Genomic DNA, 55,830 nt, shown 5'->3' on the forward strand with positions numbered 1-55,830 from the left:
GTACGGGGTGGGTCCTCCGCCTTGCGATCGCACGCACCAGACGCCGCGAGCCCCGCCCTCCGGGCGGACGACCCCACTTCGCGGACACGCCCTAGCCTGTGTCGCATGATGACCGCAGAAGACGTGTTGTCCGTCCTGGCCCTGCTGCGCCGGGCCGACGTGGATGTCTGGGTCGGCGGAGGCTGGGGGATCGACGCCCTGATCGGCGAACAGACCCGGGACCACGACGACTTGGACCTGATGCACCGCCAGGAGCAAGAGCCCGCCGTCATGTCCGCCCTCTCCGGAGCGGGTTTCGCCGAGACCCTGAACTGGAGACCCGTCCGATTCGTCGTCACGGCCCCGGACGGCCGGGAGATCGACCTCCACCCCCTCGTCTTCGCCGACGACGGCTCGGCGATACAGGCGTCCCCCGACCCGGAGCGCCCCTTCCTCTACCCGTCCGCGTGCTTCGTGACCGGCACGATCAAGGGCACCCCCGTCCCCTGCCTCTCCGCCGAGCAACAGGTCCACTTCCACCAGGGATACGAACCTAGAGATCGCGACCGCCACGACATGACCCACCTCCACCGAGCCTTCGGAATCACCACACACTTCTGACCCCCACCGCCCATCCGGCGCGGAACGGCGTGAAGCCCCAGGTCCGGGCCCCATGCCGAAGCTGAGCGCGATGTTTTCCCTACGGCCGCTGGCCCGGTAGGCGCGGAAGCGCTGTAGGGCCTCAGAACTTCTGGCCAAATCTCAGGCAGGATGCCCGCTGTCCGGCCACTGAGACACACACGTCAGCGGCGCTTCCCGTGGAGAGCTGAGGGCTGTCCCGTAAGTAATCTTGCTCTGCGATGATCTTGACCGTGTCAGGTGTGATCACGGCGTCCGAGCCGTCCTGGACAGCCCCGTTCACCGGCCTGAGCCCGCGCGCCTTCGGCAAGGTGGTGACCGCGTTGCGCCGTGGGGGCGCCGGCTCCCGGGCCAGGGCCGGCCGTGGGGACTGCCGCTGGAGGACCGGGTGCTGTTGTCGTCGCTTACCGGTGGCCGACGGCGGCTATCCGGGCACCGGTCTCCTGATGCGCCACCGCCGCACCCCGGGCGAGGAGCTGCCAGGCTGGAAGCAGGAGCGGAATCGCTCGTACAAACAGGTCCGCGCCCGCGTCGAGCACGTCTTCGCCCGCATGAAGACCTGGAAGATCCTCCGTGACTGCCGTCTCAAGGGCGACGGCGTCCACCACGCCACGCTCGGCTGCACAACCTCGCTCTCGCGGGATGACTCCCGCCGCATACGAGACCAGCGAGGTCCAAGGGAGACTGCCCCCTACCTCGTCGGCTCGGAGGTCCTCAGTCGAGACAGAATTCGTTGCCTTCAATATCCTGCATCACGATGCAGGACTCGTTCTCGCCGTCGGCACGCATCGTTCGCACATGTACCGCGCCAAGCGCGACCAGCCGTGCGCATTCGGCTTCAAGCGTGGCCAGGCGCTCCTCACCCACGAGCCCGATACCGGCCCGCACGTCAAGATGTAGCCGGTTCTTGACGACCTTCCCTTCGGGAACGCGCTGGAAGAGCACACGCGGACCCACACCCGAGGGATCACTGCACGCAAAGTAGATCACCTGATCCTCAGGCGGCAGCGAGCGGTGGTAGTCCTCCCAAGTGGCGAACCCCGTCGGGACCGGAGGTACGACATACCCCAGCACCTCGCACCAGAAGCCGGCGAGACGCGCAGGGTCCGCGCAGTCGAAGGTCACTTGGAACTGCTTGATCGTGGACATCGGCGCACGATAACAGGGGCTCTGCCCTCTCCCCGGGTGGGTGGATCCGCACCTTGCCGGGGGGACCCCCCTGCCATCCGCTGCTGTGTCGTGCGGTTGCAGGGGTGAACCGGGAGACCCAGGATTCACTCCCGGCCAAAGATCACTTACGGGACAGCCCTTAGCGGCTGGCCGCCCGGGGTGGCCGTGAGAGCTCCTTGGCAGGGTTGGCTGCTTCGGACGTAGAGGTACTGGTCCCACCCGACGTGCACTGCGAAAACGTCGTCCACCTCCAGCCGGCACCAGGCGCCGCTGTCGCGCAGCATGAGTCGAATCAGCTCCAGCCCGACGTCCAGCGGCATCTCTGTTCCGTCGTGGAAGTCGGCAGGACCGCCGGGAAGGAGCCTGTCGAGACCGAAGCAGTCCAGAGATCTCTCAAGGCCGAAGTGAGCAAGAGACGAGACCTCCGGCTCGCGGACAGACAGATGGTCGATGCTGGTGTCCGCGGCGAACGCCTCGACCACCTGAAGATAGGCCGCCTCGATCTCGCCGTGACGGTGTCCGCGGTGCCGGTGTAGTTCCCGTGATCGTCACGGTCGGCGGGGTCGTACTTGCCGACGCGATAGACGTAGGGGAGCGGCACATCGCCATCTTCCAGCGCTTGCCGAGGAAGTGCCACGGAATTCGAGACAAGGGCATCGGTGCGCCCCTCTGAGACCCATCCGAATCTTGCTGGTCAGCACGCTGCGTCATGACACGAGCCGCGAGACCCTACAAGTGCGAGGGAATCAGGCCGAGGCTTCAGGGATGTCGACAGACAGGCGATGCCACGCGTGGCCGCAACCGTCGGAGCAGAAGCGCTCTCGTCGGCGTTCGCCGGCGACGGCCAGCACCGCGATCAGTAGCCGGAATGACTTGAGGCGCTCGTCGTTGATTCGGGCGGAGAAATCAGCGGTGGCGCCTGGTCGACCAGTGAGATCATCACTGACATGACCCTTCCTCGACTCACTCAGCCGCAGTTGGAGCGCGTCGTGGATTCGCTTCGAGGCCTGCGCATCATGAGTGTCGAGTATGCGCTGATGACCGGAAGCGACGAGGGCGGGCGCGAGCCACTGACCTGGGACTACGGAATGTCGCACGAACCGACTCATGGCTGCCGGCTGACCATGGACATCGGAGTCGTGTTCACCTTCACCTGGGGCAGCACCTTCGGCTCCTACGGCCTGGAGGTCTTCGATCGTCCCGTTGAGGAGTTCCTCGTCAACGTCGGAGAGCCATGGGGCCCGGCCGTCCTGCCGGTCGGCACCCATCCTCGCTGGCGGCGACTGCTGGGGCGGCAGATCATCGGCACCGAGATGGCCTGGGTCGACTGGATTTCAGGAGAGGCGACACCGTGCTGGGTGCGCTTGGACCTCGACTCAAACGAGTTGCCGGGAAGCCCATTGGAATCCGTCTGGATCGCCGCTGGACGCTGGGAAGGCGACCGGTTCCTATTCGCCTCCGACGACGTGACAGTCATCTTCGACCGAGCCGAGGCCACCCGCGCGAAGATCATGAAGTGAACGCGGCAGTGAGGCGGCCCCAGAACGGGCGTTGCTGATCCGGGTGGCCATCCGGCGTAGTTCGCGGTGGAACCAGGGGCGTGCTGTCGTCCGGAGGGGGCTCTCGGCTGGGAGCCGGCGGGCGAACGCGGCTTTGAAGGCGTCAAACTCTCCTGCCGAAGGCCGGAACACCCCACCACTTGCCCACACATGACCGGGACTGCACCGCCCATGCCCACAGAAGACCGGGACTGCCTACGCATCAAAGGGACCGGACACTTCGATCGCGCCCAGGTGGACGACGACCTCGCCTGAGGGGGGACACTTTTGCAAGCGTTGTGCTTGCAAAAGTTAGCGGGGGTGGTGCAGCATGAAGGCATGGCATCACTCAACGTCGGCAATCTCGGTGAGTACCTGCGCGAGCAGCGGCGCACGGCGCGGCTTTCGTTGCGGCAGCTCGCCGATGCCGCCGGGGTGTCCAATCCGTACCTCAGCCAGATCGAACGGGGTCTGCGCAAGCCCAGCGCGGACATCCTCCAGCAGCTCGCCAAGGCGCTGCGGATCTCCGCGGAGACGCTGTACGTGCAGGCGGGGATGTTGGACGAGCGAGAGCGGCAGGAGCTGGAGACGCGTGCCGTCCTCCTCGCCGATCCGTCCATAAACGAGCGGCAGAAGCAGGTGCTGCTCCAGATCTACGAGTCCTTCCGCAAGGAGAACGGATTCGAGTCGACGGTCGAGGCGACGTTGGGCGCGAAGCTCGGGGCCGACGCGGAGAGTGTCGCCGCCGCCCTCGCCGTCGAGGACGCCGACGGCGCCGGAGGCGCTGACGCCGAGGACGCCGGGCGCGCCGAGGATGCCGGAGACGTCGAAGGCACCGCCGACGGTGGTGCCCCCAAGCCACCCACCACCCCCTGATCCGGAGGATCACTGTCATGGCCCTCGCCGATGACCTGCGCAAGACGTTCACCGACCCGACCCCCCTCTACTTCGCCGCCGGCACCGCCGACCTCGCCGTCGAGCAGGCCAGGAAGGTGCCCGGCCTGATCGAGCAGCTGCGGTCCGAGGCCCCGGCCCGGATCGACGCCATGCGGAACACCGACCCCAAGGTCGTCCAGGACCGCGTCGCCGACCAGGCCAAGGAGGCCCAGGCCAGGGTCACCGAGGTGTTCGGGGCGTTCGACCCGGCCGACCTGAAGAAGCTCGGCGAGACCGCCCAGGACCTGGCGCTGCGCAGTGTGGGCGTGGCCGCCGAGTACGCGGTCCGGGCGCGTGAGACGTACGAGAAGGTCGCCGAGCGCGGCGAGCAGACCGTACGGGCCTGGCGTGGTGAGGCCGCGGAGGAGATCACCGAGATCGCCGTCGCCGTCGAGCCCGAGACCGCCCCCAAGCCGGCCGCCAAGCCCGCTCCCGCCAAGCCCGGCCCCGCGAAGGCCGCCGACGCGAAGGCCGCGCCCAAGACGGACGGGACGGCCGAGAGCAAGCCGGCTCCCGCCAAGCCCGCCGCCAGGCCGGCCGCCAAGTCGGCCGCGGCCCGCAAGACCACCCCGCGCAGGACCACCCCCCGCAAGACGACCCCGCCGTCCGGCACGACCGGCCCGTCCGGCGCATCCGGTACGTCCGACCCGTCCGGCAAGTGACCCCGGCGCCGTGCGTCGCGGTCGCGGCCCCGGAGCGATAGCGGTTACGGAGAGAGCGGGCCGGGCACCTCACCCGTGTCCGGCTCGTTCTCCCGGTACCTTCGGTACCTTGGCGTGACAGGGCGTTCCTGGCGCTTCACCACTCATCGGGTCATTAGGCGGTGCTCAGCGTGTTGATCTCAGGGTTCAACAATATTTTCGTGCTTCTCAGCCTCGCGATGCTCGTGTTCGCCGTCGTCGCGCTGATCTTCGCCGCGACGGCCCGCAAGGACGCCTACCCGGCGGCCGACAAGAAGACCAAGAGCTTCTGGCTGATCATCCTCGGTGTGGTGGTGGCCGTGGACTTCTTCCTGTCCAGCGTCCTCTTCCTCCAGATCGCCGGACTCGTCGCCACGATCGTCTTCATGGTCGACGTACGGCCCGCCCTCCGCCAGGTCTCCGGCGGCGGACGCCGCAGCGGCGGGTCGAGCAGCGACGGCCCTTACGGGCCCTACAACGGCGGTCGGTGACGGCGGTCACCCGCCCCCCCGGCGGTCACGCGCCCCCCGGCGGTCACCCCCCCCGGCAACCCGCCCCCCGGCGTGAGCAATCACTCGCCCCGGTCCAGCACCAGCACCGCCACGTCGTCCGTCAGCTCCCCGCCGTTCAGCTCCCGCGCCTCCGCCACCGCCGCCTCCAGCAGCTCGTCGCCCCGGAGCCCCGCCGCCAGCTGCCGGTTGATCATCTCCACCATGCCGTCCTGACCCAGCCGCTGCTTCTCCCCGGGGCCCACGCGCCCCTCGATCAGCCCGTCCGTGTACATCATCAGACTCCACGCCCCGCCCAGCTCGACCTGGAGCCGGGGCCAGCGGGCGCGCGGCAGCAGCCCCAGGGCCGGCCCGCCGTCCTCGTACGGGAGCAGCCGCGCCGCCGCCCCCGCCCGCCGCACCAGCGGTGACGGGTGCCCGGCCAGGCACAGCCCGGCCCGCCGGCCGTCCGGCGCGATGTCCACCGTGCAGAGCGTCGCGAAGATCTCCTCGCTCTCCCGCTCGTGCTCCAGCACCTGCTGGAGCGTCGAGAGCAGCCGGTCCCCGCTGAGCCCCGCCAGCGTCAGCGCCCGCCACGCGATCCGCAGCTCCACACCCAGCGCCGCCTCGTCCGGGCCGTGCCCGCACACGTCGCCGATCATCGCGTGGACGGTGCCGTCCGGCGTACGGACCGTGTCGTAGAAGTCCCCGCCCAGCAGCGCCCGCGATCTGCCGGGCCGGTAGTGGGCCGCGAAGCGCAGGTCGGAGCCCTGGAGCAGGGGAGTGGGGAGCAGCCCGCGCTCCAGCCGGGCGTTCTCCTGCGCGCGCAGCCGCGACTCGGTGAGCTGGCGCTGCGCGATGTCGGCGCGCTTGCGTTCGACCGCGTACCGGATCGCCCGGCTCAGCAGCCGCCCGTCCAGTTCGTCGCGGAAGAGGAAGTCCTGCGCCCCGACCCGTACGGCCGCCGCCGCCCGCTCGCCGTCGCCCTCCGCCGCCAGCGCGAGGACGGCGTGGCGGGGAGCCAGCCGCAGGACGTGCTTGAGCAGGGCCAGGTCGTCACCGTCGTCGGAACCGGGCAGGGCGAGGTCCACGAGGATGCAGTGGATGTCGTCCGTGAGCAGCCGCTCGGCCTCGGTGAGGTTGCGGGCGGTACGGACCCGGACCCGGACACCCGCGCCCTCGGGGTGCTCGGGGGCGGTGAAGGTACGCCGCGGGTCGTCCTCGATCACCAGCAGCACCAGGTCGCCGTTCTTGGCGGTCTCGGTGGCCGGATACCGACGCTCCTCGGGGAGCGCGGAGGGGGGCGTGGAAGGGAGCGCGGAGGGGAGCGCCGAAGGGAGAGCCGCCGCTGTGGTGGCGGTCGCCGGCACGGTCGGCGAACTCGTGCGCTGCCTCGGCACGGGAGCGGGTACGGACATCGTTCTTGGTTCCTTCCCTCCCCCCGAGGGCGGCGGAGGACGATCTGCGCCCCGCCAGACGGGGACCATAGCGGTAGCGGGCCCCGGAACGGAATGGCGGGCGAAGGAAGAGCCACCGTCATATGCCGCCGGCGGTAACACATCAGGCGGGTTTCGGCATATCCGGTCATGACAAACATCACGTGGGGGTGAGAGGTTCGCCGCCCCGGCCGTGGCTCGTGTCACATACAAGCCACTCGCTTCGGCCCCCCTGGCGCTGCCCGCACGCGTGGTGCGGGTCCCGCGCTACTTGTCCGGCCGTACGACCCCGAGGATCCGCATCGTGCCCGCCCCCGCCAGCGTCACGTTCCGCCCCGGCCGCGGCGCGTGCACGATCGTGCCGTCGCCCACGTACATCCCCACGTGGCTCGCGTCCTCGAAGTAGATGATCAGATCGCCGGGCCGCAGGTCCGTGACCGGGACCCTCGGCAGCAGCCGCCACTGCTCCTGGGACGTACGGGGGATGGTCCGCCCGGCCGCCGACCACGCCTCCGAGGTCAGCCCCGAGCAGTCGTACGAGGACGGCCCCTCGGCCCCCCACACGTACGGCTTGCCGATCTGCGCCGTCGCGAACGCGATCGCCTGCTTGCCCTGGGCGCTCGCCCCGCGGTTGATGTCCTTGAGCGCCCCGGACCCGAGCCACGCCGACTGCGCCCTGAGCGCCGCTTCGTCCTGGAGCCGCGCCAGCCGCGCGAGGTCTTCCTTCTCCAGACCGGCCTCTATCTTCTCGGCCGCGGCGATCTGCTTCGTGATCTCCTCCTTGGCCTTCTCCTTCTTGGCCCGGCTGACCTCCAGCTTCGCCCACTCCGTACCGGCGTCCTGCGCGTACGTCTTCAAGTCCTCCTGCGCCCGCGTCAGTTCGGCGATCAGGCGGTGGGTGGCGCGCTGGCTCTCCTGGAACCGCCCCACCCCGTCCAGGAAGAGGCCGGGGTCGTCGGTGAGCACCAACTGCGCCTCGGGCGGCAGCCCGCCGCCCCGGTACTGCGCCCGCGCGGCGGCCCCCGCGGACTTGTTCAGCTCGTCGATACGGGCCTGGCCCCGGACGAGATCCCGCGTCAGCGCCGACACCTCCGCCGACAGCCTCTGGTACTGCTCGTCGGCGAGGTTGTACGCGTCGGTCGCGGACGCGGCCTTCTCGTAGAGGGCGTCCAGCTCGATCCGTACGTCGTCCAGCGACTTCTTGCCGGGGGTGCCCGACCGCCCGGCGCCCGGGGGGAGTTCGACGGGCGGCGGCGGTACGGCCGACGGGGAAAGCGAGGGAGCGGGCGGCGCGGGAGCCGCGTACGCGCCGCTCATCGCCCGGGGCGACGCCAGCGCGGCGAGAGCGCAGACCAGCGTGATCGCGGCGGCGGCACTGCGTCGTCGGCCCACGAACTCCCCCACATCAACGGCGAACGGCATCTGTGAACATCATCGGCGATCAGCACGGGCGAACGGCGTCCGCGAGATGTCGTCCGGCTGAACACCCGAACCGACGTGCCTCGCGCAGCACTTCACGTACCGTCGGGAATCGTGCCACGCCCTCGGTCAAAGCGACAGGGGCGACGGGGCCGTTGACTCCTCACCGGCCCTCACCGGGCCTCACCGCGTCCCGCCCGGCGCCAGCGCCGCCCACTCCACCGTCACCTCTCCCTGCCGCCACCGCCGCGCGTCGGACCCCACCGGCCAGTCGGCCGACAGATCCCGTACGGCCCTGACCCACCGCTGCCGCGCGCCGAACGAGGCGTACGGCGCCGCCGCCGCCCACGCCCGGTCGAAGTCCCGCAGGAACGCGTGGACCGGTTCGCCAGGGACGTTGCGGTGGATCAGCGCCTTCGGCAGCCGTTCCGCCAGGTCGGAGGGGCGGCCCAGCGAGCCGAGCCGCGTCGCGAAGGTGACCGTACGCGGCCCCTCGGGCCCGAGCGCGACCCACACGTGCCGCCGCCCGATCTCGTCGCACGTCCCCTCCACCAGCAGCCCGTCCGGCGCGAGGCGCGCGCACAGCCGCGCCCAGACCGCGGCGACCTCGCCCTCCTCGTACTGCCGCAGCACATTGGCGGCCCGGACGAGCACCGGCCGCCGGTCCGCCGGCCGTCCGTCCCCCGGCAGCGGTATCTCGAAGCCGCCGTGCCGGAAGCGCAGCCCGTCCTCCTCGTACGGCAGCGCCGCCGCGACCCGCACCGGGTCGATCTCGATCCCGACGACCTCGGTACGCGGCTCCGCCGCCCGCAGCCGCCGCAGCAGCTCGACGGCCGTCCAGGGCGCCGCCCCGTACCCCAGGTCCACCACCACGGGATCGGCCGAGCGCCGCAGGGCCGGCCCGTGCACGGCGGCGATCCAGCGGTCCATCCGGCGCAGCCGGTTCTGGTGGGTGGTGCCGCGTGTGACCGTGCCCACAGGGCGGGGAACGGAGGGGGAGGAAGGGGTGGAGCGCGCGGCCATGGAAAGGAGCGTAACGAAGGCCGGACGCACCCCGGGATTCCTCCCGGCGCCCCAGATCCGCCCCGGGATCCGTCCGAGGGTTCAGCGTCCCCCGGCAACGATTTGGCAAAGAGGGAAATGCAAGGACGCATTCCGCTGTTGTGCCGGGTCGGAGGGTGCCGCACGCCCTCTCTTCGCCGTGCCCGAGCGAGTGACCTGAGCGAGTGCCCTGAGCGAGAGGACCGCAGACGTGAGCCAGTCCGTCTCCCGCATCGCCGGCGTGATGGCGTCGCCGCCCAGACCGCGCGTTCCCGGCCAGTCGCGCAGGCCCCGGCGGATCGCCATGCTGAGCGTCCACACCTCCCCGCTGCATCAGCCGGGGACGGGCGACGCGGGCGGGATGAACGTCTACATCGTCGAGCTGGCGAAGCGCCTGGCCACCCTCGACATCGAGGTGGAGATCTTCACGCGCGCCACCACCGGCGCCCTGCCGCCCGCCGTGGAGCTGGCGCCCGGCGTGCTCGTACGGCACGTGGACGCGGGCCCCTACGAGGGCCTGGCCAAGGAGGAACTGCCCGCGCAGCTCTGCGCCTTCACCCACGGCGTGATGCAGGCCTGGGCCGGCCAGCGCCCCGGCTACTACGACCTGGTGCACTCCCACTACTGGCTGTCGGGACACGTCGGCTGGCTCGCCTCCGAACGCTGGGGCGTCCCCCTCGTCCACGCCATGCACACCATGGCCAAGGTCAAGAACGCCGCGCTCGCCGAGGGCGACACACCCGAGCCCGCGGCCCGGGTGATCGGCGAGACGCAGATCGTGCGCGCCGCCGACCGGCTGATCGCCAACACGCAGGAGGAGGCCGACGACCTCGTCCGCTTCTACGACGCGGACCCCGCGAAGGCCGCCGTCGTGCACCCCGGCGTGAATCTCGACTGTTTCTCGCCCGCCGACGGCAGGGCCGCCGCCCGCGCCCGCCTCGGGCTGCCGCAGGACGCGTTCATCCCGCTCTTCGCCGGCCGGATCCAGCCGCTCAAGGCCCCCGACGTGCTGTTGCGCGCCGTCGCCGTCCTCCTGGACCAGGACCCCTCCCTCCGTACGCGACTGGTCGTACCGGTCGTCGGCGGACCCAGCGGTACGGGCCTGGCCAAGCCGGAGGGCCTCCAGAAGCTCGCCGCGCGCCTCGGGATCGCCGATGTGGTGCGGTTCCGGCCGCCGGTCGGGCAGGAGCAGCTCGCCGACTGGTTCCGCGCGGCGTCCGTGCTGGTCATGCCCTCGTACAGCGAGTCCTTCGGCCTCGTCGCCATAGAGGCCCAGGCGGCGGGCACCCCCGTGGTGGCGGCGGCCGTGGGTGGTCTTCCGGTGGCGGTACGGGACGGGTCGACCGGCTTCCTCGTACCGGGGCACGATCCGGCGGCGTACGCGCGCGTGCTGCGCGACTTCCTGGACCACCCGCGGCTGGTGGACCGGATGGGCGCGGCGGCGACCCGGCACGCGCAGTGCTTCGGCTGGGACACGGCGGCGTCGGCGACGGCGGAGGTCTACACGGCGGCGGTGGCGAGCCACCGGCGGCGGGGGCACGCGCATCACGGGTGAATCCCTTCCGGGGGTCCGGGGGTCCGGGGGTCCGGGGGCCGGGGTCCGGGGGTCGCCCGCGTCCGGGGTCCGGGGTCCGGGGGTCGCCCGCGCCCACGCTCGTGCCCACGCCCGCCGTCGCACCCGCTGACGTACATTCGCACCATGGCTGACGCACCGCGGACCCCGTCCGAGACCCACGCCTCCCAGGTCATCGAGCAGCTGCTCGGCGGCGCGGACCTGGCGTGGGAGAGCCCCGAGCCGGGGACGTACGTCGTCACCCTCCCCGGCACCCGCAAGCTCTCCACCACCTGCTCCCTGCGCGTCGGCCGGCACGCCCTGTCCGTGAACGCCTTCGTGATCCGGCACCCCGACGAGAACGACGAGGCGGTCCACCGCTGGCTGCTGGAGCGCAATCTCAAGCTGTACGGGGTGAGTTACGCGATCGACAGCCTCGGCGACATCTACCTGGCCGGGAAGATCCCGCTCGCGGCGGTCACCGAGGAGGAGATCGACCGGCTGCTCGGGTCGGTGCTGGAGGCGGCGGACGGTTCGTTCAACACCCTGCTGGAGCTGGGTTTCGCGAGCGCGATCCGCAAGGAGTACGCGTGGCGGGTGTCGCGGGGGGAGTCCACGCGGAACCTGGACGCGTTCACCCACCTGACCGAGCGGTCAACGCAAGCGTAGGCAACCGCCTTCCGGACCCGTCCTGCCCCTTCCCGTGCCACCTGGCGCCATGTCATGCTCACAACTCCATGTGTACACCTGAACATTGTTCACGTATGTGGAGGCGGATCCCATGAAGGACGGTCAGGCCGGTCACGTCGGTCAGGGCAGTCAGGACAGTCACGTCGGCCAGGCCCGTCAAAGCGCCCTCGCCAGAAGGACGCTGCTCAGGAGCGCCGTCGTCGTAGCCGCCGGAGTGACGGCGGCCGGCGCCGCCCCCGGCACCGCGACGGCCGGTGCGCGCAGGCCGCCCGCGCCCCGGATCTCCCCGCTCTGGCGGGAGTTCACCAGGTCGCCGTACACCCACCCGCAGATCCCGTACGTCGGGAAGGCCGGCCGCCGCGCGGGCGCCACCCGCTTCCCCCGCCTCCCCGTCGTCGCCGACGTGAAGAAGTACGGCGCCCGGGGCGACGGCTCCGCGGACGACGCCCCCGCGATCAACCGTGCCCTCGCCGCCGCCGGAGCGCGCGGCGGGGGCACGGTCACCGTCCCGCCCGGCACGTACCGCATCGACGACGTCATCCGGATCGGCCACAGCGACGTGGTCCTGCGCGGCGCGGGCAGCGGCCGTACGACACTCCTCGCGACCCGGAACCTCACCGAGATCATCGGCAGGTACGGCAGCCGCTACGGCGGCGACAAGTCCAGCTGGTCCTGGGCCGGCGGCCTCATCTGGCTCTGCCCGCAGGAGCGTTGGGCCTCTCTCACCGCCGCCATCAAGGCGCAGGCGTGGCCCTTCGAGGGCTGGACCGGCAACAAACGCGACGAGTGGCGCACCCTCACCGCCGTCGCTCCCGCCCGGCGCGGCGACCGTACGGTGACCGTCGAGGACCCCTCGGCCGTCGAGCGCGGGCAGCTGGTCCTGCTCCAACTCGCCGACGACACCGACCACTCGCTCCTCCAGCAAATGGCGGGCGGCGGAGCGGGACCGGCGGCCTACGACTGGCCCGCGATGACGAAGCTGACGTCGTACGTGCCGTACGAGTGGCCGGTGCGGATCGTCTCCGTACGGGGCCACCGGCTCACCCTGGAAAGGCCGTTGCCGCTCGACGTACGGCCCGAGTGGGACCCGAGGCTCACCACGCTCGTCGCCCCGCTCACCAACTCCGGTGTGGAGGGCCTGACGTTGGAAGCGGTGGAGACGCCGCAGTCCCCGCACCTGCTCGACAAGGGGTACAACGGCGTCGCGTTCCAGTGCGCTTATGACTGCTGGGCCGACGACATCGTCGTACGCCACGTCGACAACGGCTTCGGCCTGGTCGCCGCGTCCGCCTGCACCCTGCGCCGTACACGCGTGGCGGGGCGCGGCTCCCACCACCCGTACTTCTGCCGCGAGGGTTCGCACGACAACCTCGTCGAGGACTTCGTGATCGAGCAGCGTACGGTCCCGGCGCCCGCGGGCACGCAGCTGCACGGCATCAACACCGAGGGCCTGTCCAGCCACAACGTCTGGTCGCGCGGCCGGATGGAGATGGGCACGTTCGACACGCACCGGGGGATGCCCTTCGCGAGCGTACGGACCGAGATCACGGTCGAGAACAACGGCCGGCACGGCGGCGACGCGATCGCGGGCCCGCTGTACGGGGCGCGCTTCGCGCACTGGAACGTCACCGTCACCAACGGGCGCGCGGGCCTCGTCAAGATCGACGAGATCGCGCCGTACAGCGTGACGGCGGGGATCAGCGAGGTGCGGGAGTTCGACCAGATCGACGTACCGGACTTCACGGGCGAACTGCACGCGCGGCTGGAGGCGTACGGGACACCGGAGGAGCTGAGGCCGCGCAACCTGTACGAGGCGCAGCGGGACCTGGGGTAGTCGACGCGCTCTCGGGGCGCGGGCGAAGACCCGGGACGCGCCGGGCGGCCCGTACGCGCACGCGGGACGGGCCGCCCCGGGCAAGATTCTCGCATGAGCGACAAAGAGGACATCTCCCCGCGTGGTGCGGGCGCCGCCCCCGGGACCCCCCGCCAGACCCTCGCCCTGGCGGCGATGCTCTTCGCCGTCTCGATGACGTTCATCGACCAGACCATCGTGGCCATCGCCGCGCCCGACATCATCCACGAACTGGGGCTCACCGCCTCCGGCATGCAGTGGGTGATCAACGCCTATCTGCTCACGCTCGCCGCGTTCTTCGCCCTCGGCGGGCGGCTCGCCGACATCTTCGGCCACCGCCGGATCATGGTGATCGGCACCCTCGTCTTCGTGATCTCGTCCATCCTCTGCGGCGCGGTCCCGAAGGGGGACTTCGCGGAGGAGTGGCTGATCATCTTCCGCGCCACCCAGGGCACGGGCGCGGCGCTGCTCTTCCCCGCCGCCCTCGCCGTGGTCATCACGGTGTTCCCGGTGGAGCGGCGGGGCCGCGCCCTCGCGGTGTTCTTCGGCCTGTCGGGCGGCCTGACCGCCATCGGCCCGATCCTCGGAGGCGCGCTCACCGACTGGACGTGGCGGGCGATCTTCTGGATCAACGTGCCGGTCGCCGTGATCGCCCTCGCGCTGGCGGCGCGCGCCCGCATCCCCCGTACGGGCCACCGCGAACCCCTGGACGTACCGGGCGCGGTCCTGGTCGCGGCCGGGATGGGGCTGAGCGTGGCGGGTCTCCAGCAGGCGGCCACGTGGGGGTGGGGTTCCGGCGCGACGTGGGGCTGCGTCGTGGGCGGGCTGGCGATCCTGGCGGTGTTCTGCCTCTACCAGCTGCGGATCCCCGACCCGCTCGTCAAGCTCCGGGTCTTCGAGGACCGGGCGTTCACCGTCGACGCGCTGGTGCTGTTCTTCGCGATGATCGCGTTCGTCCCGGTCTTCTTCTTCGCTTCTGTGTACGCGCAGGTCTCGCTGAGCGCCTCCCCGAACCAGGCCGGCCTCTACCTCCTCTACTTCTTCATCGGCTTCGCCCTCGCCTCCCAGTGGGGCGGGCGGATCCTGGACCACCGGGGCGCGCGCCCGACGATCAGGATCGGGACGCTGCTGGGGACGGTCGGATTCGCTCTGTGGGCCAGCAAGTTGACCGACCTGTCGATGCACGACCAGTGGCCGTACGTGGCCCTCGCCGGCGCGGGCGTCGGCTTCCTGCTCTCCCCGGCGTCGACCGACGCGGTGAACCGCTCGATCGGCGCGTCGTACGGCGAGGTCACCGGCGTACTCCAGACCCTGCGCAACTACGCGGCCAGCGTGGGCCTGGCGGTGTTCGGCACGATCCTCACGCACGTCACGACGGACCGCGTGGCGGACACCCCCCAGGCGCGGGGCGTACCGCACAACGCCGCCCACACCGCGGGCCACACCCTCGCGGAATCCGTCACGGGCGCCGCCGACTCCCGCACCCCGGCGGGCACGGGCCCGGCGGCCCAGGCGGCGCGGGACGCGATCGGCGCGATCAGACTGGACTTCGCGGAAGCGAACAGGGTGGTGTTCTACGGCATGGCGGGCGCGCTGGCGGTGGCGTTCGTGTGCGCACAGTTCCACCCGGGGACACGGGTGATGGGGGAGGGGGTGCCGGGGTCCGAGGACAAGCATCACTGAGCCCACTTCCCCAAAGAAATTCTGCAAAAATACTTTTGCAGAATGGTCGTACCGCTCTACGCTCGCGGGCATGGTCAGTGACGAGCAGCGACGGGTCCTCGACCCCGAGCAGGACGCGGCGGCCCTCAAGGCCCTCACCCACCCCCTCCGGATCCGGCTCCTCGGCCTGCTGCGGCAGGACGGGCCGGCCACCGCGAGCGAACTCGCCGTGAAGACAGGGGAGTCGTCCGCCTCCACCAGCTACCACCTGCGGGTCCTCGCGAAGTACGACTTCGTCACGGAGGCCGCGCACCGCGACGGGCGGGAGCGGCGCTGGCAGGCGGTGCATTCCGTGACCTCGTGGAACAACAAGGCGATGACGGCGTCCCCGGACAGCCGCGCCTTCGTCAACTTCTCGCGCAGGCGGCAGATCGAGCACCTGGCCGCCTCCGTCGACCGGCACGAGGCGGACCTCGCGGAGGGGCGGCTGGGCGAGGAGTGGCTGGAGCCGTCGGGCCTCGTCGATCTGATGCCCCGTCTGACCCCTGAATCGGCGGGCGAGTTGTGGGCGGTGTTCCACCGCACGCTGGACGAGCTGGCCGCCCGCGACGCGGGGGACCCGCGCTCCGAACAGGTCGTCGTGGTCATGGCGGCGCTGCCGCAGGCGGCGAAGGGCGAGGGAGAAGAGCGGTGACGACGCCCCGTACACCTGCACCCGCACCCGCACCCGCCCCCGCGCCCGTCACGCCCTCCCTCTCACCCCACACCGCCCGCCGCCGCTTCGTCACCGTCTCGGTGCTCTACTGGCTGCCGGTGGGCCTGACCATCGCCCCGCTGATCCTCCTCTTCACCGAGCGCGGCATGGCCCTCACCGCCATCGCGGGCTTCTTCGCCGCGCACTCCCTCACCGCCGCCGCCCTCGAACTGCCCACCGGCGGACTGTCGGACGTCATCGGCCGCCGTACGGTCCTCGCCGCCGCCGGCCTGCTGGGCCTGGCCGCCTTCACCCTGCAAGGGCTGGGCACCACCGCGTGGGTGCTCGCGCTCGGCATGGCGCTGATGGGCGCGGGCCGCGCGTTGTCGAGCGGACCGGCCGAGGCCTGGTACGTCGACACCGTCCAGGCACACGCGGGCCCCGACGCCGAACTCCGTACCGGCCTGGCCCGCGCCGGTACGGCGACCTCCGCCGCACTCGCCGCCGGCACCCTCCTCGGCGGGGGCCTGCCATGGCTGCTCGGCCTGGGACCCGGCCAGGGCCCCGACCTCGGTACGAGGCTGAGCGACGCCACCTCGGGCCTCGTACTCCCGCTCTCCGTACCGTCGTTGCTGGCCGGCGTCCTGGAGATCGTCTTCGTGCTGTACGTCCTGACGGCCCTGCCGGAACCACCCCGGCCACGCGTCACCCTCCGCGCCGTCCTGCGCGGCATACCCGTCACGGTCGCGGAGGGGCTGCGGCTGGGCGGCAGGGACTCCCTGGTCCGGCGGATCCTGCTGAGCGCGGGGGCGGCGGGCGCCGCGCTGGCCGTACTCGAACTGCTCACCCCCGGCCGGGCCGCCGGCCTCACCGGCGCGGCGGAGTCGGGCGCGGTGGTCTTCGCGGGCCTGGCCTGCGCGGGCTTCGTCTGCTCGGCCGTGGGCAACCACCTCGCCCCGCTCGCGGCCCGCGTGGCGGGCGGCGGCGAACGCGCGGTCCTGCTGAGCCTCGGCTCCGGCGCGGCGGGGCTGCTCCTGCTGGGGGTCACGGCGACGGGCGGCGGGCCGGTGGCGCTGGTGGGCGGGGCGATGGGCTTCGGCCTGGTCTACCTGGGGCTGGGCGCGGCGGGCCCGAACGAGAACGACCTGCTGCACCGCCGCGTCACGGGCGCGGGCCGCGCGACCGCGCTGTCGGTCCAGTCACTGGCGCTGCAACTGGTGGCGGCGCTGGCGGGTTTGGCGATCAGCACCCTGCCGACGGGCCCGGCGCCGTGGCTGGTGGGGGGTGGGGTGCTGCTGGGGGGAGGGCTGCTGTGGGCGGGCGGCCCGAGCCGGGCGCCGGAGATGCGGAGGGTCCCGGAGGCGGCGAAGTGAGCCGGGGGACCCGACAGGCCCGAAAGCCCCGAAAGCCCCGAGAGACCCGAGAGGCCCGACACCCGGTGAATCGGCCACCGGGCGCCGGGCCTGTCGGGCCTTTCGGCCCCCGCCGGGCGGGGGAGCGCCCGGCGGGGGAGGACGGTCGGTCAGCTGTGGGAGACGGTCAGCCCGTAGAAGGCGACGCGGGCACCCTTCGTGGTGCTGTCGGAGGACGACTGGTTGTACGAACCGGCCTTGAAGTACTGCTTGTACGGCTTGAAGGACGACGGGATCGGGTAGTGCGTCGTGCTGCCGTTGACCGTCAGGTCGATCGTGTTGCCGCCGGAGACGGCGATCGTGTACGTCCAGGTCTTGCCGATCGAGACGTGGCCCACGGTGTGGGGGGTCTGGCCGCCGTCCGGGGAGTTCTCGATACCGGCGACGATGTCGCCGCTCGACCGGTAGTACAGCTCGACGAGCGGCTTGGTGGACGTACCGCCGGAGCCGAGGTGGATCTGCCCGACGCAGACGTTCGAGGTGACCGACACGACGCGCAGGGTCGCGCTCAGCTTGTGGCTGCCGCTGAGGGACCAGTCGGCGGCGCTGCCGTTGGAGTTCATCTCGCGCAGCTCGGAGCGGGCGTAGTTGGAGTTGGGCGTGGTGACGCCCTTCTCCGGCGCCCAGAACGTCATCGCGCCGTCGCGGGTGTCGGTGTAGAAGTACGAGTCCTGGTACCCGTTGGCGCCCTGGAGCCGCGACGACGAGATGGTGGTCGGCGACCCGGGCGAACCCACCGGCTCCTGGAGCTGCCACACCGACAGATTGAAGTTGCCACCGGGCGCGACGGCCGGATCGGCGGCGCTGGCACTGCCACTGCCCAGAACGCTGAGCGTGAGGGCGACACCGCCGGCGGTGGCGAGCGCGAGGAGTCGGGAACGTAGCTTCATGGGGGATCGATCCTTCAGCACTCGGAGTGGTGGGGGAGTGAAGGCGAGTGAAGGCATCGCGGTGGGCAGCAGGTCTAGTCCAATGCGCGACCAGATGTAAGTAACACGACCCGGTGGGTCGGTCAATGGTCTTCTGAAGGCAAAGAGTTCATCCCCGCAGGTGAGGGACGGGGGGAGGCAGCCGAAGCAAAACCCAATCATGGAAGAGCGCGGGGGCGGGGGAGTTGAGCAGTGGGGGGAGGGCGCGGGTCAGGACCAAGGGGTAGTCGGGGGCACCGGTCTTGCATTGCTCGACGTGGGGCCGCCCCGGTTGTTGATTGTCGCGGGTCCGGGGCGGGCGTCAAGGGCGCTCCTGCGGAGCGTCGGCTGCGCCGATTCCACTGCGTTCCACCCTTGACCCCCACCCCGGCCCCGCAAGTGCAGCTGAGGGGGGCGGCCCGGGGAAAGGTCCCCCGGGGGGCTTGTCTGTTCCTGGGGTTTCGTCGCGGTCCTCGGCTCTCGGCGGGGTTTGCGCACGACTTGAATGGGGCGGTGGCGACTCGGCTTAGCGGCTGGAAGGCCGTCTGTTGGCCGGTGCGCAAGCACCGTGTCTGAGGTGAGTGGGTGGTGGGGCGCAGGCGGCCGGGCGGGATGGTTGTCGGGCCTGTTTCGGTGGGTTGTGTGCTCTGAGAGCCCGTTAACGAAACACAGGACACAAGACCGGGTGGGAAGAGCCCTCAGGAGCGCTGAAAGCTAGGGCAAATGGGGCATATTTCCTTGCTGGGGTGGGGTGATGGGCAGCCCCGGCGGCCGACCGCCACCCACCGGCCCGCACGAGGCCGCCACACCCGAGCTGAGTGGGTGGTGGGGCGGAATGTGATTGCCGGGACGGCCATCCGGCCCCTTCCGGTCGGATGTGGGTCGTCAGAGCCCCTTAACAGAACACAGGACCCAAGACCCGGGGAAGAAGACCCCCGCCAGACTCAAAACCCACCCAAATCAGGCATATTTGCCTCCGGGATGAAAGGAACCCGGTCCGGCCGCCGCAGTTGACCACGGATCTCAGACACGGTGCCTGCACGCCCACCAACAGACGGCCTTCCAGCCGCTAAGCCGACCCGTCACCGCCCCATTCAAGTGGTGCGCAAACCCACGCCGAAAGCCGAGGCCCGCGACGAAACCCCAACAACAAACAAGCCCCCCGGGGGACCTTCCCCCGGTAGACCCTACACCCTGGGAGTTCAAGAAACACCAGGTCAGGGCATGCAGAAGCCCCGCCCGGCGCTTGGCCGAGCGGGGCTTGGGTGAGTCTCAGGGGCGCCTAGCTGGACATCGGCACCCGTACCCCGTGGATCACGTCGGGGCCTAGGTCGAAGCCGTCCAGGGCCGCAGCAACGACCAGGCGTCGCTGCCGTTGGGCCTCTTGTTCCGCGATCTGTGCGCGCTGAGCTTCGAGCGCCCTCTCATAGGCCACGATGAACGGCCGAATCAGTGGGGTGTCCTCCCCCAACAACGGGGTCGGGTCGGCGTTGTACTCCGCGTACGGGCTGCGGGGCAGTGGGCCCGCTACGGGCGTTGTGGATGCCTCAACGGCGGTGGCTATCCGGGGGGCGCGGTGTCGACCGGAACCCGGAGGCGTCCGGCGCTTGCCCCTGGCGGGCAGCACGGGGGCAAGGATGAACCGAAGGCACGCCTCAAGGGCGCGCGCGATAGAGTGGCGCACGGCGACAGAGCTCCCAAGGTGATGTCGTCTAGGCCCCGGGTGGTCGGAGTGTGTCCAGCACTCCGCCGGGGCCGAATTTTTTGTTGTGGGCGGAACGCTAGCACGGGCTACCGATCCGGTGGCAATAGCCCGTAGGTGCCTCGACGGCCTACTCGGTGGCAGGCATGAGGGATTCCGCATACGGCACACTCCACACTGTCGGGTGGGCGATTCCATGCCCGTGGTGGCCGTCCTCCCCGAACGCGTCGCCGTGGTCTGCGCACATCACCACAAGCCACGGACGCGCGCCCGGCATTGCATCTATGAGTCGCCCCAGTTCGGTGTCCGCGTAGGCGAGTGCCGCACACTGGCTTTCCCAGGAGTCTGCTGTTTCGCCCGGCAGATATCCGTAATGGGGGGTGTGCGTGGCGGAAACATTGAGGAACAGAAACAGCGGATTCTCCGGATTCTGTTCTGCGAGCACCTTCAAGGCTATGTCCACTTGATGGCGCGTGGAATCCTGGCAGTCGGTCCCTGTCTCCGGGGTCCAGTGACTTTCCTGGAAGAGTCCCGGGAGCACTCGGCCCAACTTCGTCTGATTCGAAAAGAACCCGACCCCACCGATGCACACCGTGCGGTAGCCCAGACCGGAGAAGCCACTTACGATGTCGGGTGAGTCAAAGACGAATGTTCGTTTCTTGATCGTGGTTCCGCGCATTGCGTGGCACGCAAACAGTCTGGCGGGTCGATCCGGCCCCGAGGGAACCGGGAGAAATCCCGAGAAGAACGCCGTATGCGCGGGGAGGGTGAAAGTCCCCTGAGTACGGCGTTCTTCCCAAAGTCCGTCCGGTAACAAGTTTTCCAGGTTCGGAGTCCGGCCAGCGTGGGTGGTTGCCCGAGCTACGTCGAAACGTAACGAGTCGAACGTGACGAAGAGAACGTTGTGGCTGCCGATGACCTCGTTCGCATTTATCACGGTGATCGCGTCCTTTCGACTCACCGGGCCGACACTGGCCCGATATCTATTTGTTGGGGTTCATGGTGTGAAACTCTCTGGGCAGGACAGCCCCGGAAGATCGGATTTCCTTGGATGCCTCTACTACGTCTTTCACGGTGTCGATGCCCCGCCAATAACCTGACAGCCTGTATCCGACAAGGCGCCCGTCTTTGGCGAGCTGTGGAAAGGTGCTGTCTTCGTGGTCGCCCTTGTCCGGGAGCATGGGCACGACGTCGGGGGCGAAAACGTAGATCCCCGCGTTGATCCAGTACGGCAATTCAGGAGACTGGACAAAGCCCCGAATCCGGTCGCCCTCATCCAGGTCCGCAACACCCCAGTTGGAGCGGTAGGGGGAGAGGGCGACGGTTACGGCCCCGTCGCTTTGCTCGTGGTACTCGGCCATGTCGGCGAGTGAGAATGCCGTGATCACGTCCCCGTTGAGAACGAAGAAAGGTGCGTCCCTGTCGGCAAGCCGGCCCGCTGCATACTTGAGGCCGCCGCCTCGCCCAAGAGGCTCGTCCTCAATCGCGTACCGGATTTCCACACCGAAGCGTGATCCGTTCCCTGCGTATTCGGAAATCATTTCGTGCTTGTACCCGCCGCTGATGGTCACGGACTTCACTCCGTGCTCAGCGAGCCACGCCAGTTGATAGCCAACGATCGGCGCACCGGCCACCGGGACCATAGCTTTGGGTGCGTCGTCGGTGTACGGGCGCATCCGGGTTGCTTGGCCGCCCGCCAGGATCAGAGCTTGCGTCACCAGGGTTGAGGTCATGTCCCGTCGTCCTTCGCCTTGTTGAGTGCCCGTGCGGCACTCGGTGAACGCATCCTCTCAGTGCGGGCCCGGTTAGGGGCGGACTTGCCCAACTGCCGCTGTCCTGATCAGTCGGACGGAGTCCGCCCCTCCGGTTCACCTCGTATGGGGAATCTGAGTTCTCCGAATACGAGGGGCTGATTTGGCCTTGCTATTCCCGCCGCGTCCCCGCAACGTAACGCCAGATTCTATGAGAACTCGGCGAGTGAATCCGTAAGACCTACCTATTTCTTCGGCCAGCGTTCGAATGCCCGCCCCGGACTCGTATTCCTTTTTCAGATCGGCCGCAACTTTTTCGCGCAACTCGCCGGTTACGCGCTTGTTCTTGGCTAACGCCTTCATGTGGCGCGTGTCTCTCGTGTCGAAATTGCAGGAAGTTCGGTCACTCGCTTTGCTCTGGGGGCGGCGCGGGAGTCGCTTTCTTGGCGGCGCGGCGCTGCGCACGGTTTCCGTTAGGGTCAGGCTGGGCCTTCGGCTTCGCCTTGAGCTGATTACCACCCAGTGTGAATTTTGGCTTTCCCATTGTTTCCTTGCTCGTGAAGGAGGGGCTAATCCGGCCGGACCATCCCCGCCGATTGGGGCGGCCGGATTAGCGTCGTACCCGCCCCTGCCGGTTTCGGACCGAAGGCTGGGGAGCCATGGAGTGAATCCGGCAGGGACGGAGTCATTTGATGGCGAGACAGGCCGGACAGTTCACGGCCCGCAACCACTCAGCGGCCTTGACGTTGGCCACGGGACAGACGGGATCCAACGTGAACCGCTGAGCGTCGTTCTTCTCCGGAATCATTCGGAGTTTGTGAACCGTCAGCAGGTCGTCCCCGACCGTTCCCGCCACAACAGTCGTGTGAGTGCTCGAATCCTGCATCAGCGCCAGCCCCGTCCCTGTCGCCGGTTCTCCCGCTGTACCAGGGGCCGGATGCGCTGCATGGTCGAGCTGTACGACCGGTCGTCGGCCTGGTCGTCTCCCTGGTCGATCGCCGGCCCTTGCCTGTCCTCGGCGTACCCCTCTCTCTGCTCCGGGCAGAGGTCTTCCATGTTCGGATTGCGCTGGTCGCCCATCGTCGCTCCGTCTCTGGAGTGATCCCGTTTCGTTCTAGGCAACGTGACGACGGCTCACGGCGCTACTGTTGTTACAGCGCCAGGACTTAAGACCCTTAAGAGCTACCCAGAGGGGGAGTTGGGGCCAGTGAGCACACCCGAGCCGAACACCGGGCTGGAGCGGCTGTACCGCGAGAGCGGGTGGACGCTGCGCCAACTCGCACAAGAGATCAACCGCATCGGTACCGAGCGGGGAACACCCCTCAAGTACCAGGAGCCGTCGGTACACCAGTGGTTGAAAGGCCACATGCCCAAAGAGAGCGTGCGACCACTAATTCTCGAAGCGTTTGCTCGGAGATTGGCGCGCCCCATCACGCATGCCGAGGCCGGATTCCCTGCACCTCCCAAGGAGTTAATTTCCCATCCGAGCACGGTGGATGGATTACTCGACTTGGGGAGGCAAGATATGGACCCGTCCCGCCGCAGCGTTATGGGTGCTGCTCTGTTCTCTGTCGCTCTCGCCGTTCCCAACTGGCCGGACGTGGTGGGCCGGATGGAAATGGTCGGTTCCGGTAAGCCGCTGCGCATAGGGATGGCCGATGTAGACATGGTCATCGCCATGACGGATCGAATCTCTGAACTCGATGATCAGTTCGGGGGCCGTCATGCCCGTCCAATGGCGGCTGCATTCTTGGTGAATACGGTTGCCCCGTACCTCCGGGCTGACGCTCCCGAACACGTCCGCAAGGCGATGATGTCGGCTGCATCCTTCCTCTCCTACCTGACTGGTTGGATGGCGGTAGATGAAGGTCTGCATGGCCTAGCCCAACGCTACTATCTCAAAGGGCTGGAATTGGCAGGGGCGAGTGCCGATCACTCGACCTACTGCCACATCTTGCGCGGCATGTCGGTGCAAGCGGCGGACCTGGGCCACGGCGCCCCCGCTGTACGTTTCGCCAACGCCTCTTCGGCTACTTCGCCCAAGTCGGGGCCACGCATGAGCGCATTCGTGTCGGGGCAGCAAGCGCACTCTTTTGCGATCGCTGGCGACCGCGTGAACGCGCTTAGAAGTATCCGTGAGACTGAGAGGTCAATGGAAAAGGCAGAGAGCGCAGCGGGCACATTTGGAGGCTACAACCCCGCTACCGTTGCCTATCACACTGCGCAAGTCCGGCATGCATTGGGTGATGTCGCAGGGAGTATTTCCTCTCTGCAACTTCATTTCAAACTGAGAGATGAAACGGATAGCCAAAGGTCGGAATTGCGTTTCAGTTCAATGCTCGCCGAGCGGCAACTAGAAATAGGACATCTAGAAGCCGCTTGCAATACGTGGAATAAGGTGCTCGATCGGCACTCTGCGATGCACTCGGATCGTCTTGACCGACACGTTGCGATGATCCCTTCTTTGCTGAATTCCTATCGCGCCAATTTGACGGCGCGCGAAACCCGCGAGCGCGCAATTCAAGCTCTCGTTTCATGAAAATATCCCGCACTCGCCGACCCGATTCGGGTAGCGAGTGCGGGATAATGGTGAAGTCAGTCCCAGATATCCGGGTCGTCATCATCGATGTCCGGCGCTGTGATCGCGCCGCGTGCGCTCGGCGAAAGCCCCAATTCGCGAATGTATCGGGCAAGCTGAGTCCGGTACTGTGCGGCAATGGTGGCCGCGCCGTTCTTCACTGTGCCTCGTTCGGCGGAAACCAAGAGTCCTCGTTCGGAAAGGTCCCGCTCGGCCTGGTCGATGCGGGCCACGCATACGCAGAGATCCTTAACGGTGGCGTGGTCCACCTCGCCGATACCGGCGGCGACTTCCAGCACGGGAACTACCCGCCGCCATTCTTCCGACGCGACTTCGCGGCATCGCACGTTCGCGGATTCGACTGCCCGATCGGGCGAGAACTTGAAGACTTCAATCCAGTTTGGTTCCGCGAGGACAGCGCGCGGAACTATCACCCCTTCTTTGATCGGCTTCTTTGAAGGGTTCCCTTCACGCATCCGCTTGACAGCGGACATCGGCCGGTAGCGGTCGGCCACATATTCTCCTTTCGAGGTCTGATTAGCACCGCCAAAAATGCCCGCAGCTTCGGCGAGAGTTTTTTGCCTCCCTGCCGTGCAATCTCGGCGGGGGTAGGGGGCCACCCGCCTGGTCAGAACGGCGGACGCTCACCCGATTCACGACGGGAGCGCGCTTCCGCAGCAAATCCACCAGGCTGTTTCCGTGCGGTCTCTCGGTTATGGCACGACGTGCACAGCGGACGGAGATTGCCGAACGCATCCGGATTCGCATCCCCCTGCGCAAGCAACTGCTTTCGTGACAGCGGGAAATGGTCTGCCACCGACGCGCCACGACCACACAACACACACCACGGATTGCGGTACAGGTAGGCGCGACGGACACGCGGCCAGCCCGGCCCGTACGCGCTCGTCCCTGGCGTCACGCGCTGCTTAGTCGCTTCCCGCTCATGAGCCGTGCAGCGGCCCCCCGTGGTCAACTCCGGGCATCCGGGGACAGAGCACGGGGGGCGTGGCTTACGCGGCACGGGGGCCGTTGGGCGGGATAGGAGGGGGATCGACAGGAGTTCCATCAGGAAGTCGGGGCGTGACGTCTATGAGCGTGAGCCGGCCCGGGGCATTCGGATTGCGCATTGACTGTACTCCGCGTGGCATCGGTGCCCCGCCATTCACCACCGGGAGACCAGTGGGGGAATCAGCCCACACGGGGCGCCCCATTTCGTCCCGAGGAAAGTACGGGTAATCCCCGTTCGGTCCGGGATCGAGAGCATCTGTCGCCATGTCATTCCGTCCCCGAAATGTAGGCTTCCCGCTTTTCGTCCAGTTCCCGACTGAACTCGGCGGCGAGTTCAGAGGCTTTCTTATCCGCATGCGAGAGGATGTCATCCAAGAGGCTTGCGTCGTACCAGCGCTGTTCCGGCACTGTCACTACCTCACCCAACGCCCTCTGCGCGCTCTCCGCTTTATCCAGTACGTGCCTGCGCTTGTGGCGTGCCGCACGATACTCGACAAAGGCAGCGAACCACGGTTCGTCGGACAAGACCTCATAGAACCTGGCATGCGCCGCGTCGCCGGAATGTGCCGCTTCATCGGCCCTTTCGCGCCACGTTTTGACAAACCCTCGGTTGTACACCGCAGCACGCTCCGCACGCCGCGCGGTTTCCGCTTCCTGAGCTTCCCTCAACTGCGCTTCGGCATCGGCCAGCGGGGCGGATACCTTTTCTGCCTGTGCGCGCAGCTTCGCGACCCGTTCCGCAGCCTTTTCGATCTCACTAGCCATGTTCACTTACCGCCCTTGCTCACGTCGCGCCCGTGTGCGGCCGCATTTGCCTTGTCGTTCTGGTAGTACCCGAGGCTCAACCGAACCGTCACGCCCATCTTTTCGAAGATTTCAGGGCGGGATTCCGCGAGCGCGGCGAGCTGTTCCATCTGCTCGTCCCGCTTCCACTCGTCGGCGCGGCTCTGTCCCCTGTCTCGCTTGCCGTCCAGGAATTCGGCGCGGCTGAGATATTCGTTCACGATCACTCCATGTGCGTTGTGTTCGGGCATGAAAAATCCCCCGAGACTTGTCAAGGGGGAAGAACTGGTCTTGCTATGCGGTTCGTTGCGCACGGCGCTGCCGGTAGTCGGCCTGTTTGCAGCAAGCGGAGCAGAACCGTCTAGGGCGTCCTCTGCCGGTCCAACCGGCGCTCTCACCGCAGTGGGTGTACCGGGCAGTCTTGCGGCCACCCGGATCGGGTGCGCGGTGCACGGGCAACGCTCGTTCCGGAAGTCGGGCACTCCGTCCGCCTGGTGCCCCCGTGTTGGGCGGGTGCGGGGTAGTCCCGCCCTCAGAGTCCAGTGGAGAGCGGAGGTTTCTCGAAGCGTCGAACCGTGGTGGTGTGCCGAACAGTGGTCCGGTCTCCTTTCTCTCTTATTTTTTCTACGTGTTCTTAAAAAATGGTGGAAACCGTCACTCCACCACTCTTCGTCTCGCTGTTGGTTCGGTTGGCCGAGGGCGAGTCGGCGGAGCCGCGAGGACGGGCAGCGGAGAGCCCTGGCGGTCCACGAGGGGCATGAGAAAGCCCCGGTGGCCGTGGGGCCGTCCGGGGCTGTCTCGGCCCTACAGGAGGCAGCTAGGCCGCTTCGGCGTAATCGTCCGCGTCCCCCTCAGGGGTCGCCCACTCGATCACCACACGCTCATCCCCGATGAAGCGTCCACCCTGCTTGCGCGCTTTGGACACCGAGATGCGGTCGATTCCCAGTGCCAGCAGATCACGGCGCATCGCAGCGTCCGCGGCCTGCCACGCTTCGAGTGCCCTGCCGTCCATCAGGAACGTGATGTCAACTCTGGAGCCACCGGACAGTTCCTTGACACGCTCCTCAGCGGCATCGACGCGCCCCTCCGCGTCGCGCTTCGCGGGAATCCGGTACTTGGCGGAACGCCCCGTGTAGAAACCCGCGTTGTCGTCGGCGTGGAACTTGTCGAGTGCCGCTTGAGCTGCCTTGAGCACCGCTTTGGCTTCCTGCAATTCGGCGGTCTCCTTGGGGCGCGTCAGCTGATGGAACCGCTCGGCGACCGCGATCATCAGTTCTTGATCGTCATCGTCAGCACCCCCAATTCGTTCGGCCCACATCTCGACCACGTACCTTTCCAGCGCGGTGCGTGTGGCCGAAGCGGGTTTGGTGCAAGCCCCGCCACCTGAATGGTTCTGGCAGCCGTACGAGTCGCCCTCAAGCTGCATGGCATAGCCGCAACCCCCGCAGCGGAGGATCCCCGTGAGGGGATGGACGCTGCGCCCGGGGCGGGGTGTGTTGGTGATGATCTGATGCCCGCTGAGCAGTCGACGGGCGAGCGCCGCGCTCTCTGCGGAAATCATCTGCGGCAGATACTTGCTTTCCACGCAGCGGACGCGTTCGCCGGCCTCGTTGAAGTAGGGGCTCGGGATCTTTCCCTGAGTGACCGTGAGCCATCCCTCGTACACCGGGTGGACGATAATGGCGCGGATCGCAGAACCGGTCCAATTCTTGCCGGTGGCAGACGCTATTCCTTCGGTGTTCAGTTTCCGGCTGAGGGCACGTGAACTCACCCCTCTGCCGATCTCGCGGAAGATTCTTACGACCACATCCCACGGGGCGATCTCCGCGCGCTCTTTGACACTGCACAAATACGGGGCAAGGTTCGGCCGCAGTCGGCGTGTGTCCGGATCGGCGACGAGACCGAACGGCGCACGCGCCAGCCAACGCCCCTCGTTCCGCTGCTTGTTCTTGGTCTGGCGAACGTTGTACGAAAGCCGCTGCGAATACTCGCGTGCGTTCTCCGCGCGGTCGATGATCCAACGACGGTCCCGCTCATCCATCGAGTCAAGACGCTCGTAATCAAAGATCACCCGCGCTTTGCCGAGGATCGGCACCACCGCTTCGGCACCCTTGCGGCTGAACCGGTCGAGCGCATAACACCAGAGCGCGGGCACTTCACCATTCAGCACGGCGTCCATGGCAGCGTCGTACTTCGGACGCTTCACATCGGACCACGCCGACAGGTTCTCTTTCCATACCTTGCGGACCCGGTAGCCGTTTTCGTCAGCCCATGCCCGGCCCCTTTCCTCCTGAGCCCGGATCGAGAGGGCCCTTTCCCCCTCGCGGACGATCTTCGACTTCCTGAGCAACAGATCCACACACGGCTTGGTGTCGCTAACACACCCCTCCACATGTGCTGTACGGAGCAAGGAATCCCCGTGACCCGCCCCAACCGGCTCTGCCGTCTGAGCTGTTCCCTCCCCCGCTGTGGAGGGCGAGGGCTTCCCGGCGCGCGTTGTGTTTCCGAGACCCTTCATGGTCTCTAGGGAGAGCGGTGGTTTCCCGGAGTCCGCTCCCAGTGCTCCGCCTGTAACGGTGTTGGCCCTAGTAGAGAGCGAAGGTTTTCCGCAGACCTCTTGAGCGCTCGTCTCTCTACCCTTACGAGAGAGCGTGGGTTTCCCGACGGAGCGATTCAGGGCGGCCGATGCCATGGTGTGTACCCCTTGTGACCTGCGGAAACGGTCCGCACCCGAGTAGGTCCCAGGGTGTTCGACCTACTCCGGGCCGCCCCCCTCAGCTGCACTTGCGGGGCCGGGGTGGGGGTCAAGGGTGAAGCGCAGCGCAGTCGGCGAAGCCGACGCGACGCAGGAGCGCCCTTGACGCCCACCCCGGCCCCGCGACAATCAACAACCAGGGCGGCCCCACCCCGCACACAACAACCCGGCCACCCCCGACTACCCCTCGGTCCTAACCCGCACCGAAAGACCCACCCCCACCCCCCACCTCCCCGAAGAACGCCGCGATGTCCCCCTCCATCAGTTCCGATTCCTCGTGCGCGCGGGAAAATGACCGCCTTTCGGCAGGTGCGTATATCGAGGCAGGTGGTATTTGCGCTCCCCCGCCGCACCCGCCAAGCGGGCTGTAACCCTCCCCGCCCCCACCGCCGGCCGCCCCCGCCCTCAGTCCGCCGTAGCCCGCGCCGGATCGTCCAGTGGCGTGCTCACCCGCAGCCACCGGTAGCCGTACGGTTCCAGCTCGACCCTGACCTTCCCGTCGTCCTCCCCGACCGTGACGTCGTCCTTCCCGAGCAGATCGGTCAGGACCGTCCCGGCCGGCAGGCGCGACGCCTCGGTCACCGCCGTCACCCGGCGGTCCGCGAAGTTGTGCAGGGCCAGGACGGCCCCGTCCCCGGTGGACGAGAGATGTGCCAGTACCGCGTCGTCACCCGCCGGGAGTATCTCGTGGGCACCCCAGGCCAGTTCGGGGCTCTCGCGGTAGCACTCCACCAGCCGCCGCACGCAGGCCAGTTGGGAGCCCGAGTCCTGGCGCTGGTCGTGCACATTGACCTTCGCCGGCCCGAACTCCCCCTCCACCAGCGGGTTGGGATAGTCGGCCGGATCCGCCGTGGAGAAGCCCGCCTTGTCGTCCCCCGTCCACTGCATGGGGGTACGGACCGCCTGCCGGCCCTCGGCGGCCAGGTTCTCGCCCATGCCGATCTCCTCACCGTAGAAGAGGACCGGCGTGCCGGGGAGGGTGAAGAGCAGGCTGTACGCCAGGTCCGTACGGCGGCGGTCGCCGTCGACCATCGGCGGGAGCCTGCGGCGCAGCCCCCGGTCGTACAGCTGCATGTCCTTCTCGGGTCCGAACGCGGCGAAGACCTCGGCCCGTTCGTCGTCGGAGAGCTTGTCGAGGGTCAGTTCGTCGTGGTTGCGGACGAACGTCGCCCAGTGGGCGTCCTTCGGCGGCTCCGGCCGGTCCCGGAGGGCCTGCGCCAGCGGCGTCGCGTCGCCGCGCGCCATCGACAGGTACATCTGCTGCATGCCGATGAAGTCGAAGCACATGGTGAGTTCGTCACCGCGCGAGGTGCCCGGCTCACCGAAGAAGCGCGCGGTGTCCTCGTACGGGAGGTTCACCTCGCCCAGCAGGATCGACTCACCGTCCCGGCGGCCCAGGAAGGCCCGCAGGTCGGCGAGGTACTCGTGCGGGTCGGGCAGTTCGTCGGGCTGTCCGTCGGTCTCCAGCAGGAACGGCACGGCGTCCACCCGGAAGCCGGACAGGCCGAGTTGGGTCCAGAAGCCCATGATGCGGGCTATCTCGTCCCGTACCTCGGGGTTGGCGACGTTGAGGTCCGGCTGCTGCTTGTAGAAGCGGTGCATGTAGTACTGCTCGGTGCCCTCGTCGTACTCCCAGACGCTCGTCTCGGCGTCCGGGAAGACCACGTCGTGCGGGCCGTCCTCGGGCGGCTCGTCGCGCCAGACGTACCAGTCGCGGTACGCGGAGTCCCGGCTCGACCGGGCGTCCTCGAACCAAGGGTGGTGCTCCGACGTGTGGTTGACGACCAGGTCGGCGATGACGCGGATGCCGCGGTCGCGCGCGGTGCGGACGAACTCGGTGAAGTCCCCGAGCGTGCCGAGCCTCGGGTCCACGGCGTAGAAGTCGGTGATGTCGTAGCCGTCGTCGCGCTCGCGCGTCGGATAGAACGGCATGAGCCAGACGCAGGTCACCCCCAGCCGGTCCAAGTGGTCGATGCGCTGGGTGAGTCCGGCGAAGTCGCCGCAGCCGTCGCCGTCGCTGTCCTGGTACGTCTCGACGTCCAGGCAGTAGACGACCGCGTCCTTCCACCACAGGTCGGAGGTACGGGTCAGCCTCATCGCGAAACCTCCTCGGGGGCGGTCTGCGCGACCGGGGCGGTCTCCGCGACGCGGGCGGTCTCCGCCACCGCCGGCGGTGGCTCCGTCACATCCAGCCTCGGCAGCACCTTCGCCCCGAACGCGTCGATGAACGCCTCCTGTTCCTGCCCGACGTGGTGCAGCATCACCGCGTCGAATCCGAGGTCGGCGTACTCCTGGAGCCAGGCGGCGTGTTGGCCGAGGTCCGCGGAGATCCGTACGGAGTCCGCCACCTGTTCGTCGCTCACGTGCTCGCTGACGACGTCGAACAGCTCAGCCGTGTCCAGGTCCCAACTCGCGGGCGGGCCATGGACGTTCGTACGCCACTGGTCGTGGGCGAGCGCGCGGGCCTCGTCGTCGGACGGGGCCCAGCTCAGGTGCGCCTGGAGGTACAGCGGTCCGGTTCCCCCGGCCGAGCGGTACGCGTCGGCGATGCGCCGCAGCTGCTCGTGCGGGGCGTTCACGGTGATCAGGCCGTCGGCCCAGTCCGCGCACCAGGCGGCGGTCGCCTCGCTGCACGCGGCGCCGAACAGCGGCGGGACGCTCTCGGGGCGGGTCCACAGCTTGGCCCGGTCCACGGTCACCAGCCCGTCGTGGCTCACCTCCTCGCCGCGCAGCAGCGCCCGGATGATGTCGACGCACTCGCGCAGCCGCGCGTTGCGCACGTCCTTGCGGGGCCAACGGTCCCCGGTGATGTGCTCGTTGGAGGCTTCGCCGCTGCCCAGCGCGGCCCAGAACCGGCCGGGGAACATCGCGCCGAGACTGCCGATCGCCTGGGCGATGACGGCGGGGTGGTAGCGCTGGCCGGGGGCGTTGACGACGCCGAACGGTACGCGTCCGGTGGCCTGGAGGGCCGCGCCCAACCACGACCAGGCAAAGCCGGATTCGCCCTGCCGGGCGCTCCAGGGGGAGAAGTGGTCCGAGCACATGGCGGCGGTGAAACCCGCCTCCTCCGCGTGCACGACCGCGTTCAACAGGTCGCCGGGAGGCACCTGTTCGTGCGAGGCGTGAAATCCGTAGACGGTCATACGACGCGGGTACCCGCCTCCCGGAGAGTAGTCGAGTGGCGGCGCGATGAGTTTTCCACCGGGCCGTCGTCACTGCCCTCGCTGCGGCCAAAATCGGTCGCGACAGGCTCAGTTGGATCCGAGTATCCGGTGAGTCCGAGTATCAGGCCGCCACCCGGTCGGCGAGAGTACGGCGGCGCAGCGTCGCGGTCTCCAGTGCCGGGGGCACGTACGCCTGGTCCAGCGCCCCGACGTCCGTGCCCGGCGGCACGATGGCGTCGATCCGGTCCAGGATCTCGTCGGAGAGGGTGACGTCCAGGCCGGCCAGCAGATCGTCCAGGTGAGCCATGGTCCGGGGACCGATGATGGCGCTGGTGACGCCGGGGTGGGCGATGGCGAACGCCGTGGCCAGGTGGGTCAGCGGCATGCCCGCTTCCTCGGCCACGGGAATGAGCCGCTCCACGACGTCGATACGGTGTTCGTCGGTGAGGTGCTTGAAGAGGCCCGCGCGGCGCAGCCCGTTCTCCTCGTTCTTGCGGACGCGGCCGGTGAGCAGCCCTTGGGCGAGCGGCCCCCACACCAGCGCGCCCATGCCGTACCGCTGCACCACGGGCAGCACCTCGCGCTCGATGCCGCGGTTGAGGAGGGAGTAGGCCGGCTGCTCGGTGCGGAAGCGCTCCAGGTTCCGGCGTTCGGCCACCCACTGCGCCTCGACGATGTCGGAGGCGGGGGTGTTGGAGGAGCCGATGGCGCGTACCTTTCCGGCGCGGATCAGGTCCGTGAGCGCGGAGAGGGTTTCCTCGACGTCGGTCGAGGGGTCGAGGCGGTGGATCTGGTAGAGGTCGATGTAGTCGGTCCGGAGCCGGCGCAGCGAGTTCTCGACGGCCGTGATGATCCAACGCCGGGACGCGCCCTGCTGGTTGGGGTCCTGGCCCATCGGGCGGCTGACCTTGGTGGTCAGTACGACGCGGTCGCGGCGCCCCTTGAGCGCCTTGCCGACCACGTCCTCGGAGTCGCCGTACGCGTCGGCGGTGTCGACGAAGTTGATGCCCGCGTCCAGCGCCTTGTGGATGACGCGGATCGAGTCGTCGTGATCGGCGTTGCCGATGGTGGAGGCGAACATCAGGGTGCCGAGGGCGTACGGGCTGACCTTGATGCCGGTGCGGCCCAGAGTGCGGTACTGCATGGGGACCCTCCTGGGGGTCGCGGAGAGCACATGTGGTGCTCGCTCTGTACTCTGTAGCTAAACGGAAAGCCTTTCCAGAACAGAACTATACGGAAAGCCTTTCCGGTTACGCAACCGGAGGAAGCAAGGGCCATGAATGCGAAGCCCGCACCCGAAAACCCCGCACCCGATACCCCCGCGCCGCCCCGCCGCATCCGCGCCGACGCGCAGCGCAACGTGGACGCCCTGATCAGCGCCGCGAGGACGGTCTTCGACACGTCCGGCGTCGACGCGCCCGCCAAGGAGATCGGCGATCTGGCCGGCGTCGGCGTCGGGACCCTCTACCGGCACTTCCCGCTGCGGTCGGACCTGGTCAAGGCGGTGGTGGAGACCGGCATCGACGCGTGCGCGGCGGCGGGGCCGCAGCTCAGCGCCGTACACGAGCCGTGGGAGGCGCTTACCGAGTGGCTGCGCCGCTTCACCGAGTTCCTGGGTACGAAACGGGGGCTGGCCCCGGCCCTCCACTCGGGCGATCCGGCCTACGCGGCCCTGCCCGGCTACTTCCTGGAGAAGGTCGGCCCCGCTCTGGCCGCCCTGCTGGACGCGGGGTCGGCGGCCGGAGTCGTACGGAAGGACATCAGTGCTCTCGACCTGATCCACGCCATCGCCAACCTGTGCGTACCGGTCCCCGGCCAGGGTCCGGAGTACAACCAGCGCATGGTCGCGGTCCTCGTAGACGGTCTGCGCCCCCCGCACCAGAACTCAACGCGCTGACGACCGGTCGAGCACGACGGCGCCGGTCTCCTCCGCGGCAGGGAGGCGGCCCGCGGCTCGGGCCGCCCCGGCAGGAGCAGGCACTGGGGGGTGGGGTGCGGGTTAGGGCCGAGGGGTAGCCGGGGGCACCCGGTCTTGTATTGGTCGACGTGGGGCCGCCCCGGTTGTTGATTGTCGCGGGGCCGGGGTGGGCGTCAAGGGCGCTCCTGCGGAGCGTCGGCTTCGCCGATTCCACTGCGTTCCACCCTTGACCCCCACCCCGGCCCCGCAAGTGCAGCTGAGGGGGGCGGCCCGGGGGAAGGTCCCCCGGGGGGCTTGTTTGTTGTTGGTGTTTCGTCGCGGGCCTCGGCTTTCGGCGTGGGTTTGCGCACGACTTGAATGGGGCGGTGGCGACTGGGCTTAGCGGCTGACGGCTGTCTGTTGGTGGGCGTGCAGGCACCGTGTCTGAGATTCGTGGTCAGCTGCGGGGGCCGGGCCGGGTTTCCTCGATCCCGGCGGCCAATATGCCCCATATGGTTGGGTTTTCAGGCCCGGTGGGGGTCTTCTTCCCGGGGTCTTGTGTCCTGTGTTTCGTTAAGGGGCTCTGACGACCCACATCCGGCCGGACGGGGCCGGACGGCCGTCCCGGCAATCACATTCCGCCCCACCGCCCACTCAGCTCGGGCATGGGGCCCGCGTGCGGGCCGGTGGGTGGCAGTCGGCCGCCAAGCAACCTACCCCACCGGGGGTTATGCCCCATTTGCCCTGACTTTGAGGACTCTTGAGAGCTCTTCCCACCCGGTCTTGTGTCCTGTGTTTCGTTAACGGGCTCTCAGAGCACACAACCCACCGAAACAGGCCCGACAACCCTCCCGCCCGGCCACCTGCGCCCCACCACCCACTCAGCCCAGACACGGTGCTTGCGCACCGGCCAACAGACGGCTTTGCAGTCGCCGAACCAAGACCGACTGCCCCATTCAAGTGGTGCGCAAACCCACGCCGAGAGCCGCAGCCCGCGACGAAACCCCAGGAACAGACAAGCCCCCCGGGGGACCTTTCCCCGGGCCGCCCCCCTCTGCCTGCACTTGCGGGTCCGGGCCGGGGGTCAAGGGTGGAACAAAGTGGAATCGGCGAAGCCGACGCTCCGCAGGAGCGCCCTTGACGCCCGGACCGGACCCGCGACAATCAACACCAAGGGGCGGCCCCACCCCGCACCACACAACCCGGCCACCCCCGACTACCCCTCGGTCCTAACCCGCACCCGCCCTCAACGGCAAGCAAGCCTCGGGCTCAACGGCACCAACCGCAGCCGCAGTTCCTCTGCCACGTCGAAGCGTAAGTACGGGTGAACCGTCCACTCGATCCACTGCTCCTGGTAGCTGAGCGAAAAACCGCAGGGCTCGTTACGGTGCAGCGCCGCGATCGCGCCCAGGCACCACCCGTCGTCAATCCAACTCAGCGCGCGGTGACGCTCGATGGGGGGCAAGGCGGACGCGAGGGAACGTACGGTGACCCGGATGTGGCGGATGGCCTCGGCGGGGTTGGTGGCGGAGTGCCGGGAGATCTGGGAAATGTCGTCGCCGTGCAGCGAGTCGTAGGTGGTCTGTTCGCACCAGAACGCGCGGGTGGCGGAGGGGTGGTCGTACATGGCGGGTATCTCCTGGCGTACCAGCGCGGGCCGGAGTTGACCCCTGCCCGCCGCCGGCATGAAGAACGGCGAGCAGAGGTCAACCCTTGTGTCCTCTCCCCAACTTCGCACGGGGGTAGGGAGAGTTGCGCCGGCTTCGAACACGCCCCTGCCGAGGAGCCCGCCGGAAGTGGCGACGCACAGCGACGGTAGCGTTACGCGGTGCCGCATGGCAAGTGTGCACCGGAGCATGTAGGCGCACTGGGATATGCCAAGAGCCCCCCACTCGGCGTGGGGGGCTCTTGTGGCAGGTGAAGGGGCCTACCGGGCGAAGTGGTCGAACTCGCCGGCTTTGACTCCCGCAACGAAGGCCGCAAACTTGCTACGGCTGGTGGTCGTAACAACGTTCGGGTCGTCACTCTCCCGCAGAAGGATTCCGCCGTCGAGTTCCGCTACCTCGACGCACTGTTCTCCCGCGTCGGAGAATGAGGACTTCTGCCAGTTGATCTCTCTGCTCATGCCTGGGTCTCTCACAGTTCTCGTGCGATGTGGTGGATGAAGCTGCGCGACTCAGCAGGCTCCAGGGAAGCCTGCTCGGCAAAGTCGAGCAACGTTCGATTCTTCTCCAACTCGGCTGCGGCATCCAGAAGGCGGCCGTCGTACGGGTTGTCGATGTGGACGGTGTCGAGCTGTGGAACGGCATAGCCCGCATAGAGCACAGTCTGTGTGAGCAGGAAGAAGTCCTCGTTGGCGAAGGGGACGACGCGGAGCATGATGTCCGGGCGTTCGGACATCTCCATGAGGTGTTCGAGCTGCTTGCGTGCGACCTTGCGTCCGCCCACCCGCATCCGGAGGGCCGCCTCGTGCACGATGGCCTCGACGTCCGGAGGATTCTCCCGGTCGAAGATCGACCGCCGTCTCATGCGGTGCTCGACGCGTGCCTCTACTTCCTCGGCGGGGAGTCGGGGGAGTGCGCTGTTGAAGACGGTCCGGGCGTAGTCCTCTGTTTGGAGAATGCCCGGGAAAGTGACCGGTTGCAGGTAACGAAGGTACTGCGCATGGTGTTCGAGCTCCGCGATGTTCAAGAAGCCGGGAGCAAGGACACCGCGATACTCGTCCCACCAATACTGCCCCCGATGCTCGCGCGCAATGCCACACAAAGCTTCGATCAACGCGCTGTCGTCGCAGGCATAGAAGATCGCCAGCGTACGAATGCGCTCTTCGCTGACGCCGATTCGGCCCGCCTCGATGTGGCTGATCTTGGCCTGGTCCGTGGAGAGCAGGCCGGCGGCCTCGCGAGCCGTTTTGCCCGCGCGTTCGCGTAGTTTCCGCAACTCCCCACCAAGGCGGGCCTGTCGGGCGGTCGGGTTGTCCCTTGGCGGCATGTCACCTTCCTCTGTCTGCGCACAGTCTCGCGCCTAACCGTGTCTGGGGTCCACCCGCGTCACCGATACGGGTGACATCCTTGCCTGGGGCATTAATGCCCCCCTACTCTGCCGGTGATGGCGTGCCACACGGACGCCCACCACCCCAAGCGCACCCGCGCACCCGCGCCACCGCGCGTCCCGCCACAACGTTGGGAGACGACAAGATGACCCTCACCGCCACAGCATTAGCTCCCCCACAAGGCGGCGAAACCTACCGCCTGGCCGTGCCCAACACGGCCTCCGCGCCGAAGATCGCCCGCGACTTCGTCGGTTCTGTCCTCCTGATCAGCAGGCACGATGTCCTGCTCGACGACGCGCAGTTGTGTGTGACCGAGGTGGTCACCAACGCACACCGGCACACCTGCACCCAGCTCATCCGGGTCACCGTGACGATCAACCGCAAGCAGGTCACCGTATCCGTCGCGGACGACAAGCCGTGGGCTCTGCCCGTACCTCAGAGGCCGCACCCCACGTGTCCTCCTCACCCCACGTACGAACGGTCCTCGGGCCAGGGGTTGTTGCTCGTGGAGACACTCGCGCACGCGTGGGGAGCGACCATCCACGGCGGCGCCTCGCCCACGACCAAGGCGGTCTGGTTCACCCTCACCAGGTCCGCTTCCGCATGACGGCGGCCGACGGCGGCGGCCCGTACTGGGACTTCCTCTTCATAGCGATCACGCTCGGGGTCACAGCCGCGGGCCTGGTCCTCACACCGAAGCCGGAACGCGAGCAGGACCCAGCCCCAGCCCCGGCCCCGGACGACCGACCGGATCCCCGTACGTGACGACTCGTACCACCAGCGATCGGGCATACAGGAGACCCATACAGAACAGAACACCGCGCCGACCCGGCCCCGAGGGGTCGGGCCGGCGCGATGGGGGCAGACGGTTGGTCAGGCCGTCTACCTCCGATCATCGAAAGAAAAGTCGAGGCGCGCCAGTACTTGGCGACTAGTCGCCAGGCGAAGGGCTGATCGCCGAGGGCACCACCGGCGACACCGGCGACACCGGTTCCACCTCCACGCGCTCCTCCACCCCAGCCACCACCCCGTCCTCCCCCTCCCCCTCCCCCTTCTCCTCGCCCAACCCCCGCATCAGCAACCAGTACCCCACCCCGGCCACCGTCCCCAGCACCGCACACGTCCCCCACAACCACTCCGCACCGAAGCGGTCGATCACGAAGCCGCCCACCAACGGGGCGACGAGGGCGGACGCGGCCCAGGACAGCGTGTACATGCCCTGGTAGCGGCCTCGGCCGTGCACCGGGGAGAGTCGTACCACCAGGCCCGTCTGGGTCGGCGCGTTGACGATCTCGGCCATGCTCCAGACGCAGACGGTCAGGGCGTAGACGGCGATCGAGTCCGCGAAGGCCGTCAGGCCGAAGCCGTACCCCGCGAGCAGCGACGACAGGATCAGCAGGCGGCGTGGGTCGCGGTGTTCGATGAAACGGGTGACCGGGATCTGCATCACGACGATCAGGACGCCGTTGACGGCGATCGCCAGCCCGTAGTCGGCGCTGGTGAACCCGTCCGTGCCCATGGCCACGGGGAGGGCCACGTACCCCTGCATGAAGATGAGCGAGACGAGAAAAGACAGCCCGACGACGCTCATGAACCGCCCGTCGCGCAGCACGGCCCCCATGCCGACATCCGTGACCACGGACGTCTGTACGGCGCTCTTCACCCGTACCGGCCGGGACTCCGGCAGCTTCAGGAAGACGACCACCGCACACGCGAACGTCAGCAGAGCCTCCCCGAGGAATCCGGCGAGATAGCTGTACTCGGCGACGAAGCCGGCCCCGGCGGAGGAGATGGCGAAGCCGAGGTTGATCGCCCAGTAGTTGAGGGAGAAGGCCCGGACGCGATCCTCGGGGCGGACGATGTCCGCCATCATCGCCTGGACCGCCGGCCGGGACGCGTTGGACGTCATCCCGACCAGGAACGCGACCCCCGCGATGGCCAGCGGATCGTGCATGAAGCCCAGCAGCGCGACCGACCCGGCCGTCGACGTCTGCGCGATCAGCATCGTCGGCCGCCGCCCGAGCCGGTCGGTCATCACCCCGGCGACGAGCGAGGAGACCACTCCGCCGAGGCCGTGGAGGGAGACGACGAGACCGGCGTACGAGGCCGAGTAGCCGCGGTCCATCGTGAGGTAGAGGGCCATGAAGGTGGCGACGAAGGCGCCGAGCCGGTTGACGAGGGTGCTCGTCCACAGCCACCAGAACTCCCGGGGCAGCCCCGAGACGGTCTCCCTGGTGGCACGCCGCAGCCCGGACACGATCGCGGTGGGACCGGTGACTGGCATGGACATCCCCCAGGGGCGGCGAAGAGGCAGGTGGTACGGGAGGTACGAGCGCGACCGGCCCCCAACCAGGTAAGCGTCTCATCACCTCCAGGCAACTTACAGACGCCCGCCGACCGAACGCCACCCAATACCCGGCGGCGTCCAAACCGAGACGGTCTCCGAACGCCCCTCCGAGGGGTCGATTAGGCTCTGCCTCATGGCCGACGCACCGTACAAACTGATCCTCCTCCGCCACGGCGAGAGCGAATGGAACGCCAAGAACCTGTTCACCGGCTGGGTGGACGTCAACCTCACGGAGAAGGGCGAGAAGGAGGCGGTGCGCGGCGGTGAGCTGCTCAAGGACGCCGGCCTGCTGCCCGACGTACTGCACACCTCCCTCCAGAAGCGCGCCATCCGCACCGCCCAGCTCGCGCTGGAGTCGGCGGACCGCTCCTGGATCCCCGTACAGCGCTCCTGGCGCCTGAACGAACGCCACTACGGTGCCCTCCAGGGCAAGGACAAGGCGCAGACGCTCGCCGAGTTCGGCGAGGAGCAGTTCATGCTCTGGCGCCGCTCGTACGACACCCCGCCGCCGGCCCTCGAGGACGGCACGGAGTTCTCGCAGAGCGCCGACCCGCGCTACGCGACGATCCCGAGCGAACTGCGCCCGCGGACGGAGTGCCTCAAGGACGTGGTGGAGCGCATGCTCCCATACTGGTACGACGGCATCGTCCCCGACCTCCTCGCAGGCCGCACAGTCCTGGTAGCGGCCCACGGCAACAGCCTCCGCGGCCTGGTCAAGCACCTGGACGGAATCTCGGACGCGGACATCGCGAGCCTGAACATCCCCACAGGCATCCCCCTGGTCTACGACCTGGACGCAGACTTCCACCCGACCAACCCGGGCGGCACGTACCTGGACGCGGACGCGGCGGCGGCAGCGATCGAAGCGGTCAAGAACCAAGGCAAGAAGAAGTAACCAGAGCTGGTCGGACAGGCCCTCTACCTTCGGCTTCTCCGCTGGTAGGGGGCTTGTTGCTGCGTTCATGTGGGTGGGCCGCAGGCAGCGCCGCACCGGGCGCAGCGTGATCGCCCCTGATGCGAGCTGGATGATCCGGAGTGGTTGATCACTGGCGCTGGTCTGCGCGGACAACCCGGGCGCCTTCCTCGGTACGGAGGAAGCACAGGCCGAGGGAGAGCTGGACAGTGCTGACCTTGGTGGGGGCGCTTCTTCGGCCACTTCTGACGTTTCTGCCGGCAGGGTCAGGCCAGCGTCGGGCGGTCGGCCAGCCGGGGGTTCCTTGGCTCAGATGCCCCGGTAGCGTCGCGACGCACTGCTACCGTCCCCGCATGACGCACTCGGGCTCCACTGCCAGCGCTGTTGACCTTCGAGTCGAGCCGGTGGACGAGCTTCTCGAACGTGTCGAGCGCGCCCTTCGGACGCGCTTGGATCCGGACACAGTAGTACGCAAGCGCCGGTCCGTCGGGGCCCGGACCGACCGCGACACCTGGGTACGAGTCGAGCGGCGCCCTCTCGGCAAGATCTCCGAGCAGGGGTGGAACGGTACGGAGAGCGCCGCTCGCCTCGAAGGCGTGGCCCGGCCGGCGTGGCAGGGGTGTGTGGTCTGGCGGGACCCGGACGAGCCGGTGATGTGGCGGGCCGACGAGACCGATCTCCTTCCCGGCAACCCGATCGGGACCGCCGTACTGAGCGAGGAGCCGGTGCTGTCCGAGGAGTGGTGGCGCGCCTTCGGAGCTTCCCTGGACGCCCTCACGCGGAACACGACCAGCAGGGTGGCCACCCCGGACACTGTCACGATCACACAGGCCGTGGTCACCGAGTCGATCCGGAGCGCGTTCCCCGAGGAGATCGACACGACCGTCGAACGGTGGGGACCGGCCCACGCCGACCTGAACTGGGCCAACATGAGCGCGCCGGTCTTCTCCCTCTTCGACTGGGAGGACTGGGGAAACGCCCCCCAGGGCCTCGACGCCGCGACACTCTGGGCCGCCTCGCTCGCCGTCCCCACTCTGGCCGACCGCGTACGGCGCGAGCGGCGCCACGACTTCGAGAGCCGGGACGGCAAGCTGATGACGCTCTTCGTATGCTCGAAAATCCTCGGACCGCACGCGCACCCGGAAGACCCTCGTATCGACCCCGCCCGGCGCATGTCACGGCAGTTCACCGCCGACCTTCAGGCGGGCTGACCGCGCAACCGCTCCCTCAGGAGGCCGCGGTACTCGCGGATCGCCCGCTCATCTGCCTCGGCTGCCAGAGCGTCGACCAGTTCACCCAGATGAGTCGGATCGTTCGTGCCGACAGCCACCGTACCGACACAAGGGAGGCAGTACGAGGCACGAAAGGCCGCCTGGATACGGGAGAACGTGTCACCGCCACGGAGGAAGATCCTGGGATCGATTCGCCCCCACACCGAGGCACCCGTACTTCCGTCGAAGGGACTCATACCCCACACTCGACCGCGGTCGAGGTCCCAGGCCTTGGCGAGGGCTTCCACGGTGTCGAGCGTTCTGATACCGACCAGCAGCCCGGCTCGCCCCATGAGGACCGATGGCTTCGGTGCGGACGGATCGACCAGGTCGACCAGCGGTAGCGGGTCCCAGGTAGCAACGCCCCAAGCACCGCACAACCCCTTCGAGGTGGCGTCGTCCAAGGCGGCGCACGCTTGGGTCAGCGCGTCCCGTCCATGGCCGCCCCCGTCGCGGAGGGACTGTTCAGGGTTGTGGAGAAACACCACGTCAGGCTCTCGCCCCAGGTCCCCGGCGGCTTTTTCCACGGCCTTGTACAGCCGTGCCCCGTCCAGGGAATGCTCCGACTGCTTTGTCCCGGGGAAATAACCCACCTTTGTGGAGACCGTGAGCCTCGGCAGGAGGTCACCGGCCACTCGTGCCAGGACGGTGTGCGAGCGGAAGCCGAGGTAGTTGGTGCTCGTATCGATCGCGGCGACGCCGAGATCCAGCGCGCCCGTCAGGAGATGGCGTTCGTGACGAGACCTGTGTAGCCCGAGGACAACTCGGGGGTAAGCACCGCGCACAGCTCCTCCTTCACCAGGATTTCGGCTACCTCCGCCACTTCGGCCCCGACCACGGAGGCCGCCCCGGCCGGCGAGACGGGCGCTCCGCTCAGCAGGAGCCGCAGGGAGGGCAGCGCCTTGGCCATGAAGGTCAGCTTCTTCCCCGAGCCCAGGACATCGACGGTCTCGCCGTTCTCCTCCATCCGCGGAGGGAAGTGCGTGGTGCACACCACGGTGTCGAGCGATCCGAAGACGTTGAGGAAGGGGACCTGCCGAGGAAGCGGCATCGCCTGCTCGTACGCGGACAGGAAGTCGGCCGGAGGACGCTCGGTGATCAGCTGAGTAGCGGTCTCCATCAGGGCATGGAATGCCGCCCCATCACGACGGTTCAAGTCGTGCCGGAAGATCTCTTTCTCGCGGCACCAGTCGCCCAACCACGCCAGCCAGCTCGCTCCGGTGCGCTTGGTGATTCCGAACGTGACGTGGAGGCTCTTCCCTGACCCGTGGCCGTTGCGGGTCGCCTGGTGCCAGTGACCACGGGGGATGTGCATCACGTCACCAGCCTTCATCACCCCGGACCACAGGATCTCTTCGCTCGGGATGTCGTTGGAATCGGCGTCCCGGTACAGGGGCACGGCCCGGGAGGTATGACGGACCTCCCAGCCCTTCTCGCCCGCCAACTGGACGATCAGCACATCGTGGTCGTCCCAGTGCAGCGGGAAACCCGACGCCTCGTTCGTCGTCAGATAGGAGTTGACCTGAACGCGCTCGTGCGACCACCACTGCAGTGCCCGGCAGGCGACCTCCATCGTCGGGTCGAAGAGATTGGCCTGGTCGAGGATCACTGTGGCCCCCTCTTCCAACAGACGCCCGAGGCTGAGCATGTTCACCATGGGGATGCTCTGCCCCCGAGGGCTGACGCTGTCGGTGAAGTAGACGGCAGGGTGTACTTCCTCGCTCTCCTGGAAGACTCGGAACTGCGGGCGATTCAGGCTTCGGCGCATCACGATGTCGAGCAGGCGGTTCGGGGTGAGTAAGCGAGAGATCAGATCCGGGTCGTTGACGCTTCCCCTTACGAAGCCTTTGCCGAGTTCGCCCGCGCCGTTCCACCCGAGCGCCGTTTCGATGGCGCTGATCAACCGGTGTTCCATCATTTCCTCCTCGTGAGATCGGCTGACAGGGAACGGTGGGGTCCGCAGGCAGAACCACGGACCCCGCCGCTTCCTGCTACTCGCTGTCGTGCAGGTTGCCGTCGCCGCCGGGCCAGGGTGAATCGCCGGAACTACCTGCGTTGTCCGACCGGAGGCTGTCGTACCGGTCGTGAACGGAGGCCAGCTCCTTGACCGCGACCAGGAGGTCGCTGGGGGTTGTCGGTGGTGTCGGGTTCTCTGCCATCTCGTTCTCCTTCTCCTTTTGGGTTCCTCCCGCCGGAATGCCGACAGGAGGCTGCGTGCCGCAGTCACGTTGGGTGGTGTCCAGTCAACGGCCGCCACCCTGGGGCACGGAACGTTTCCAGGGGGTTTCTCCAGGGGACGCCACCCTCGTAGGCGGGGGTGAAAGGCAGCCCTCAACCGCCCTGTTGACACGGCAGGAGTGATGACGTGCCCGGTGCGCCCTTAGCGGTCCATCCTTTGACCTTCGTCCGCCAGACGCGTGGATGGGGGAAGGCCGAGTTCGCCCGCCTCATGCAGGCGCGTGGAAAGCTGCTCGGCATTCCCCTGGCGACGAATCGCACGACCGTCTGGAAGTGGGAGCAGGGGCAGGAACCGGACGCGGACGCCCAGCGCGTGCTCGGCAACCTGCTGTCGGTGCCGTGCGACCGAACGCGTACGGAGGCGTGGCCGCAGTGGCTTCCGGTCTGGGAGGTGACGGGTCTCACCGCACCCTGGACCGAGGCCGGTACCGTCGAGGCGTTGGCCGATCTAGTGGGGAGTGGACGGTTGGATCGACGAGGCTTTCTCACCATCACCGGCGCCACCCTGACCGGGCTCGCGGCAAGTTGGGTCGAGGCCCCCTCAGCGTTCGCCTCGGCGGTCAACGGAGACCGCGTCACCGACGTGATGGTCTCGACGATCGAGCAGCGTGTCAGCACACTCCGCACGCTCGATGACCTATTGGGGGGTGCCCGGCTTCTGGAGCAGGCGCGAGGAGACCTGTCCCTGATCACGGGGCTGCTCAGCGGCGGCCGGTACACGGACGACATCCGTGTTCGCCTGTACGCGCTGGCGGCCCGAACATCGCACCTCACCGGCTGGATGGCCTACGACGCGGGTCTGCGGTCCGCAGGACAGCGGTACTACGTCGGCGCACTGCGCACTGCTCGTACCGGCGGGGACGACTCGTTCGGTGCCTTCATCCTCGCCGAGATGGGCGTCCACGTCTCCGAGGCCGGGCGTACGGCCGAGCGAGTCGACCTCATCTCGACCGCCATCGACAACGCTCCCCGCACCCTGTCGCCCTCCACTCAGTGCTTCCTCTACTTGCACCAGGCCGAGGCACTGTCCCGCGACGGGGATCATCAGAGGGCTGGTACAGCGCTCAATCGTGCCGCTTCCCTCTGGGAACGCCAGACGGTAGGTGATGCCCCCGACTGGCTCGACTGGTTCGGCGAGGCGCAGGTGAAGTCGACCGAGGGTAAGGTTCTGCTCCGCGCGGGGCAGGTGGAGCGAGCGACGCGTTCTCTGGAGATCTCCGTCCAGCGGGCCGCCCCCCGGGACAAGGCCGTTCGTTCCAGCCAGCTGGCTGAGGCCCGGCTGACAGGTGGCGACCTGGACGGAGCGCTGGACGCGGCGAACTACGGTGCCGCGCTCCTGGAGGACAAGGTCAGCTCGGTGCGGGCACTGGACCGGTTGAAGGAGTTCTCCTCGCAGCTCGATCCCCATAAGGCCGTGTGGGCCGTCCGTGAGTTCCGCGAGCGTCTCCAGGCGGTGCTCGTCGGCGTCTGATCCCCGCTGGCTTGGTTCAACTCCCCTTCGGTGCAGGGGCCCTGGGGTGTCAGGATGGGCCGCATGACAGTGATCAACGGTGAGGTCACAGCAGGGTTCGAACCGGTACTTGAGGCATTCGCGGCGAACTTCGCCGAGCGCGGGGACATCGGCGCGGCGGTATGCGTCTACCAGGACGGCCGACCGGTCGTGGACCTGTGGGCCGGAGTCTCTGATGTGGACACTGGCCGCCCGTGGGAACGCAACACCCTTCAACTCGTCTACTCGGCGACCAAGGGGGCTACTGCCACGGCGGCGCATCTACTGGCCCAACGTGGCGCGCTGGACATGGACGCCCCAGTGGCCGAGTACTGGCCGGAGTTCGCCGTGAACGGCAAGGCGGACATCCCGGTGCACTGGCTGCTGTCCCACCGGGCAGGCTTGGTCACGCTAGACCAGCCGGTGCCGCTCGGCGACGCACTGTCCTGGCACCCCATGGCAGCAGCCTTGGCCGCTCAGCGTCCGCAGTGGACTCCGGGGACGGCACACGGATACCACGGACGGACCTGGGGCTGGCTGGTCGGCGAGGTGATCCGCCGGGTGTCCGGTCGCACGCCGGGCCGCTTTTTCGCCGAGGAGATTGCCGCGCCGCTGGCTCTGGACTTCTTCATCGGGCTGCCAGCCGGTGAACAGAGCCGACTCAGCCGCATGGTGTACCGGAAGCCGGACGTCGATCTCACCACCGTGCCCGAGGAGTCGGTCCCCGAGGAACTGCGTGACCTCGTCGTCGCGTGGCGCGACCCGAACTCGCTCAGCAACAGGGCCTTCGCGGTCACCGACCCGGCGGACATCGACTTCGGCTCCCCTCAGGTCCAGGCCGCGGAGCTTCCCTCCTCCAACGGCATCGGCACCGCGCACAGCCTGGCACGCATGTACGCCGCGCTGATCGGCGAGGTAGACGGGGTACGTCTGTTCACCCCCGAAACCCTGGCCGCAGCCACCAAGGAACAAGCCGGGGGCCCGGACCAGGTGATGGTGGTACCCAGCCGGTTCAGCTCCGGATACATGCTGCCGACCGAGGACGTTCCCATGACCGGCCCGGCCGCCTTCGGCCACACAGGACGAGGCGGCTCACTCGGCTTCGCCGACCCGGGGCATGGCATCGCGTTCGGATACGTCATGAACCACATCGTCGGAGGCCCCGACGATGTGCGTGCGACCTTGCTGGCCCAGGCAGTAAGAAGGTCTTTGGTCTGAGTTTTCCGAGCAATCGGGGAGACTCGCAGGGCCTGAGGGAGCGAACTCGCCCTCTCCACGGGACTATCAGACGTTATTGGCTTTGCCGCGCCGTGACCCGTCACCGCCTCACCTGTAGGACCGAGACATCTCAGACGGCACGACCAGCTTCCCACCGCGAAAAGATCTTGTGGGCCGTCAGGCAACTACGACGCACACAAAAAGAAGAGACAGCCCGTAGAGAACGATGGCAAGATGCAGATACACCCAGAGCCGGTGTAGCCGAACACGATGCAACCGCGGAAATCTTCGGTAGTGCTCAGCGCGCGCCCGAATGAGTTCTTCGTCAGAACCCAGCACTCCCTGTTCCACCAAGGTCTTGGTCAAGGCCCGAGCCTGAAGAAGGTGATAGGACGCCCGCTCATAGTATTTGGAGACGGCGACAGCGCCGTATGCACCGGCCAGTATGACGAAGAAGCACAGAGGCATCACGTTCAGCGTGAACTTCTGCTGGACGATCAGTGCGCTCAAGGCGGCCGTGACGACGATCAGAAGATTTGTCAGCGTGGAGCGCTGGGTTTCGCATTGCCGTAACTGCTCCCGATGCTCCTTCCAATAGGAGCGTATCGCCTCTTCTGAGACCTCGGCCATGAAAGAACCCCCTCGTCTCCACCCACTACGCCAGCCGTCCGTTTCGCCCAAGAAACCAACCGCCAGCACTGGAGATACCGTAGCGTGAAAATCTTCATCAGTAGTGCCCGCCGAGGCCTAGAAGAGGAGCGAGACTCCCTAAAAGGCCTGATCAGCGCGCTAGGGCACACCCCTGTGCGCTTCGAGGACTTCTCGGCACAGACCACACCCAGCCGGGAGGCGTGCCTGGAGGCCCTGGCATCTGCGGATGTCTGCCTCTTCCTGCTGGGCCCGAAGTATGGTCACGTCTTTCCCGAGACGGGGCAGTCGGCGACGCACGACGAATGGGTGGCTGCTCAAGTAGCAGGTATGAATAGGCTCGTCTACCGCAAGCTGGAGGTGGAATTTGAGCCCGCTCAGCTCGAATTCACGCGGATCGTGCAGGCCTATGCCACCGGAGTGTTCCGTGACTCGTTCACCACGACCTCTGAGCTTCAGACCAAAGTCGTGCAGAAGATAAAGGAGTTGGAGGTCGGCACATCTCCTCTTGCCTTTACGAAACTGACGGTGCCCCCTGACATAAGCTGGACCCTGGAGACCAAGGGGATCAACCCTTTGGCCGACAACAACGTCACCCTGCTGGAACTGCACGTCTTGCCTCTGGGCTTCGCCGGGCACTCCGATCGCGAGCTGGAGCAGTTCGGTGCATCCTTGGTGGACCGAATCCGCACTACCGGACTGGTCAAGGGTGACGTTGCGCTTTCCCTCTCCAGATCCCGAGACCACGTAGCGGTGGGCGTCCCTTCCGGACGGCCTCGATCATGGGACGCACCCCAGCCGGGCGAACTCGCGGAAGTCCGCCTCTACAAGACAGGTCAGATTTCCGCCCGAGCCACGCTCCCACGGGACGGCCTGGGATCGATCCTGGATCCCGAAGTCCTGCCTCACCAGATTACTGGCCTGCTGAAATTCATAGGCGCGCTGAACATCGTCCAGCCAGGTCAAATCGTCGTCGCGGCCGGCGTCTCGTGCAACTCACAGACCAGCGTCGACAGGTTCAATCCGCATCAGTCGCGACGTAGTGCCCAGATGTCCCACCTTTCGAACCTGACGCTGCGAACCGAGGCCGATGAGTCCGTCACTCTGGCCGCTCTGGGCACCGGGGCCAAGGAAGTCGCCGGACCTCTCTCGCGAGCGCTGGTCAGACAGCACCCTTCCGCGCGCTAGCACCCCAGAGAGATCGTCAACCGATCCGGCTAGGGCTACCGGACCAGTTGGTGTGTACTCATTCGGTTCCTACGAGCTGAGCGGAACGTCGTCTCAGCCTGATCCCGCTACTCAGTGCTGTTTTGGTCCTGTGGAGGAGCGCCAGGAGAGGACCGAGCCTACTGAGCCGATCGACAGGACCGAGTCCTTTGCCCGTCGGACGCGGTGATCGAATGGATGCTCTAGCCTCGGCGGGTGACGCTCTATTTCGACGCCCTCGCCGGCCTCGGCGACGATCGCCTCGCATTCACCGGGCGTTGGGAAGACCGGCTTTGGCTCAACGTTCCCGGACCCTCCTACGGTGGGGAGACCGACACCTGTTGGACGGGGCGGCTTGCGGCGCCCAGCCATGTTCTCTACGGCGGTGAGTACCTCTCCGAGTACGTCTATCGCCAGCCCAAGACGCGTGCGGACACCGCTCTGCTGATCGAGGCGGCAGACCAAGACCCGTTTCTCGGGTACGGCTGTGACGGGGACTCGCGGTGGACCGCGAAAACGGTCCGGGAGTGGTGGAGTGAGCGTCCCGTCGGGTCACGCGCTACCTCACCGACCATCGGAGCACCGCGGCAGTTACTCGCCTGCCTCCCACAGGGCCCTGAAGCGTTGGACTCGTTTGGCTACTCTGTCTGCTCTTAGGTCCATGATTGTTTTGGTGTTGACGCCCCGTAGGTCGAAGCCGATCTCGTACGACAGCGACTCGTCGAAGACGATGAAGTCGTTCGTTTCGTCCATGCGGGCGATCGGGGAGAGTTCTGACAGGGCCAGGACGCGGACCTCGATGCCGAGGCTTTGTTGGTTGTCGCAGAACTGTTGGAGTTCTGGGGTGTTGTGGTCCGGCGTCTCCACTATGAACAGGCGGCGGATGCGGACCTGGCGTTCCTTGACCGCGTCGCGTTGCGCCCGTAGGTAGCGTTGGCCCAGTTCGCTCGGCCAGAAGTCGCGGTCCACCGACGTGCTCGTCGCGTCGATCGTCTGGGCCGCGCAGTGCGTCAGGCTCACGATCCAGTCGTGGTCCTCGCCCTCGTAGTCCACCAGCTTCTGGTTGAGGTTCTCCATCAGCGTCGTCAGGCGGCTGATCTCCTCCCGCGCGAACGCCTGCATGATCGCGGGGGCGCTCGAACCGACCTCCGTCGCGCTGCGGACCAGGCGCGTGACCCCGTCGGGAGGGAGGGCTGAGCGGTCCACCAGGCCGAAGAGTTCGGTGACTTCGTTTATACGGGCGAAGCCACGCGCGACCAGCCGCGTCATCTCCGCGTTGTGCTCGGTGAGCGTGTCCTCCACCCCGCCCAGCCGCCGCTCGAAGTCGATCATGTACTGGATGATCAGCGACGCGCCCCCCAGGAAGATGGAAGCGGTCAGCTTCCACACCTCCGGCTGATCGGTGATGTTCGTGAGTAAGTACGCCGTCCCGCCGATGAACGCCGTGATCAGCGACTTCAGCAGGAACGGCGGGATGCCCAGCGGCCCCGGCGCGGGGGTGCTCCCCGCGCCCTGCCTTCTCGGCGATCCGTCCGTCTGTACGACCATGTGTACGAGTCCCCCCGTTGGGATCGTGCGGCGCGCCCGCGTCCGTCAGCGGATGGTCAGGGCGGGGTCGCGCCGCAACGGAATGGCCTGTAGGGCCAGTTGGTCCCTGATCCGCTGGACCAGGGTCTGCCACTGCCGGGTGAAGCCTGGTTCCCGTTCCAACACCTCCCACAGCGGGCCCAGCGCCCGGTCCGCACGAGCCTTCGGCATCCACAGGTGCAGCAGGTGGTCGACGGCCGGACGCAGTGCCGTGACCGCGTCGCGTCCGTCGGCCGACCCGAGCCGGCTGCGCTCGACCATCCGTACGAGCGTCGTGAGCAGCCAGTCGTGCAGGGCCAGGTCCTCGCAGAGACTCGCGGCGGCGGCGGATCCCGTACCCGCCGGCAGCCGCAGCTCCACGGTGCGCAGCCCGTCCTCGGCAAGGGTGAAGCGTTCGATCGAAGGGCCCTCACCGTCGGGGGCCAGCAGTGCGACCCAGCGCAGCCGAGTGCGCCGGGACTTGAAGGGTGCCCGTTGGTCGAGCAGTTGATGCCTGAGGAGCCTGCTGAGCAACCGTTCCGAGATCGCACCGATATCCACGTCGCCGGGGCGCTGGTGGGGAAGCAGAAAACCCTCCGCCACGGATCGTTCGGAGAGTTTTCCGAACGGCTCTACCACTCCCGGACGCGCCAAGTAGTGCCCCCACGGCTGTCGTTGGTCCGGGCCGGAGGCAGGAGAGCGGAAGACCGCGCCCGCCTGGAGGACGCGGCCGCCGGTGAGTACGGCGCGAGAAGAGACCGTTCCGACGGCCCTGACCTTCGCCCCGGACGAGGTCGGCAGCCGGCAGTCCACGCCCGTGAGCACGTCCGCCGACACGGCGTACGCGTTGGGGCGCTCCGAGACCAGGACCCTTTCGTCGCCGCGCAGTTGGAGCAGGTCCGCGGCCGCCGCGCCCGGCAGCGACTGCGCGTGCTGGAGCAGGGCCGTCCGTACCTCCCCGCACATCACCACCCACTCCGCGCCGTCCCCTGGGGCGGCCACGTCAGGGTCCCGTGTAGAAGACGTAGGAGGCGCGGTCGGCGATCTCGTCCGGGACCGCCAGCCCCTCGCGCGCGGAGCGCTCGGCGACCTGGCTCAGCGCGCCCCGGTCCGCGTCGACCTGGTCGAGGATGACCCGGACGGCGTGCTCGACGGACAGGAACCGCGACGGGAGTACGGAAGCCGTGCGGTACGCGGAGAAGGGCGCCGCCGACGCGTTGAGCTGGACGAGCGGCGGCAGGTCGTCCCACCGGCGCGGGAACGCCTCGCCGTCCGGCCATACCCGGGGACGTAGTACGGCTTCGCCGTGGTGCCGCAGCAGTCCGAGCCGGGCCAGCTGCCAGACCGCGGCGAGGAACGGACACGACCACGTACGGCGGTTGTCGCGGTCGTCCCACATCTCGACGTCCACGAAGACGGAGTGGCGCCGGGCCGCGGTCTCGGTGGGCGGCGTCCACGACGGGACCTGCGCCATGGCCTCCAACGTGCCGGTGTCCGGGCCGCGTTCGCCGTTGGCCAGCCAGCCGCTCTCGCCGGCGGGCGGCCGCGAACCGTCGCTGCCGGCGGGCGGCGACTCCACCAGGCGGTGGGCCACGGCCTCGGCGACCGCGATCCCGTCGGCGACCGCGCACCCCGACTCACGGGCCAGGTAGTCGATCGTCAGCCCGGCGTCCCCGGCCTCCGCGAGGAGGACCGGGACGAGCTCGGCGGGGGAGGAGAAGCGGGTGAAGTAGTCGTCGATGAGGAAGCACGTACTGATCCGGGGCCGCCGGCCGCCCACCGCGGCGGAGGCGCGGACCGCGTCCGCCCAGGGCCGTACCCGCGCGAAGTGCTCACGCAGCCGCCCGGGTCCGGCCTCGAAGTCCTCCATGTACAAGTGGCCCAGTTCCAGGGAGACATGGGCGAGCGGTACGGATTGGGTACGGGGTTCCGCGGCGGTCTCCCGGAAGACGGCCCCCGCCCCGGGAGCCGCCACCCCGCCGTCCCTCACGTCTGGCCCCAGGCGCTCACGTCTGCCCCCACGCGTCGTCGTCCGTCAGCCGCGCCGCCAGTTCCTCCAGCGCCTGCCGCGTCTCCATGTTCGCCACCCGGCTCGCCAGCACGTCCTCGTCCGTGATCAGCTGCTCCCGCCACTGGAGCACCGGCTCCAGCGGCACCGCCCCCAGCACCCGGCTGAACCCGACGTCCAGCTCCGCCGCCAGCTTGTTGAGGTCCTGGTCGCACTTGCGCATCCACGCCGACTGGGCCGGCGGCACCTGCGACCACAGCGCCGACTCGGGATCCGGTACGGCGGCCCGTACGAACCGGATGCTGCCCCGCAGCCGGTCCTCGTCGTGCCCGCGCGCCACCCCGCCCGCCACGATGCCGCGCGCACCGAACACCAGCCCGGCGGCCGCGATCACATGCTGCCGCGTCCAGCGGTGGTAGACGAGCCAGCGGGCGTCGACGCCCCTCAACTCCGGCCGGGAGGTGGCTTCGAGGACCATGTCCGTCGCGTAACTGCGGCCCGCGCTCAGGTCGACCACCACCAGGTCGAACTCGCTGTTGAGCCGCAGGAAGAGGTCCACGCACCGGCCCAACGCGTCCTTGCCGACGGCGAATTCGCCCCCGCTGCGGTCCCCGGGCAGCAGCACCAGACCGCCCGAGCCGGTGGGCCGGTGGCGCAGCACCTCGTGCTCCGTGTCGGCCCACACGTCGATCCGTACCGGCTCGGCGGCCTTGCCCTGGAGGTACGAGTGCAGCCCGCCGTGCTCGATGCCGCGCAGCGCGCCCGGCACGTCGAAGACCGCGGCGGCCGTGGGGGAGCCGAAGTCGAAGTCCAGGTAGCAGACGTCGTCCCCGGCGAGCGCCTTGCGGTAGGCGACGTTGGCGCTGGTGACGGAACGCCCGGTGCCTCCCTTGTCGGAGGCGGCGAAGACGAGCACCGTTCACACTCCCCGGGAGGCGGTGTGCCTGGCCAGGGCCAGGGTGTCCAGTTCGCCCAGCACGTCCAGGGTCAGCGCGACGGCCGTGCCGGGCTGGTCGTCGAGGATGAGCCGGGCTCGGCGGAGTTTGACCTCGACGCTCTTGAGCGCGATGCCGTGGGAGCCGTCGGCGAGCGAGGTCGGTTCCAGCTGTTCGTTGCCGAGCAGGTGGGTCGCCTCGCTGAGCAGGGCGGCCGCCAGGGTGGCCAGTTCGGAGCTGCGGATCGGCGGCTGGGTGTAGAGCTGGCGCGCGGCGACCATGCACTCGGTGACGCGCTCCGTGATGTTCCACGACAACGGCCCCTCGTCGGGCGGCGCTTCGGGATACACGGCCTGGATGTGGTCCCACAGCCCGGCCTCGTCGCCGGTCCTGATCCGCCGGGTCCACACGTGGTCGAAGATCCGCTCGGCGAGCCGCAGCAGCCGGTCGTGCGCCGATATGTTCCGGGACAGCGCGCAGAGTTGGATGCTCCGCTTGAGCAGCTGCGCCGAGAAGTCGCCCATGGTCCACTCCATCGGCGGCCCGACGCGCTGGCTGCCCTGGAGCGGCAGCCGGACACCCGGCCGGTGCAGCCCGATGGCGGAGTCGTTCTGGGTCATGCGGCTGGTGATACGGCCCCGTTCGGCGAGGCGCTCCATGATGCCGACGGTACGGGTGAGGTCGTCGTCCGTCGCGCGCCGGCGCACCAGGTCCTGGACGAGGATGGCGGCGACGGACAGCGAGAAGTACTCGGACTCCAGCCGCTGTCCCGTCGTACGCCAGGGGATGTCCTCCAGCGGCCAACTGCCCTCGCCGAAGCGGGCGATGCCCGACCAGTACTGCTGGGTGACCTCCCAGCGCAGCCGTAACGCCTCGGCCAGCCGCTGCTGTTCGGTGTTGAGCAGACCCAGCGTGAGCGTGCGGTCGGAGAACAGGTCCTGGATGCCGTCGAGGGCGACGACCGTGAAGTAGAGGTACGGGATGGGGTCCGCGACCCCGTCCGGCTGCGGGCCGATCGGCTCGACGGTCTCCACCGGCGGGGCGTCCTTCACCAGGCTCCAGGCCCAGCCGATCTCGAAGAGCTGGTTGTCGTCCTTGAGGCGGTCGGCGACGTCGACCCCGAGGGTGAAGCTCTCGCTGACGGTGGCGCGCAACGCCTTGAAGCGGCGCTGGAACTGCTGGAGGACCACCCGCTCCGAGACCTGCCCCTGGCCGAGGAGCTTGCCGAGCGTACGGCCCTGCGCCTCCTCCGGGTCGAAGACGTTGACGGTGAACGAGCGCAGCAGGCTGACCATCGCCGCGGTGAGCCGTACCTCGGTGGCGGCCTTCAACTCGTCGATCAGGGCCCGTACTTCGGCGCGGCGCGTCCGGGTCTCGTACACCTTGAGGAAGCCGAGGGTGGCGAGGGAGAGGGTGATCGACATCGAGAAGGCGTCCACGACGCCCAGTTCACGCTGCTCCTGGGTGAGGTCCTGCTCGGGATCGCCGGAGATGAAGTAGTAACCCCCGGAGAAACTGGGTCTCTTGTCCTCCGCCGCGTGCGTCCGCATGAACTCGGCGAGGACCGTGACGAGCTTGCCCGGCAGCTCCAGACGCCCGCCGACGCTCTTCAGCGCGGCCTGGACGTCCCGTTCCGTCGTGTCCGGGTCGTCGAGCCGGAACGCCGGGATCTCCGTGGCCGGATACATGAGGCAGAGCAGCCGTTCGGCGTCCGCGACACTGCTTCTCCCGCCCCATTCGCCCCACTCCCATTCGCCGTCCACGAACGAATGGCGCGCGATTGCCTGCCAGATGTCCAGCAGATGCTGGCGTGGCTTGATCTGCATCCCATATCCCTCGTACAGGTCCCCGCACCGTCAATCGGGAAGCGCTCAGGAATTCACTGGACGGAATTACGCCGGCCGCACGCCACGATCATTCCTTCGTACCCGGGCCGCAGCGCCCCGCCCGGCATGCCGATGGGGGTGATCGTGACGTCCTCCTCCGCGTACGGGGCGAGGGCCGCCCGGATCTCCGTACCGGTCACACTGCACGCCGGGAAGAACCGCTCGCCCACCTTGTACCCCTGCGAGCCCTCCATGAAGGCGGCGGCGAAGGGCGCGCCCGGCGCCAGGGCGCGCAGGAAGCGCTCCACGCCGGTCTCGAATTCCCGGTGCGAGGTCGACATCGACTCGGCGACGAAGAACATCGTGCCCAGGGACCACCGCCCCAGGAACCGGTCGAGGGAGAAGAGGTCGCCCTGTGCCACCTCGACGGTCTTGCGGAACACGACCCGCGGGTCGTCGTGCTCCGCCAGCTCGCGGTACGCGTCCCGGCCGCGCAGCACGTCCCAGAACTCGTCCCAGTGCGTGTCGTAGTGCGGCCGCTGGCCCTCCAGATACGCGATGTTGGCGGAGGAGCGCTCGAAGAGGGTGATGGTGTCGCACCACGGGAGCATCGAGAGCGCGGGGTAGAGGTTGGCACCCGCGCCGACGTCGATCCCATGAACAGGACCGCCGGTCCCGGGAACAGGGCCGCCGGATCTCTCGGGAAAGGAGCGGAAGTAATCGCTGAAATGGTCCCGGACGAGGTGCAGAATCCGCGCGTCGTCGGACCGTAGAAAGCGATAATTGTGATCAACGTAGGCGGCGGAGTCGAACAGGTCCCAGGAAGCCTCGGCATTCAGCTCGTGTTCGGCCTCTCGCCGGGCTTCCCGCGCTGCCTCTGCTGATGTCCCGTCCGTGACGTCCGTGACGTCGGGCGACCTCGGATCCATCATTCAATGGTAGGGCCACAGCTCCCTCCGTGTCCCGTGCCGCGGACCCTCCGGGGTGACGGCACGTCAGCGAGGGCGCACGAGGGGCGCGCCGCGGCGTACGCGCATTTCGGTCCTGATCCCGCCTTGAACGGTCAGATCGGGCGGGTGATGCTGGGTCCGGTTGTCACCCGTACGAGTGCCACGAGGGAGCCGCATGACCTCTCTGCCCCGCACCGTCCCCGGTCCTCCCCGCACCGTCCCCGCCGCGACGCGCCTCGCCGGCCCCGACGGCCGGCCCCTGCGGCTGAGAGCGGTCACCGAGGACGACCTGCCCGAACTGCACCGCCTGGACAAGGAGATATTCAAGGCGCAGGCCTACCCGTACTTCGTCCTGCGCCAGTTCTACGACCTCTACCGCGACGACCTGTACGTCCTCGACGACGGCACCGCCTTCCACGGCTACGTCCT

At 68.2% G+C, this 55,830-nt stretch carries 53 protein-coding genes and 1 pseudogene (1 of these 54 only partly in view); 22 read left to right on the forward strand and 32 right to left on the reverse strand.

Going from position 1 to position 55,830, the window contains the following annotated elements; all coding sequences use genetic code 11:
* Nucleotides 1–105 precede the first annotated feature (105 nt).
* Nucleotides 106–600: a nucleotidyltransferase domain-containing protein gene (locus ACIODU_RS23550; protein WP_401769769.1), complete on the forward strand. Its 495-nt coding sequence runs from the start codon at nt 106–108 to the stop codon at nt 598–600.
* Between the two features lie 251 nt (nt 601–851).
* Nucleotides 852–1,264: pseudogene (locus ACIODU_RS23555) on the forward strand (transposase).
* Between the two features lie 68 nt (nt 1,265–1,332).
* On the opposite strand, the gene ACIODU_RS23560 reads toward ACIODU_RS23555, so the two are convergent.
* Nucleotides 1,333–1,767 (reverse strand): VOC family protein, encoded by a 435-nt coding sequence (locus ACIODU_RS23560; protein ID WP_401769770.1) that lies wholly within the window; start codon nt 1,765–1,767, stop codon nt 1,333–1,335.
* A 206-nt stretch (nt 1,768–1,973) separates the two neighbouring features.
* Here ACIODU_RS23560 and ACIODU_RS23565 point away from each other — a divergent pair, with 206 nt between their 5' ends.
* Nucleotides 1,974–2,324 carry a hypothetical protein gene (locus ACIODU_RS23565; RefSeq protein ID WP_401769771.1) on the forward strand — a complete coding sequence of 117 codons (351 nt, stop codon included), beginning with the start codon at nt 1,974–1,976 and terminating at the stop codon, nt 2,322–2,324.
* 210 nt (nt 2,325–2,534) lie between these two features.
* Here ACIODU_RS23565 and ACIODU_RS23570 read toward each other — a convergent pair whose 3' ends face one another.
* Nucleotides 2,535–2,819 carry a DUF5958 family protein gene (locus tag ACIODU_RS23570; protein ID WP_401769896.1) on the reverse strand — a complete coding sequence of 95 codons (285 nt, stop codon included), beginning with the start codon at nt 2,817–2,819 and terminating at the stop codon, nt 2,535–2,537.
* Between ACIODU_RS23570 and ACIODU_RS23575 the strand changes: the two genes are divergently transcribed.
* The 4 genes from ACIODU_RS23575 to ACIODU_RS23590 all read left to right on the forward strand — a co-directional run bounded on the left by ACIODU_RS23575 (nt 2,736) and on the right by ACIODU_RS23590 (nt 5,433).
* Nucleotides 2,736–3,308, forward strand: coding sequence for a hypothetical protein (locus ACIODU_RS23575; protein ID WP_401769903.1), 573 nt, complete (start codon nt 2,736–2,738; stop codon nt 3,306–3,308). The genes ACIODU_RS23570 and ACIODU_RS23575 overlap by 84 nt on opposite strands.
* A gap of 357 nt (nt 3,309–3,665) precedes the next feature.
* The gene (locus ACIODU_RS23580) at nt 3,666–4,202 is read left to right on the forward strand and encodes a helix-turn-helix domain-containing protein (protein WP_401769772.1); all 537 of its coding nucleotides are present in this window, start codon (nt 3,666–3,668) and stop codon (nt 4,200–4,202) included.
* A gap of 17 nt (nt 4,203–4,219) precedes the next feature.
* Nucleotides 4,220–4,924, forward strand: coding sequence for a hypothetical protein (locus ACIODU_RS23585; protein WP_401769773.1), 705 nt, complete (start codon nt 4,220–4,222; stop codon nt 4,922–4,924).
* A gap of 170 nt (nt 4,925–5,094) precedes the next feature.
* Nucleotides 5,095–5,433 (forward strand): DUF2516 family protein, encoded by a 339-nt coding sequence (locus ACIODU_RS23590; RefSeq protein ID WP_356431708.1) that lies wholly within the window; start codon nt 5,095–5,097, stop codon nt 5,431–5,433.
* Nucleotides 5,434–5,513: 80 nt separating this feature from the next.
* On the opposite strand, the gene ACIODU_RS23595 is transcribed toward ACIODU_RS23590, so the two are convergent.
* The 3 genes from ACIODU_RS23595 to ACIODU_RS23605 form a co-directional block, all read right to left on the reverse strand.
* The gene (locus ACIODU_RS23595) at nt 5,514–6,848 is read right to left on the reverse strand and encodes a PP2C family protein-serine/threonine phosphatase (RefSeq protein ID WP_401769774.1); all 1,335 of its coding nucleotides are present in this window, start codon (nt 6,846–6,848) and stop codon (nt 5,514–5,516) included.
* 285 nt (nt 6,849–7,133) lie between these two features.
* A complete protein-coding gene (locus ACIODU_RS23600; RefSeq protein ID WP_401769897.1) occupies nt 7,134–8,258 on the reverse strand; it encodes an NlpC/P60 family protein in 1,125 nt (374 codons plus the stop codon).
* 210 nt (nt 8,259–8,468) lie between these two features.
* Complete coding sequence (locus ACIODU_RS23605; protein WP_401769775.1) at nt 8,469–9,308, reverse strand: class I SAM-dependent methyltransferase; 840 nt, start codon at nt 9,306–9,308, stop codon at nt 8,469–8,471.
* A gap of 229 nt (nt 9,309–9,537) precedes the next feature.
* Between ACIODU_RS23605 and mshA the strand changes: the two genes are divergently transcribed.
* The 6 genes from mshA (at nt 9,538) to ACIODU_RS23635 (ending at nt 17,149) form a co-directional block, all read left to right on the forward strand.
* On the forward strand, nt 9,538–10,881 hold the full coding sequence (mshA, locus tag ACIODU_RS23610; RefSeq protein ID WP_356431648.1) for a D-inositol-3-phosphate glycosyltransferase: 1,344 nt from the start codon (nt 9,538–9,540) through the stop codon (nt 10,879–10,881).
* A gap of 144 nt (nt 10,882–11,025) precedes the next feature.
* Nucleotides 11,026–11,547: a YbjN domain-containing protein gene (locus ACIODU_RS23615; protein WP_356431646.1), complete on the forward strand. Its 522-nt coding sequence runs from the start codon at nt 11,026–11,028 to the stop codon at nt 11,545–11,547.
* A 112-nt stretch (nt 11,548–11,659) separates the two neighbouring features.
* Nucleotides 11,660–13,402, forward strand: a complete 1,743-nt coding sequence (locus ACIODU_RS23620; RefSeq protein ID WP_401769776.1) for a glycosyl hydrolase family 28-related protein — start codon at nt 11,660–11,662, stop codon at nt 13,400–13,402.
* Between the two features lie 93 nt (nt 13,403–13,495).
* On the forward strand, nt 13,496–15,103 hold the full coding sequence (locus tag ACIODU_RS23625) for an MFS transporter (RefSeq protein WP_401769777.1): 1,608 nt from the start codon (nt 13,496–13,498) through the stop codon (nt 15,101–15,103).
* A gap of 70 nt (nt 15,104–15,173) precedes the next feature.
* Nucleotides 15,174–15,776, forward strand: a complete 603-nt coding sequence (locus ACIODU_RS23630; protein ID WP_401769778.1) for an ArsR/SmtB family transcription factor — start codon at nt 15,174–15,176, stop codon at nt 15,774–15,776.
* The gene (locus tag ACIODU_RS23635) at nt 15,773–17,149 is read left to right on the forward strand and encodes an MFS transporter (RefSeq protein ID WP_401769779.1); all 1,377 of its coding nucleotides are present in this window, start codon (nt 15,773–15,775) and stop codon (nt 17,147–17,149) included. The genes ACIODU_RS23630 and ACIODU_RS23635 overlap by 4 nt, the downstream gene beginning before the upstream one ends.
* A gap of 149 nt (nt 17,150–17,298) precedes the next feature.
* Here the strand turns inward: ACIODU_RS23635 and ACIODU_RS23640 are convergent, their stop codons facing one another.
* The 6 genes from ACIODU_RS23640 to ACIODU_RS23665 all read right to left on the reverse strand — a co-directional run bounded on the left by ACIODU_RS23640 (nt 17,299) and on the right by ACIODU_RS23665 (nt 22,629).
* Nucleotides 17,299–18,078 (reverse strand): polysaccharide lyase family 7 protein, encoded by a 780-nt coding sequence (locus ACIODU_RS23640; protein WP_401769780.1) that lies wholly within the window; start codon nt 18,076–18,078, stop codon nt 17,299–17,301.
* Between the two features lie 1,300 nt (nt 18,079–19,378).
* Nucleotides 19,379–19,531 carry a hypothetical protein gene (locus ACIODU_RS23645; protein ID WP_401769781.1) on the reverse strand — a complete coding sequence of 51 codons (153 nt, stop codon included), beginning with the start codon at nt 19,529–19,531 and terminating at the stop codon, nt 19,379–19,381.
* 397 nt (nt 19,532–19,928) lie between these two features.
* Nucleotides 19,929–20,759, reverse strand: a complete 831-nt coding sequence (locus ACIODU_RS23650; RefSeq protein WP_401769782.1) for an STM4013/SEN3800 family hydrolase — start codon at nt 20,757–20,759, stop codon at nt 19,929–19,931.
* Between the two features lie 22 nt (nt 20,760–20,781).
* On the reverse strand, nt 20,782–21,531 hold the full coding sequence (locus ACIODU_RS23655) for an NDP-sugar synthase (RefSeq protein WP_401769783.1): 750 nt from the start codon (nt 21,529–21,531) through the stop codon (nt 20,782–20,784).
* A gap of 135 nt (nt 21,532–21,666) precedes the next feature.
* On the reverse strand, nt 21,667–21,912 hold the full coding sequence (locus ACIODU_RS23660; protein WP_401769784.1) for a helix-turn-helix domain-containing protein: 246 nt from the start codon (nt 21,910–21,912) through the stop codon (nt 21,667–21,669).
* 522 nt (nt 21,913–22,434) lie between these two features.
* Nucleotides 22,435–22,629 carry a hypothetical protein gene (locus ACIODU_RS23665; protein WP_401769785.1) on the reverse strand — a complete coding sequence of 65 codons (195 nt, stop codon included), beginning with the start codon at nt 22,627–22,629 and terminating at the stop codon, nt 22,435–22,437.
* 127 nt (nt 22,630–22,756) lie between these two features.
* On the opposite strand from ACIODU_RS23665, the gene ACIODU_RS23670 reads away from it, so the two are divergent.
* Nucleotides 22,757–24,088, forward strand: a complete 1,332-nt coding sequence (locus tag ACIODU_RS23670) for a tetratricopeptide repeat protein (RefSeq protein ID WP_401769786.1) — start codon at nt 22,757–22,759, stop codon at nt 24,086–24,088.
* Nucleotides 24,089–24,144: 56 nt separating this feature from the next.
* Here the strand turns inward: ACIODU_RS23670 and ACIODU_RS23675 are convergent, their stop codons facing one another.
* From ACIODU_RS23675 to ACIODU_RS23705, 7 genes are all read right to left on the reverse strand, one after another.
* Nucleotides 24,145–24,642: a P27 family phage terminase small subunit gene (locus tag ACIODU_RS23675; RefSeq protein WP_401769787.1), complete on the reverse strand. Its 498-nt coding sequence runs from the start codon at nt 24,640–24,642 to the stop codon at nt 24,145–24,147.
* Nucleotides 24,643–25,402: 760 nt separating this feature from the next.
* Nucleotides 25,403–25,900, reverse strand: a complete 498-nt coding sequence (locus ACIODU_RS23680; RefSeq protein ID WP_401769788.1) for a hypothetical protein — start codon at nt 25,898–25,900, stop codon at nt 25,403–25,405.
* Nucleotides 25,901–25,902: 2 nt separating this feature from the next.
* A complete protein-coding gene (locus ACIODU_RS23685; protein WP_401769789.1) occupies nt 25,903–26,139 on the reverse strand; it encodes a hypothetical protein in 237 nt (78 codons plus the stop codon).
* A 596-nt stretch (nt 26,140–26,735) separates the two neighbouring features.
* Nucleotides 26,736–28,277, reverse strand: a complete 1,542-nt coding sequence (locus tag ACIODU_RS23690) for a recombinase family protein (RefSeq protein WP_401769790.1) — start codon at nt 28,275–28,277, stop codon at nt 26,736–26,738.
* An 801-nt stretch (nt 28,278–29,078) separates the two neighbouring features.
* Complete coding sequence (locus ACIODU_RS23695) at nt 29,079–30,770, reverse strand: alpha-amylase family protein (protein WP_401769791.1); 1,692 nt, start codon at nt 30,768–30,770, stop codon at nt 29,079–29,081.
* Nucleotides 30,767–31,816, reverse strand: coding sequence for a TIGR03885 family FMN-dependent LLM class oxidoreductase (locus ACIODU_RS23700; protein WP_401769792.1), 1,050 nt, complete (start codon nt 31,814–31,816; stop codon nt 30,767–30,769). The genes ACIODU_RS23695 and ACIODU_RS23700 overlap by 4 nt, the downstream gene beginning before the upstream one ends.
* A gap of 142 nt (nt 31,817–31,958) precedes the next feature.
* Nucleotides 31,959–32,981: an aldo/keto reductase gene (locus tag ACIODU_RS23705; protein ID WP_401769793.1), complete on the reverse strand. Its 1,023-nt coding sequence runs from the start codon at nt 32,979–32,981 to the stop codon at nt 31,959–31,961.
* Between the two features lie 132 nt (nt 32,982–33,113).
* Between ACIODU_RS23705 and ACIODU_RS23710 the strand changes: the two genes are divergently transcribed.
* Nucleotides 33,114–33,734: a TetR/AcrR family transcriptional regulator gene (locus ACIODU_RS23710; protein WP_401769794.1), complete on the forward strand. Its 621-nt coding sequence runs from the start codon at nt 33,114–33,116 to the stop codon at nt 33,732–33,734.
* Nucleotides 33,735–34,980: 1,246 nt separating this feature from the next.
* Here ACIODU_RS23710 and ACIODU_RS23715 read toward each other — a convergent pair.
* From ACIODU_RS23715 to ACIODU_RS23725, 3 genes are all read right to left on the reverse strand, one after another.
* A complete protein-coding gene (locus tag ACIODU_RS23715; RefSeq protein WP_401769795.1) occupies nt 34,981–35,361 on the reverse strand; it encodes a hypothetical protein in 381 nt (126 codons plus the stop codon).
* A gap of 300 nt (nt 35,362–35,661) precedes the next feature.
* Complete coding sequence (locus ACIODU_RS23720) at nt 35,662–35,859, reverse strand: DUF397 domain-containing protein (RefSeq protein WP_401769796.1); 198 nt, start codon at nt 35,857–35,859, stop codon at nt 35,662–35,664.
* An 11-nt stretch (nt 35,860–35,870) separates the two neighbouring features.
* Nucleotides 35,871–36,725 (reverse strand): helix-turn-helix transcriptional regulator, encoded by an 855-nt coding sequence (locus ACIODU_RS23725; RefSeq protein ID WP_161309269.1) that lies wholly within the window; start codon nt 36,723–36,725, stop codon nt 35,871–35,873.
* A 206-nt stretch (nt 36,726–36,931) separates the two neighbouring features.
* Here ACIODU_RS23725 and ACIODU_RS23730 point away from each other — a divergent pair, with 206 nt between their 5' ends.
* Complete coding sequence (locus ACIODU_RS23730; protein ID WP_401769797.1) at nt 36,932–37,393, forward strand: ATP-binding protein; 462 nt, start codon at nt 36,932–36,934, stop codon at nt 37,391–37,393.
* Nucleotides 37,394–37,717: 324 nt separating this feature from the next.
* Here ACIODU_RS23730 and ACIODU_RS23735 read toward each other — a convergent pair whose 3' ends face one another.
* Nucleotides 37,718–39,070 (reverse strand): MDR family MFS transporter, encoded by a 1,353-nt coding sequence (locus ACIODU_RS23735; protein WP_401769798.1) that lies wholly within the window; start codon nt 39,068–39,070, stop codon nt 37,718–37,720.
* Between the two features lie 196 nt (nt 39,071–39,266).
* On the opposite strand from ACIODU_RS23735, the gene ACIODU_RS23740 reads away from it, so the two are divergent.
* Nucleotides 39,267–40,028, forward strand: coding sequence for a phosphoglyceromutase (locus ACIODU_RS23740; RefSeq protein ID WP_401769799.1), 762 nt, complete (start codon nt 39,267–39,269; stop codon nt 40,026–40,028).
* A gap of 371 nt (nt 40,029–40,399) precedes the next feature.
* Nucleotides 40,400–41,257, forward strand: a complete 858-nt coding sequence (locus tag ACIODU_RS23745) for a hypothetical protein (RefSeq protein WP_401769800.1) — start codon at nt 40,400–40,402, stop codon at nt 41,255–41,257.
* On the opposite strand, the gene ACIODU_RS23750 is transcribed toward ACIODU_RS23745, so the two are convergent.
* From ACIODU_RS23750 to ACIODU_RS23760, 3 genes are all read right to left on the reverse strand, one after another.
* The gene (locus ACIODU_RS23750; RefSeq protein WP_401769801.1) at nt 41,245–42,102 is read right to left on the reverse strand and encodes an aldo/keto reductase; all 858 of its coding nucleotides are present in this window, start codon (nt 42,100–42,102) and stop codon (nt 41,245–41,247) included. The genes ACIODU_RS23745 and ACIODU_RS23750 overlap by 13 nt on opposite strands.
* On the reverse strand, nt 42,036–43,232 hold the full coding sequence (locus tag ACIODU_RS23755; protein ID WP_401769802.1) for a JmjC domain-containing protein: 1,197 nt from the start codon (nt 43,230–43,232) through the stop codon (nt 42,036–42,038). Before ACIODU_RS23755 ends, ACIODU_RS23750 begins: the two co-directional genes overlap by 67 nt.
* A gap of 76 nt (nt 43,233–43,308) precedes the next feature.
* Entirely contained in the window at nt 43,309–43,476 is a 168-nt protein-coding gene (locus tag ACIODU_RS23760; RefSeq protein ID WP_401769803.1) for a hypothetical protein, read from the reverse strand.
* A 206-nt stretch (nt 43,477–43,682) separates the two neighbouring features.
* On the opposite strand from ACIODU_RS23760, the gene ACIODU_RS23765 reads away from it, so the two are divergent.
* On the forward strand, nt 43,683–45,026 hold the full coding sequence (locus tag ACIODU_RS23765; protein ID WP_401769804.1) for a transcriptional regulator: 1,344 nt from the start codon (nt 43,683–43,685) through the stop codon (nt 45,024–45,026).
* Between the two features lie 63 nt (nt 45,027–45,089).
* Nucleotides 45,090–46,262 (forward strand): serine hydrolase domain-containing protein, encoded by a 1,173-nt coding sequence (locus tag ACIODU_RS23770; protein WP_401769805.1) that lies wholly within the window; start codon nt 45,090–45,092, stop codon nt 46,260–46,262.
* 177 nt (nt 46,263–46,439) lie between these two features.
* Here the strand turns inward: ACIODU_RS23770 and ACIODU_RS23775 are convergent, their stop codons facing one another.
* Nucleotides 46,440–46,892 (reverse strand): hypothetical protein, encoded by a 453-nt coding sequence (locus ACIODU_RS23775; RefSeq protein ID WP_401769806.1) that lies wholly within the window; start codon nt 46,890–46,892, stop codon nt 46,440–46,442.
* A gap of 84 nt (nt 46,893–46,976) precedes the next feature.
* On the opposite strand from ACIODU_RS23775, the gene ACIODU_RS23780 reads away from it, so the two are divergent.
* Nucleotides 46,977–48,098 carry a DUF4062 domain-containing protein gene (locus ACIODU_RS23780; protein ID WP_401769807.1) on the forward strand — a complete coding sequence of 374 codons (1,122 nt, stop codon included), beginning with the start codon at nt 46,977–46,979 and terminating at the stop codon, nt 48,096–48,098.
* 609 nt (nt 48,099–48,707) lie between these two features.
* Here ACIODU_RS23780 and ACIODU_RS23785 read toward each other — a convergent pair.
* Genes ACIODU_RS23785 through ACIODU_RS23810 form a run of 6 tightly spaced genes read right to left on the reverse strand, consistent with a single transcriptional unit; the run spans nt 48,708 to nt 55,380 of the window.
* Nucleotides 48,708–49,664, reverse strand: a complete 957-nt coding sequence (locus ACIODU_RS23785) for a DUF6879 family protein (protein WP_356432501.1) — start codon at nt 49,662–49,664, stop codon at nt 48,708–48,710.
* A 45-nt stretch (nt 49,665–49,709) separates the two neighbouring features.
* The gene (locus tag ACIODU_RS23790) at nt 49,710–50,648 is read right to left on the reverse strand and encodes an SCO2521 family protein (protein WP_401769898.1); all 939 of its coding nucleotides are present in this window, start codon (nt 50,646–50,648) and stop codon (nt 49,710–49,712) included.
* A gap of 37 nt (nt 50,649–50,685) precedes the next feature.
* A complete protein-coding gene (locus ACIODU_RS23795; protein ID WP_401769808.1) occupies nt 50,686–51,657 on the reverse strand; it encodes an SCO2522 family protein in 972 nt (323 codons plus the stop codon).
* A gap of 31 nt (nt 51,658–51,688) precedes the next feature.
* The gene (locus tag ACIODU_RS23800) at nt 51,689–52,606 is read right to left on the reverse strand and encodes an SCO2523 family variant P-loop protein (RefSeq protein WP_401769809.1); all 918 of its coding nucleotides are present in this window, start codon (nt 52,604–52,606) and stop codon (nt 51,689–51,691) included.
* A gap of 3 nt (nt 52,607–52,609) precedes the next feature.
* Nucleotides 52,610–54,451 carry an SCO2524 family protein gene (locus ACIODU_RS23805; RefSeq protein WP_401769810.1) on the reverse strand — a complete coding sequence of 614 codons (1,842 nt, stop codon included), beginning with the start codon at nt 54,449–54,451 and terminating at the stop codon, nt 52,610–52,612.
* 53 nt (nt 54,452–54,504) lie between these two features.
* Nucleotides 54,505–55,380, reverse strand: coding sequence for an SCO2525 family SAM-dependent methyltransferase (locus ACIODU_RS23810; RefSeq protein WP_401769811.1), 876 nt, complete (start codon nt 55,378–55,380; stop codon nt 54,505–54,507).
* A 196-nt stretch (nt 55,381–55,576) separates the two neighbouring features.
* Between ACIODU_RS23810 and ACIODU_RS23815 the strand changes: the two genes are divergently transcribed.
* Nucleotides 55,577–55,830, forward strand: partial view of a GNAT family N-acetyltransferase gene (locus ACIODU_RS23815; RefSeq protein ID WP_401769812.1) — the 5' end (the start) only. Its footprint extends 379 nt past the window's final position; the window shows 254 of its 633 coding nt (coding positions 1–254); it begins with the start codon at nt 55,577–55,579; its stop codon lies beyond the right edge, outside the window.

This window comes from Streptomyces sp. NPDC088261, from assembly GCF_044740805.1.
Lineage (GTDB): Bacteria > Actinomycetota > Actinomycetes > Streptomycetales > Streptomycetaceae > Streptomyces.

Excerpts from the sequence above, each read along its gene's own strand:
- ACIODU_RS23745 (WP_401769800.1), top strand. The coding sequence starts at position 40,400 with ATGACGCACTCGGGCTCCACTGCCAGCGCTGTTGACCTTCGAGTCGAG.
- ACIODU_RS23730 (WP_401769797.1), top strand. The coding sequence starts at position 36,932 with ATGACCCTCACCGCCACAGCATTAGCTCCCCCACAAGGCGGCGAAACC.
- ACIODU_RS23810 (WP_401769811.1), bottom strand. The coding sequence starts at position 55,380 with ATGGATCCGAGGTCGCCCGACGTCACGGACGTCACGGACGGGACATCA.
- ACIODU_RS23755 (WP_401769802.1), bottom strand. The coding sequence starts at position 43,232 with ATGGAACACCGGTTGATCAGCGCCATCGAAACGGCGCTCGGGTGGAAC.
- ACIODU_RS23695 (WP_401769791.1), bottom strand. The coding sequence starts at position 30,770 with ATGAGGCTGACCCGTACCTCCGACCTGTGGTGGAAGGACGCGGTCGTC.
- ACIODU_RS23775 (WP_401769806.1), bottom strand. The coding sequence starts at position 46,892 with ATGGCCGAGGTCTCAGAAGAGGCGATACGCTCCTATTGGAAGGAGCAT.
- ACIODU_RS23715 (WP_401769795.1), bottom strand. The coding sequence starts at position 35,361 with ATGTACGACCACCCCTCCGCCACCCGCGCGTTCTGGTGCGAACAGACC.
- ACIODU_RS23660 (WP_401769784.1), bottom strand. The coding sequence starts at position 21,912 with ATGAAGGCGTTAGCCAAGAACAAGCGCGTAACCGGCGAGTTGCGCGAA.
- ACIODU_RS23560 (WP_401769770.1), bottom strand. The coding sequence starts at position 1,767 with ATGTCCACGATCAAGCAGTTCCAAGTGACCTTCGACTGCGCGGACCCT.
- ACIODU_RS23735 (WP_401769798.1), bottom strand. The coding sequence starts at position 39,070 with ATGCCAGTCACCGGTCCCACCGCGATCGTGTCCGGGCTGCGGCGTGCC.
- ACIODU_RS23770 (WP_401769805.1), top strand. The coding sequence starts at position 45,090 with ATGACAGTGATCAACGGTGAGGTCACAGCAGGGTTCGAACCGGTACTT.
- ACIODU_RS23630 (WP_401769778.1), top strand. The coding sequence starts at position 15,174 with ATGGTCAGTGACGAGCAGCGACGGGTCCTCGACCCCGAGCAGGACGCG.
- ACIODU_RS23620 (WP_401769776.1), top strand. The coding sequence starts at position 11,660 with ATGAAGGACGGTCAGGCCGGTCACGTCGGTCAGGGCAGTCAGGACAGT.
- ACIODU_RS23725 (WP_161309269.1), bottom strand. The coding sequence starts at position 36,725 with ATGCCGCCAAGGGACAACCCGACCGCCCGACAGGCCCGCCTTGGTGGG.
- ACIODU_RS23680 (WP_401769788.1), bottom strand. The coding sequence starts at position 25,900 with ATGGCTAGTGAGATCGAAAAGGCTGCGGAACGGGTCGCGAAGCTGCGC.
- ACIODU_RS23700 (WP_401769792.1), bottom strand. The coding sequence starts at position 31,816 with ATGACCGTCTACGGATTTCACGCCTCGCACGAACAGGTGCCTCCCGGC.
- ACIODU_RS23710 (WP_401769794.1), top strand. The coding sequence starts at position 33,114 with ATGAATGCGAAGCCCGCACCCGAAAACCCCGCACCCGATACCCCCGCG.
- ACIODU_RS23760 (WP_401769803.1), bottom strand. The coding sequence starts at position 43,476 with ATGGCAGAGAACCCGACACCACCGACAACCCCCAGCGACCTCCTGGTC.
- ACIODU_RS23595 (WP_401769774.1), bottom strand. The coding sequence starts at position 6,848 with ATGTCCGTACCCGCTCCCGTGCCGAGGCAGCGCACGAGTTCGCCGACC.
- ACIODU_RS23640 (WP_401769780.1), bottom strand. The coding sequence starts at position 18,078 with ATGAAGCTACGTTCCCGACTCCTCGCGCTCGCCACCGCCGGCGGTGTC.
- ACIODU_RS23805 (WP_401769810.1), bottom strand. The coding sequence starts at position 54,451 with ATGCAGATCAAGCCACGCCAGCATCTGCTGGACATCTGGCAGGCAATC.
- ACIODU_RS23790 (WP_401769898.1), bottom strand. The coding sequence starts at position 50,648 with ATGTGCGGGGAGGTACGGACGGCCCTGCTCCAGCACGCGCAGTCGCTG.
- ACIODU_RS23625 (WP_401769777.1), top strand. The coding sequence starts at position 13,496 with ATGAGCGACAAAGAGGACATCTCCCCGCGTGGTGCGGGCGCCGCCCCC.
- ACIODU_RS23740 (WP_401769799.1), top strand. The coding sequence starts at position 39,267 with ATGGCCGACGCACCGTACAAACTGATCCTCCTCCGCCACGGCGAGAGC.
- ACIODU_RS23580 (WP_401769772.1), top strand. The coding sequence starts at position 3,666 with ATGGCATCACTCAACGTCGGCAATCTCGGTGAGTACCTGCGCGAGCAG.
- ACIODU_RS23785 (WP_356432501.1), bottom strand. The coding sequence starts at position 49,664 with ATGGTCGTACAGACGGACGGATCGCCGAGAAGGCAGGGCGCGGGGAGC.
- ACIODU_RS23585 (WP_401769773.1), top strand. The coding sequence starts at position 4,220 with ATGGCCCTCGCCGATGACCTGCGCAAGACGTTCACCGACCCGACCCCC.
- ACIODU_RS23605 (WP_401769775.1), bottom strand. The coding sequence starts at position 9,308 with ATGGCCGCGCGCTCCACCCCTTCCTCCCCCTCCGTTCCCCGCCCTGTG.
- ACIODU_RS23720 (WP_401769796.1), bottom strand. The coding sequence starts at position 35,859 with ATGAGCAGAGAGATCAACTGGCAGAAGTCCTCATTCTCCGACGCGGGA.
- ACIODU_RS23575 (WP_401769903.1), top strand. The coding sequence starts at position 2,736 with ATGACCCTTCCTCGACTCACTCAGCCGCAGTTGGAGCGCGTCGTGGAT.
- ACIODU_RS23705 (WP_401769793.1), bottom strand. The coding sequence starts at position 32,981 with ATGCAGTACCGCACTCTGGGCCGCACCGGCATCAAGGTCAGCCCGTAC.
- ACIODU_RS23615 (WP_356431646.1), top strand. The coding sequence starts at position 11,026 with ATGGCTGACGCACCGCGGACCCCGTCCGAGACCCACGCCTCCCAGGTC.
- ACIODU_RS23655 (WP_401769783.1), bottom strand. The coding sequence starts at position 21,531 with ATGACCTCAACCCTGGTGACGCAAGCTCTGATCCTGGCGGGCGGCCAA.
- ACIODU_RS23550 (WP_401769769.1), top strand. The coding sequence starts at position 106 with ATGATGACCGCAGAAGACGTGTTGTCCGTCCTGGCCCTGCTGCGCCGG.
- ACIODU_RS23665 (WP_401769785.1), bottom strand. The coding sequence starts at position 22,629 with ATGGGCGACCAGCGCAATCCGAACATGGAAGACCTCTGCCCGGAGCAG.